General features: G+C 70.3%; 50 protein-coding genes and 5 riboswitches. Of the genes, 28 read left to right on the forward strand and 22 right to left on the reverse strand.

What is annotated here, in order from left to right; translation table 11 throughout:
• Positions 1-450 precede the first annotated feature (450 nt).
• From katG to ACFVJS_RS03175, 3 genes are all read right to left on the reverse strand, one after another.
• The gene (gene katG / locus ACFVJS_RS03165; RefSeq protein ID WP_378877381.1) at positions 451-2,601 is read right to left on the reverse strand and encodes a catalase/peroxidase HPI; all 2,151 of its coding nucleotides are present in this window, start codon (positions 2,599-2,601) and stop codon (positions 451-453) included.
• Positions 2,602-2,626: 25 nt separating this feature from the next.
• The gene (locus tag ACFVJS_RS03170; RefSeq protein WP_378877383.1) at positions 2,627-3,058 is read right to left on the reverse strand and encodes a Fur family transcriptional regulator; all 432 of its coding nucleotides are present in this window, start codon (positions 3,056-3,058) and stop codon (positions 2,627-2,629) included.
• 63 nt (positions 3,059-3,121) lie between these two features.
• Positions 3,122-4,303 (reverse strand): MFS transporter, encoded by a 1,182-nt coding sequence (locus tag ACFVJS_RS03175; protein WP_378877385.1) that lies wholly within the window; start codon positions 4,301-4,303, stop codon positions 3,122-3,124.
• Positions 4,304-4,462: 159 nt separating this feature from the next.
• Between ACFVJS_RS03175 and ACFVJS_RS03180 the strand changes: the two genes are divergently transcribed.
• Positions 4,463-5,119 (forward strand): DUF222 domain-containing protein, encoded by a 657-nt coding sequence (locus ACFVJS_RS03180; protein ID WP_378877387.1) that lies wholly within the window; start codon positions 4,463-4,465, stop codon positions 5,117-5,119.
• Positions 5,120-5,338: 219 nt separating this feature from the next.
• Here the strand turns inward: ACFVJS_RS03180 and ACFVJS_RS03185 are convergent, their stop codons facing one another.
• Positions 5,339-6,790 carry a protein kinase gene (locus ACFVJS_RS03185; RefSeq protein ID WP_378877389.1) on the reverse strand — a complete coding sequence of 484 codons (1,452 nt, stop codon included), beginning with the start codon at positions 6,788-6,790 and terminating at the stop codon, positions 5,339-5,341.
• Between the two features lie 8 nt (positions 6,791-6,798).
• Entirely contained in the window at positions 6,799-7,905 is a 1,107-nt protein-coding gene (locus ACFVJS_RS03190) for a hypothetical protein (RefSeq protein ID WP_378877391.1), read from the reverse strand.
• Positions 7,906-7,981: 76 nt separating this feature from the next.
• Here ACFVJS_RS03190 and ACFVJS_RS03195 point away from each other — a divergent pair, with 76 nt between their 5' ends.
• The 3 genes from ACFVJS_RS03195 to ACFVJS_RS03205 all read left to right on the forward strand — a co-directional run bounded on the left by ACFVJS_RS03195 (position 7,982) and on the right by ACFVJS_RS03205 (position 11,683).
• Positions 7,982-8,881: an oxygenase MpaB family protein gene (locus ACFVJS_RS03195; RefSeq protein WP_378877393.1), complete on the forward strand. Its 900-nt coding sequence runs from the start codon at positions 7,982-7,984 to the stop codon at positions 8,879-8,881.
• 86 nt (positions 8,882-8,967) lie between these two features.
• Positions 8,968-10,590, forward strand: a complete 1,623-nt coding sequence (locus ACFVJS_RS03200; RefSeq protein WP_378877395.1) for an alkaline phosphatase D family protein — start codon at positions 8,968-8,970, stop codon at positions 10,588-10,590.
• 64 nt (positions 10,591-10,654) lie between these two features.
• A complete protein-coding gene (locus tag ACFVJS_RS03205) occupies positions 10,655-11,683 on the forward strand; it encodes a VanZ family protein (RefSeq protein ID WP_378877397.1) in 1,029 nt (342 codons plus the stop codon).
• Between the two features lie 9 nt (positions 11,684-11,692).
• Here ACFVJS_RS03205 and ACFVJS_RS03210 read toward each other — a convergent pair whose 3' ends face one another.
• Both ACFVJS_RS03210 and ACFVJS_RS03215 read right to left on the reverse strand, forming a co-directional pair.
• Complete coding sequence (locus ACFVJS_RS03210) at positions 11,693-12,556, reverse strand: hypothetical protein (protein WP_378877399.1); 864 nt, start codon at positions 12,554-12,556, stop codon at positions 11,693-11,695.
• 47 nt (positions 12,557-12,603) lie between these two features.
• Complete coding sequence (locus tag ACFVJS_RS03215) at positions 12,604-13,164, reverse strand: TetR/AcrR family transcriptional regulator (RefSeq protein WP_378877401.1); 561 nt, start codon at positions 13,162-13,164, stop codon at positions 12,604-12,606.
• A gap of 76 nt (positions 13,165-13,240) precedes the next feature.
• On the opposite strand from ACFVJS_RS03215, the gene ACFVJS_RS03220 reads away from it, so the two are divergent.
• Positions 13,241-14,260 (forward strand): alpha/beta fold hydrolase, encoded by a 1,020-nt coding sequence (locus ACFVJS_RS03220; protein WP_378877403.1) that lies wholly within the window; start codon positions 13,241-13,243, stop codon positions 14,258-14,260.
• A gap of 11 nt (positions 14,261-14,271) precedes the next feature.
• On the opposite strand, the gene ACFVJS_RS03225 is transcribed toward ACFVJS_RS03220, so the two are convergent.
• Together ACFVJS_RS03225 and ACFVJS_RS03230 are read right to left on the reverse strand one after the other, a co-directional pair.
• Positions 14,272-14,727: a hypothetical protein gene (locus ACFVJS_RS03225; RefSeq protein ID WP_378877405.1), complete on the reverse strand. Its 456-nt coding sequence runs from the start codon at positions 14,725-14,727 to the stop codon at positions 14,272-14,274.
• Between the two features lies 1 nt (position 14,728).
• Positions 14,729-15,205: a hypothetical protein gene (locus ACFVJS_RS03230; RefSeq protein ID WP_378877407.1), complete on the reverse strand. Its 477-nt coding sequence runs from the start codon at positions 15,203-15,205 to the stop codon at positions 14,729-14,731.
• Positions 15,206-15,440: 235 nt separating this feature from the next.
• Here ACFVJS_RS03230 and ACFVJS_RS03235 point away from each other — a divergent pair, with 235 nt between their 5' ends.
• The 8 genes from ACFVJS_RS03235 (at position 15,441) to ACFVJS_RS03270 (ending at position 21,896) form a co-directional block, all read left to right on the forward strand.
• Entirely contained in the window at positions 15,441-15,749 is a 309-nt protein-coding gene (locus tag ACFVJS_RS03235; RefSeq protein ID WP_378877409.1) for a hypothetical protein, read from the forward strand.
• The gene (locus tag ACFVJS_RS03240; RefSeq protein WP_378877411.1) at positions 15,749-18,076 is read left to right on the forward strand and encodes a hypothetical protein; all 2,328 of its coding nucleotides are present in this window, start codon (positions 15,749-15,751) and stop codon (positions 18,074-18,076) included. Before ACFVJS_RS03235 ends, ACFVJS_RS03240 begins: the two co-directional genes overlap by 1 nt.
• Positions 18,073-18,597 carry a hypothetical protein gene (locus ACFVJS_RS03245; protein WP_378877413.1) on the forward strand — a complete coding sequence of 175 codons (525 nt, stop codon included), beginning with the start codon at positions 18,073-18,075 and terminating at the stop codon, positions 18,595-18,597. The genes ACFVJS_RS03240 and ACFVJS_RS03245 overlap by 4 nt, the downstream gene beginning before the upstream one ends.
• A gap of 245 nt (positions 18,598-18,842) precedes the next feature.
• The gene (locus tag ACFVJS_RS03250; RefSeq protein WP_378877414.1) at positions 18,843-19,430 is read left to right on the forward strand and encodes a hypothetical protein; all 588 of its coding nucleotides are present in this window, start codon (positions 18,843-18,845) and stop codon (positions 19,428-19,430) included.
• 233 nt (positions 19,431-19,663) lie between these two features.
• Positions 19,664-19,993 (forward strand): PadR family transcriptional regulator, encoded by a 330-nt coding sequence (locus ACFVJS_RS03255; RefSeq protein ID WP_008363644.1) that lies wholly within the window; start codon positions 19,664-19,666, stop codon positions 19,991-19,993.
• A 3-nt stretch (positions 19,994-19,996) separates the two neighbouring features.
• Positions 19,997-20,368 carry a DUF1048 domain-containing protein gene (locus ACFVJS_RS03260; protein ID WP_378877417.1) on the forward strand — a complete coding sequence of 124 codons (372 nt, stop codon included), beginning with the start codon at positions 19,997-19,999 and terminating at the stop codon, positions 20,366-20,368.
• Positions 20,365-21,138 (forward strand): ABC transporter ATP-binding protein, encoded by a 774-nt coding sequence (locus tag ACFVJS_RS03265; protein WP_378877419.1) that lies wholly within the window; start codon positions 20,365-20,367, stop codon positions 21,136-21,138. Before ACFVJS_RS03260 ends, ACFVJS_RS03265 begins: the two co-directional genes overlap by 4 nt.
• Positions 21,135-21,896 carry an ABC transporter permease gene (locus ACFVJS_RS03270; RefSeq protein ID WP_378877421.1) on the forward strand — a complete coding sequence of 254 codons (762 nt, stop codon included), beginning with the start codon at positions 21,135-21,137 and terminating at the stop codon, positions 21,894-21,896. The genes ACFVJS_RS03265 and ACFVJS_RS03270 overlap by 4 nt, the downstream gene beginning before the upstream one ends.
• Before the next feature lie 27 nt (positions 21,897-21,923).
• Here the strand turns inward: ACFVJS_RS03270 and ACFVJS_RS03275 are convergent, their stop codons facing one another.
• On the reverse strand, positions 21,924-22,712 hold the full coding sequence (locus ACFVJS_RS03275) for a metallophosphoesterase family protein (protein ID WP_378877424.1): 789 nt from the start codon (positions 22,710-22,712) through the stop codon (positions 21,924-21,926).
• Between the two features lie 36 nt (positions 22,713-22,748).
• Between ACFVJS_RS03275 and cobU the strand changes: the two genes are divergently transcribed.
• Positions 22,749-23,288, forward strand: a complete 540-nt coding sequence (cobU, locus tag ACFVJS_RS03280; RefSeq protein ID WP_378877426.1) for a bifunctional adenosylcobinamide kinase/adenosylcobinamide-phosphate guanylyltransferase — start codon at positions 22,749-22,751, stop codon at positions 23,286-23,288.
• Here the strand turns inward: cobU and ACFVJS_RS03285 are convergent.
• Genes ACFVJS_RS03285 through ACFVJS_RS03295 form a run of 3 tightly spaced genes read right to left on the reverse strand, consistent with a single transcriptional unit; the run spans position 23,285 to position 25,883 of the window.
• Positions 23,285-24,058 (reverse strand): adenosylcobinamide-GDP ribazoletransferase, encoded by a 774-nt coding sequence (locus ACFVJS_RS03285; RefSeq protein ID WP_378877428.1) that lies wholly within the window; start codon positions 24,056-24,058, stop codon positions 23,285-23,287. The genes cobU and ACFVJS_RS03285 overlap by 4 nt on opposite strands.
• Positions 24,058-25,107, reverse strand: a complete 1,050-nt coding sequence (cobT, locus tag ACFVJS_RS03290) for a nicotinate-nucleotide--dimethylbenzimidazole phosphoribosyltransferase (protein WP_378877430.1) — start codon at positions 25,105-25,107, stop codon at positions 24,058-24,060. Before cobT ends, ACFVJS_RS03285 begins: the two co-directional genes overlap by 1 nt.
• A gap of 32 nt (positions 25,108-25,139) precedes the next feature.
• The gene (locus ACFVJS_RS03295) at positions 25,140-25,883 is read right to left on the reverse strand and encodes an IclR family transcriptional regulator (protein WP_378877432.1); all 744 of its coding nucleotides are present in this window, start codon (positions 25,881-25,883) and stop codon (positions 25,140-25,142) included.
• Positions 25,884-25,966: 83 nt separating this feature from the next.
• Between ACFVJS_RS03295 and pcaH the strand changes: the two genes are divergently transcribed.
• The 10 genes from pcaH (at position 25,967) to ACFVJS_RS03345 (ending at position 37,857) form a co-directional block, all read left to right on the forward strand.
• Positions 25,967-26,743 carry a protocatechuate 3,4-dioxygenase subunit beta gene (gene pcaH / locus ACFVJS_RS03300; protein ID WP_378877434.1) on the forward strand — a complete coding sequence of 259 codons (777 nt, stop codon included), beginning with the start codon at positions 25,967-25,969 and terminating at the stop codon, positions 26,741-26,743.
• Positions 26,740-27,285 carry a protocatechuate 3,4-dioxygenase subunit alpha gene (pcaG, locus tag ACFVJS_RS03305; protein ID WP_378877436.1) on the forward strand — a complete coding sequence of 182 codons (546 nt, stop codon included), beginning with the start codon at positions 26,740-26,742 and terminating at the stop codon, positions 27,283-27,285. The genes pcaH and pcaG overlap by 4 nt, the downstream gene beginning before the upstream one ends.
• 8 nt (positions 27,286-27,293) lie before the next feature.
• Positions 27,294-28,553: a lyase family protein gene (locus ACFVJS_RS03310; RefSeq protein ID WP_378877438.1), complete on the forward strand. Its 1,260-nt coding sequence runs from the start codon at positions 27,294-27,296 to the stop codon at positions 28,551-28,553.
• A 136-nt stretch (positions 28,554-28,689) separates the two neighbouring features.
• On the forward strand, positions 28,690-29,841 hold the full coding sequence (locus ACFVJS_RS03315) for an alpha/beta fold hydrolase (protein WP_378877440.1): 1,152 nt from the start codon (positions 28,690-28,692) through the stop codon (positions 29,839-29,841).
• Between the two features lie 61 nt (positions 29,842-29,902).
• Entirely contained in the window at positions 29,903-30,463 is a 561-nt protein-coding gene (locus ACFVJS_RS03320) for a GNAT family N-acetyltransferase (protein WP_378877442.1), read from the forward strand.
• Positions 30,441-30,586, forward strand: a riboswitch (cobalamin riboswitch). It overlaps the preceding gene by 23 nt.
• A gap of 33 nt (positions 30,587-30,619) precedes the next feature.
• Positions 30,620-34,228 (forward strand): cobaltochelatase subunit CobN, encoded by a 3,609-nt coding sequence (cobN, locus tag ACFVJS_RS03325; RefSeq protein ID WP_378877445.1) that lies wholly within the window; start codon positions 30,620-30,622, stop codon positions 34,226-34,228.
• The gene (gene cobF, locus ACFVJS_RS03330; RefSeq protein WP_378877447.1) at positions 34,225-34,998 is read left to right on the forward strand and encodes a precorrin-6A synthase (deacetylating); all 774 of its coding nucleotides are present in this window, start codon (positions 34,225-34,227) and stop codon (positions 34,996-34,998) included. The genes cobN and cobF overlap by 4 nt, the downstream gene beginning before the upstream one ends.
• The gene (locus tag ACFVJS_RS03335; RefSeq protein WP_378877449.1) at positions 34,995-36,467 is read left to right on the forward strand and encodes a cobyric acid synthase; all 1,473 of its coding nucleotides are present in this window, start codon (positions 34,995-34,997) and stop codon (positions 36,465-36,467) included. The genes cobF and ACFVJS_RS03335 overlap by 4 nt, the downstream gene beginning before the upstream one ends.
• On the forward strand, positions 36,464-37,189 hold the full coding sequence (locus ACFVJS_RS03340) for a cobalt-precorrin-6A reductase (RefSeq protein WP_378877451.1): 726 nt from the start codon (positions 36,464-36,466) through the stop codon (positions 37,187-37,189). The genes ACFVJS_RS03335 and ACFVJS_RS03340 overlap by 4 nt, the downstream gene beginning before the upstream one ends.
• Positions 37,186-37,857, forward strand: coding sequence for a ferredoxin (locus ACFVJS_RS03345; RefSeq protein ID WP_378877453.1), 672 nt, complete (start codon positions 37,186-37,188; stop codon positions 37,855-37,857). Before ACFVJS_RS03340 ends, ACFVJS_RS03345 begins: the two co-directional genes overlap by 4 nt.
• Positions 37,858-37,861: 4 nt before the next feature.
• On the opposite strand, the gene ACFVJS_RS03350 is transcribed toward ACFVJS_RS03345, so the two are convergent.
• From ACFVJS_RS03350 to ACFVJS_RS03370, 5 genes are all read right to left on the reverse strand, one after another.
• A complete protein-coding gene (locus tag ACFVJS_RS03350) occupies positions 37,862-38,638 on the reverse strand; it encodes a CbtA family protein (protein ID WP_378877455.1) in 777 nt (258 codons plus the stop codon).
• A complete protein-coding gene (locus tag ACFVJS_RS03355; RefSeq protein WP_378877457.1) occupies positions 38,638-38,853 on the reverse strand; it encodes a CbtB-domain containing protein in 216 nt (71 codons plus the stop codon). The genes ACFVJS_RS03350 and ACFVJS_RS03355 overlap by 1 nt, the downstream gene beginning before the upstream one ends.
• A gap of 56 nt (positions 38,854-38,909) precedes the next feature.
• Positions 38,910-38,975: riboswitch (cobalamin riboswitch) on the reverse strand.
• A gap of 87 nt (positions 38,976-39,062) precedes the next feature.
• Complete coding sequence (locus tag ACFVJS_RS03360) at positions 39,063-40,160, reverse strand: ABC transporter substrate-binding protein (RefSeq protein ID WP_378877459.1); 1,098 nt, start codon at positions 40,158-40,160, stop codon at positions 39,063-39,065.
• Positions 40,157-41,002 carry an ABC transporter ATP-binding protein gene (locus tag ACFVJS_RS03365; protein ID WP_378877461.1) on the reverse strand — a complete coding sequence of 282 codons (846 nt, stop codon included), beginning with the start codon at positions 41,000-41,002 and terminating at the stop codon, positions 40,157-40,159. Before ACFVJS_RS03365 ends, ACFVJS_RS03360 begins: the two co-directional genes overlap by 4 nt.
• The gene (locus ACFVJS_RS03370) at positions 40,999-42,018 is read right to left on the reverse strand and encodes a FecCD family ABC transporter permease (RefSeq protein WP_378877479.1); all 1,020 of its coding nucleotides are present in this window, start codon (positions 42,016-42,018) and stop codon (positions 40,999-41,001) included. Before ACFVJS_RS03370 ends, ACFVJS_RS03365 begins: the two co-directional genes overlap by 4 nt.
• Before the next feature lie 113 nt (positions 42,019-42,131).
• A riboswitch (cobalamin riboswitch) is annotated at positions 42,132-42,314 on the reverse strand.
• A gap of 90 nt (positions 42,315-42,404) precedes the next feature.
• Positions 42,405-42,622: riboswitch (cobalamin riboswitch) on the forward strand.
• 124 nt (positions 42,623-42,746) lie between these two features.
• Here ACFVJS_RS03370 and ACFVJS_RS03375 point away from each other — a divergent pair.
• The 3 genes from ACFVJS_RS03375 to ACFVJS_RS03385 all read left to right on the forward strand — a co-directional run bounded on the left by ACFVJS_RS03375 (position 42,747) and on the right by ACFVJS_RS03385 (position 45,938).
• Positions 42,747-43,745 (forward strand): ribonucleotide-diphosphate reductase subunit beta, encoded by a 999-nt coding sequence (locus tag ACFVJS_RS03375; RefSeq protein ID WP_378877463.1) that lies wholly within the window; start codon positions 42,747-42,749, stop codon positions 43,743-43,745.
• On the forward strand, positions 43,745-45,442 hold the full coding sequence (locus ACFVJS_RS03380) for a ribonucleotide reductase N-terminal alpha domain-containing protein (protein WP_378877465.1): 1,698 nt from the start codon (positions 43,745-43,747) through the stop codon (positions 45,440-45,442). Before ACFVJS_RS03375 ends, ACFVJS_RS03380 begins: the two co-directional genes overlap by 1 nt.
• A 139-nt stretch (positions 45,443-45,581) precedes the next feature.
• Positions 45,582-45,938 carry a (2Fe-2S) ferredoxin domain-containing protein gene (locus ACFVJS_RS03385; protein ID WP_378877467.1) on the forward strand — a complete coding sequence of 119 codons (357 nt, stop codon included), beginning with the start codon at positions 45,582-45,584 and terminating at the stop codon, positions 45,936-45,938.
• On the opposite strand, the gene ACFVJS_RS03390 is transcribed toward ACFVJS_RS03385, so the two are convergent.
• Genes ACFVJS_RS03390 through ACFVJS_RS03405 form a run of 4 tightly spaced genes read right to left on the reverse strand, consistent with a single transcriptional unit; the run spans position 45,926 to position 51,997 of the window.
• The gene (locus ACFVJS_RS03390; protein ID WP_378877469.1) at positions 45,926-46,852 is read right to left on the reverse strand and encodes a cobalamin biosynthesis protein; all 927 of its coding nucleotides are present in this window, start codon (positions 46,850-46,852) and stop codon (positions 45,926-45,928) included. The genes ACFVJS_RS03385 and ACFVJS_RS03390 overlap by 13 nt on opposite strands.
• Entirely contained in the window at positions 46,849-49,296 is a 2,448-nt protein-coding gene (locus ACFVJS_RS03395; protein WP_378877471.1) for a cobyrinate a,c-diamide synthase, read from the reverse strand. Before ACFVJS_RS03395 ends, ACFVJS_RS03390 begins: the two co-directional genes overlap by 4 nt.
• Positions 49,290-49,904, reverse strand: a complete 615-nt coding sequence (cobO, locus tag ACFVJS_RS03400) for a cob(I)yrinic acid a,c-diamide adenosyltransferase (protein WP_378877473.1) — start codon at positions 49,902-49,904, stop codon at positions 49,290-49,292. Before cobO ends, ACFVJS_RS03395 begins: the two co-directional genes overlap by 7 nt.
• Positions 49,904-51,997, reverse strand: coding sequence for a VWA domain-containing protein (locus tag ACFVJS_RS03405; RefSeq protein WP_378877475.1), 2,094 nt, complete (start codon positions 51,995-51,997; stop codon positions 49,904-49,906). The genes cobO and ACFVJS_RS03405 overlap by 1 nt, the downstream gene beginning before the upstream one ends.
• 30 nt (positions 51,998-52,027) lie before the next feature.
• A riboswitch (cobalamin riboswitch) is annotated at positions 52,028-52,185 on the reverse strand.
• Between the two features lie 16 nt (positions 52,186-52,201).
• On the opposite strand from ACFVJS_RS03405, the gene cbiE reads away from it, so the two are divergent.
• The coding region (gene cbiE / locus ACFVJS_RS03410) for a precorrin-6y C5,15-methyltransferase (decarboxylating) subunit CbiE (RefSeq protein ID WP_378877477.1) at positions 52,202-53,385 on the forward strand (1,184 nt) is incomplete at its 3' end.

Consider the following 53,385-nt stretch of genomic DNA (forward strand, 5'->3'; position numbering starts at 1 on the left):
ACCTTCGCGGGGAGCTTCCCCCAGCGCCGCCCGCTCGGCGGCGCGGGGGGCCGGTTCCCCGGACCCCTCGACGCCGAGGTCTTGGTCGCCGAGGTCCTGACCGCGGCCCACTTCTCGGTCACCCAGACCTTGGCCGGCTCGGCCCTGGCGAGCAACGCTTGAGCAGCCGACGGAGTCGGCGCGGCGCGGCGAGCGCCGGGTCGGCTGGGCGTAGTGCGCGGCGGCTCGGGCGCGATCCGAGGGGCGGGCGGAGGAGGCGGCCGCCACGACGGCGGCGGACCGGTCGGACCCTTCGGAGGCTCGGCGCTCCGGTGTTCCATTGCTCCACCTGACCTAGGCAACTGATTGCGGCGGCCGATGATCCTACCCCGGCGGGTATGACGAAGGAGGCCGACCCCGTCAGGGGCCGGCCTCCGTGTCGGGTCGTACGCCGGGGCGTACGGCCTCAGATCACTTCTTGATGTCGAAGCGGTCGTTCTCCATGACCTTGACCCACGCCTTGACGAAGTCCTTGACGAACTTCTCCTTGGCGTCGGCACCGGCGTAGAGCTCGGCGATGGCGCGGAGCTCGGAGTTGGCGCCGAAGACCAGGTCGACGCGCGAACCGGTCCAGCCGTTGGTGCTGGTGTAGGTCGTCTCGTCGGCGGACGGGGTCCACTGCTGGTCGTAGTCGAGCAGGTTGACGAAGAAGTCGTTCGTCAGCGCGCCCGGGGTCTTGGTGAAGACGCCGAGGTCGGAGCCGTCCCAGTTGTTGCCGATCACGCGCAGGCCGCCGGTGAGGACGGTCGCCTCCGGGGCGGAGAGGCCCAGAAGGTTGGCGCGGTCGATGAACAGGAACTCGGAGGGCAGGTTGAGGAACCCGGAGTCGTAGTTGCGGAAGCCGTCGGCCACCGGCTCGAGCCAGCCGAAGTTCTCCACGTCGGTCTGCTCCTGGGTGGCGTCGACGCGGCCGGCCGTGAACGGCACGGTCACGTCGTAGCCAGCCGCCTTGGCGGCCTGCTCGACACCCACGCCACCGGCGAGGACGACCACGTCGGCGAAGGAGACACCGGTCGCGGCCGCGATCTCCTCGTAGGCCGCGATGACCGGCTTGAGCTCGTCCGGCTGGTTGACCTTCCACGACACCTGCGGCTCGAGGCGGATGCGACCACCGTTGGCGCCACCGCGCTTGTCGGAGTTGCGGTAGGTCGCCGCGGCCTTCCAAGCGGTGGAGACGAGCTGCTGGGGGGTCAGGCCGGACTCGGCGATCGCCTTCTTGGCGGCGGCGATCGAGGCGTCGTCGGTCGCAGCCGAACCGGTCGGGAGCGGGTCCTGCCAGGGGAGGTCCTCGGCCGGGACCTCGGCGCCGGCGTAGCGGCTCTTCGGGCCCATGTCGCGGTGGGTCAGCTTGAACCAGGCGCGGGCGAAGGCGTCGGAGAAGGCCTCCTGGTCGTCCTTGAAGCGGCGCGAGATCGCGTCGAACTCAGGGTCCATGCGCAGGGCGAGGTCGGAGGTGAGCATGCGCGGCTCGCGCTTGCCGTCACCGAACGCCTCGGGCACCAGGTCGGCGCCGCCGTTGTTCTTCGGCTTCCACTGCTTGGCGCCGGCCGGGGACTCGGTGAGCTCCCAGTCGTAGGCGTAGAGGATGTGGAAGAACTCGTTGTCCCAGCGGGTCGGGTGGTAGGTCCAGGTGACCTCCAGGCCCGAGGTGACCGCGTCGGGGCCGACGCCGGTGCCGTGACCGTTCTTCCAGCCGAGGCCCTGGTTCTCCAGGGGAGCGGCCTCCGGGTCCGGACCGATCAGGTCGTCGGGGTGGGCACCGTGGGTCTTGCCGAAGGTGTGGCCACCGGCGATGAGCGCGACGGTCTCCTCGGAGTTCATCCCCATGCGGCGGAAGGTCTCCTTGATGTCCACCGCGGACTTCATCGGGTCGGGCTCACCGTTGGGGCCCTCCGGGTTGACGTAGATCAGACCCATCTGGACGGCGGCCAGCGGCGCCTGCAGGTCGCGGTCGCCGGTGTAGCGCTCGTCGTCGAGCCAGACCTTCTCGGGGCCCCAGTAGACGTCGTCGTCGGGCTCCCACACGTCCTCGCGACCACCGGAGAAGCCGAAGGTCTTCAGCCCCATGGTCTCCAGCGCGACGTTGCCGACCAGCACGAACAGGTCGGCCCAGGAGAGCGCCTGGCCGTACTTCGCCTTGACCGGCCACAGCAGGCGGCGGCCCTTGTCGAGCGAGACGTTGTCGGGCCACGAGTTGAGCGGCGCGAAGCGCTGCTGACCGCTGCCGGCGCCACCGCGGCCGTCGTGGCTGCGGTAGGTGCCCGCGGCGTGCCACGCGAGGCGGATCATGAACGGGCCGTAGTTGCCGAAGTCGGCCGGCCACCAGTCCTTGGAGTCGGTCAGGACCGCGGCGATGTCAGCCTTGACGGCGGCCAGGTCGAGCGCCTCGAAGGCCGTCTTGTAGTCGAAGTCGGGGTCGACGGGGTTGGCCGCGGGGTGGTGCTTGGCCAGGATCTTCAAATTGAGCTTGTTGGGCCACCATTCCTGGTTGGCGCTGCCGACGGTCGGGTGAACGCGGCCGGCGTTCATGACCGGGCACTTGCTCACGGACTCTTCAGACATCAGGTTCCAATCCTTCTTGTTCGGATCACTTGCTGCGCTGGGCGGCCTGGCACTGCGGACAGGTGCCCCAGTAGATGACCTCGGCCTCGTCGACGACGAAGCCGTTGTCGTCCGATGCCGTCAAGCAGGGCGCATGGCCGACGGCGCAGTCGACGTCGGCGATGCTCCCGCAGGAGCGGCAGACCACGTGGTGGTGGTTGTCCCCGACCCGGGTCTCGTAACGAGCCACCGAGCCGGACGGCTGGATGCGGCGTACGATCCCGGCCGCCGAGAGGGCGGCGAGGGAGTCGTAGACGGCTTGATGGGAGACGTCCGGGAGCCGCTCGCGCACCGCTCCGAGGATGGTCTCGGTGTCGGCGTGCGCGTTCTCGGTGACGGCCCCCAGAACGGCCACTCGCGGGCGAGTGACGCGCAGGGAGGCACCTCTCAGCAACTGTTCGTAGTCCGCGTTCCCCACGCCTCAGACACTACGCGAAATCCTGAATGAGTCAAGAAACGGGGCGGAAATTCTCGCCCTCGATCACCTGAGTTCCACCGCGTCGGCCGAGGGTCGGGTGGCGAACCGACGGGCCATCACCGGGATGAGCACGGAGACGGCCAGCGGGATGACGAACATCGAGCGCTCACCGAAGACCTCGGCGACCGCGGCGATGAGCGAGGCGGCGGCGAGATAGCCGGCGTAGTTGGCGAGGTTGACCCGGGCGATCGCCTCCTCGGCGTTGTCCGGGGAGATGTGGGCGGCGGCGACGAAGGACTGCGGCGGGACCATCGCCAGGCTGCCGCCGAGGACGGCGAAGCCGACGGCGGCGACGCTCCAGTGCGGGGCGGCGACGATCAGCACCAGGGCGCCGACGCCGATGACCCCGCCGGTCCGGATCACCCGCTCGGGCCCGAAACGGGCGACGAGGCGATCACCGGGGAGACGTACGGCCAGGAGCACCAGCTGGTAGGCGGCGTAGATCGCCGGCCCGACCGCGGCGGCGGCGCCCAGGCCGTCGACGACGTAGATCCCGCCCCAGGCCGACGCCGCGGAGTCGATGAACCACATCGCGAAGGTGGGCACCGCGACCAGAAGGAGGGGCAGCCAGGGAAGCTGGGGCCTGGGGTGCTGCGTACTGCTGGTCCGGTGCTCGGCCGCGTCGACCGCCTCCGGCGGCAGCAGGAGCCGGAACGTCACGGCGTTGGCCGCCAGGCCGATGAGCGCGATGGGGATCATGTCGAAACCCAGAGGTACGCCGAGGGCGATCGTCACGGTCGCGTAGACGGCGCCGAGGACGGCCGCCGCGCTCCACATCGCGTGGAAGCCGTTCATCAACGGCCGGGCGTACGCGTCCTGGGTGGCGGTGCCCTGCATGTTCATCGAGGCGTCGACGCCGCCGAGGAAGAAGCCGTAGACCCCGTTGAGCACCAGCAGGGTCGCCATCGTCGGGGCGAAGGCGGGTGTGACGGCGGCCAGGGACGCGCCGGCGAGCATCAGCGACAGGGTCGCCGCGCTGCCGATCCTCGTCGCGAGGTGGCCCGCAACGACGCTGCCAAGAGCCCCGATCGCGGTGGTGACGCCGAGCACGACGAAGACGTCGCCGGCGCTGAGGTCCAGCTTGGTCGCGATCGACTCGAGCCGGGTGATCAGCGAGGCGAAGGTCAGTCCCTGGACCGCGAAGGCGACGAAGACCGCCGCCCGGGCCAGCTGGAGTCGAGTCATCTCGCGTCCTTCGTATATGGGTTGCGCGAAGTCTGCACCCTTGGGGGCTGATGTGTGTCTGTTTCGGCGAGTCCTCGGAGGGTGCCGGGGCCAACGCGGCTCCCCTCGCTGCCGGAATGTCCCGCCCACGGCTGGTGTGGGCCGCCGACCCGTTCTCGAGTGTTCTCGATCTGGACCGGCGTCAAGGACGCCTTCGGGCGCCGGCTTCGCCGGCCGCCTTCGGCGGTCCTGGAATCCGGACCAGATCGAGAAAAACTTGGCTGGTTATCGGGGCGGCGGCCCGGGTGTGGCGCAGCAGATGAGAGTCGATCGCTGACCGCGAAAGTGGGTTTGACCTGGGAAGTCGACTCCTCGGTGTTGCCGCGCCACGGCGGCGACGCGACCACCATCAACGTGGTCATCTCCCTCGAGGAGCTCCGCAAGGACCTCGGCGTCGCGACTCTGGGCTATGACGAGACCAACGGCACCACCATCTCCGCTGCGGAGGCCCGCAAGATGGCGTGCAACGCCACCATCATTCCCTGGGTCCTCGGCAGCGACAGCGAAGTCCTCGACGCCCGCCGAGCCAACAGGCTCTTCCAACCGATCCAGCGCAAAGCACTCCGGTTACAAGCCAAGTGCTGCCAAGCCGAAGGCTGTGACATGCCACCCGAGTGGTGCGACGCCCACCACCTCGAACCCTGGGCCGCCGGCGGCAAGACGAATCTCAAAGACGGGGCCTTGTTGTGTCCGCATCATCACCGCCTGGCGCACAACCCGGCGTACGTCCATGAACGGCTACCGGACGGCACCATCAGGTTCACCCGCCGCACCTGACGCGGCAGTACGGCCACTCCTCCGACCCCAAGAACCAGACACCCCGCTGAATCGGCGTAAGCGTCCCGCATGACGTGCTCGGGTCGGGGGTGACGACGTGCGACAGTTGCGCCGACTCGGCACGAGGTTGTGAACCATTCACAAGGTCGCGCCCACTGCTGTAGTCCAACGCGGCGCATGGGCTCAGACGCCAGAGCACCCAGGCACCGGAATCGCCGGCTAGTTCTGCTTGAGCAGGCCGTCGAGGATCTTCTCGCCGTTCTGGCCCTCGCCCTCGCGGATGCTCTTGAACTCGTCGCGGAGCTGCTCCATCTCGCGCTTGGCGCTCTCACCCTTCTCGACGAGGTCACGGATGTCCTGGATCTGGTCCTCCCACTCCTGGGACTGACCTTCGTCGATGACGTTCCAGCCCTCTAGGTTCTCTCGCCAGCGGTCGAGCTTGTCGAGACGTTTGAGAGTCTTGTTGTCCGACGCGTCGGTGTTCTGGTCGGAGCTGTTGTCGGAGCTGTTGTCGGAGCCGGTGTCGGTGTTGGTGTCGGTGTCGGAGCCGCCGGAGTCGTCAGAACTCTGGGACGGCTGGTCGGCCTCGGCAGGCGGGGGCTCGTACGCGGCCAGCCAGGAAGCGGCGAAGAGGCAGGCGATCACGATCGCCACCGCACCCAGGAGCCGGCCGGTCGGGAACTTCCGCAGCGATCCCGGGCGCGGGCCGCGGACGGGCGGTGGGGCGTCAGGGCGCGGCAGGACGCCGGTGCGGGAGTTGGGCAGCGCCATCGGCTCGTCGAGCGGCCGCTGCGGCATGGCCTGGGTCGGCCGCGGCGCCTGACCGGAGGCCAGCAGGTCGGTGGCATCGGGATCGGCTCCGCTGAGCACGTAGCCGAGCTCGTGGCCGACCTGGTCCATCGAGGGCCGGGCGGCCGGGTTCTTGTCGAGCATCCGGGTGACCAGCCGCTCCAACGGCGCGGGCACCGAGCGGAAGTCGGTGATGCGCGGCACCGGCTCGCTCAGGTGCATGTGCAGGATCTTGACCGGGTGCGGCGCGGCGTAGGGCACCTTGCCGGTGAGCATCTCGAAGAGGACGCAGCCGAGCGAGTAGACGTCGGCGGGCGGGCCGACCGGGTCGCCCGCGGCCTGCTCGGGCGAGAGGTAGGACGGGCTGCCGATCACGTGGCCCGTCTGGGTCAGCCCGGCGTCGACGCCCGTCATGGCGTACGCGATGCCGAAGTCGAGCACGGTCAGCCGGCCGTCGCCGTCGAACATCAGGTTGGCCGGCTTGATGTCACGGTGCACCACCCCGGCCCGGTGAGCGGCGCCGAGGGCGCCGGCGACCTGGCGGGCGTATTCGACCGCCATGTCGACGGGCATCGCGCCGCGCTCCTTGAGCGGCTCGGCCAGGGTCGGGCCGGGGAGCAGCTCCATCACCAGGAAGACGTCGTTGTCGTCGCTGCCCGCGTCGAAGATCTTGACCACGTCGTCATGGACCACCCGGGCGGTCGAGAGCGACTCCCGACGGAACCGCTCGGCCATCGTCGGGTCGTCGACGTCGCGCAGCAGCTTCACCGCGACATCGCGGTCGAGCACGGTGTCGCGCGCCCGCCAGACCTCCCCCATACCGCCGGCTCCGAGCAGGGCGAGGAGCCGGTAACGGCCGGCGATCGGGGGGTGCGCGTCCATGGCGGAAATTATGCCGGTGTCACCCAGGAGCTGAAGAGCGGGATGCCCTCCCAGGCTCCGCCGCGCGCGACCGCCACCACGGCGTGCGGCCGGTCGAACCTCAGGTCGATCTGCCGCACCTTCGTCTCGCGCGGCGCGGCGGCGGCCCGGACCATCATTCCGGTCACCGCGGCGGCCTCGAAACCCTCGCGGTCGTAGGACGCAACGGCCTTCTGCACGCAGGCGGCCTCGGTCTCCTCCTCGATCGCCGCCATCACCCCGCGGGCGATCTCGCCGACCCCCGGCGCGGCCGAGAGATCGTGACGGTCCTCAGCGCTCCACTCCGGGAGGTGGCTGCGCCAGCGGTCGGAGGGAGTGCCACCGAAGATCGTGACCTCCTCGACCGTCCACGCGTGGCCGTGCTGCTGGCCGACGGCGTCATCGGGTTCGAAGGTGCGGTTGCGCACCTCGCCCGCGTCGATCCTCCGGACGACCTCGTCGGCGGCCCGCCACACGTCCTCGGCGCTGACGTCCGCCGCGGCGATCACGGAGTAGACCGAGATGCCGTCCTCGCTGGACGGGCAGGCGACCGCGACCGGACCGGCGGCCTCGGTCTCCACCACCGCCTGGAACCCGCCCTCGAGCAACAGCAACCCGTCTCCGTCGTCGTCGAGCGGCTCGCTCCAGCGCGGCGTCACCACCAGCGCCGAGGCGAGCACGAGCAGAGTCTGGACGTCGATCTCGAGCGGGAACTCCGTGATCAGACCGCGGGTGTGCTCCTCGGCCCACGCGTCGAGCCCGGCCTGCTCCGGAAGCGGGTCGAGCAGAACCGGGAGGCCCTTCTTCAGCTCCACACCCGGGCGCAGCCAGCCGGCGACGGCGGCTCCGATCGTGGGGTGCGGCGCCCCCAGCAGCGCCAGCGCGGCAGCCCGGGCGTCGGCACGGTTCAGACCCAAGACCTCGTCCGTCTCGGCCTCCGCCACGGGCGCCAGCGAGGCGAGGAGCAGCCACAGACCTGCGTACGAGATCACCGGGGACTCGGCCGTGCCCAGCGCGGAGCGGGTGGTGGCGGCGTACGTGCGGACCGCCTCGGCGGCAGCGAGGGACAGAGGCGACTGGATTCCCGACTTCTCCATGCTGAAGACATTACGGCGAGGGCCACGACAGGTGATCCAAATCACGATACGGTTATGTATCGAGCGAGGAGGCACGATGGCCAAGCTGAATTGTCGGAGGCGCGCGCGGACGGCCGGGTTGGACCCGGAGACCGATTTTCAGGAGATCTCGAGGCTTCTGGGGCTCTACGAGTTCCCGTGGGACACGACTCAGGCGCTCAGCTTCGCGCTGTTCCGCACCTATGCGGTGCCCTCGATCGGCCGACTGCTGGCCGACACCCACCAGTTCACCGAGCACACCCAGAAACGCTACGACGACACCGCGCTGCTGCTGGAGGACGCGGCGATCGAGGACCTGGACAGCCCCCGTGGCCGGGCGGCGGTGCGGCGGATCAACCAGATGCACCGGATGTACGACATCTCCAACGACGACATGCGCTACGTCCTGTCGACGTTCGTGGTGATCCCGCGCCGCTGGAACCAGGAGTTCGGCTGGCGGCAGTCGACCCCCGACGAGCAGCTCGCCGCGCTGCGTTACTACCAGGCGCTCGGGAAGCGGATGGGGATCAAGGACATCCCGGCGACCTACGAGGAGTTCGAGCAGCTGCTCGACTCCTACGAGGCCGAGCACTTCGGGTACGACGAGGGCGGCCGCGCGGTCGCCGACTCGACCCTCGAGCTGCTGACCACCTTCTACCCGCGGCCGCTGGCACCGCTCATCCGGATCTTCTCGCTGTCGCTGATGGAGCCGCACCTGCTTGAGGCGTTCGGCTACCCCGAGCCCGGGCGCGTGGCGCGTTCGCTGTCCCGTGGGGCGCTGAAGGCACGTGCGCGCGTGGTCGCGCTGCTGCCGGCGCGGAGGAAGCCGGCATACGTCCGCGACATGCCGCGCATCCGCAGCTATCCGCACGGGTTCGACACCGAGGCTCTCGGCACTTTCGCGCCCGGATGTCCGGTACACCGGACTGCTGAGCCCGTCGAGGGCACCAAGCCGTAGCCCACCCCTCCCCCGCACTTCACGAGGCCTTCACCGGGCACCGCTTCGCTGATGTCGATAACCCCCATGTCGACAGGAGCACGTCCATGCCCGGCCCCAGCAACACTCCTGATCTCCGCGGCGCACTTCGAGGCCTCGACCGCCGCCGCTTCCTGACCGTCTCGGCCGCCGCGACCGCGTTGGCGTTCACCACCGGTCTGCCGCGTACGGGCGCCTTCGCCGCCCCTGCCGGCTCTCCCTCCGCGATCACCTCGGACCCGTTCACCCTCGCCGTCGCCTCGGGCGACCCGCTGCCCGACTCGGTGCTGCTGCGGACCCGGCTCGCGCCGCTCCCGCTGGAGCCCACCGGCGGGATGCCGCCCGCGCGCTTCGACGTCGCCTGGGAGGTGGCCCGTGACGCCGCCTTTACCCGAGTCGTACGCCGCGGCACGGCTGCCGCGCACACGGAGTTCAACCACTCGGTGCACGCCGAGGTCCGCGGCCTGGACGCCGCGACGGAGTACTTCTACCGCTTCCGGGTCGGCCAGTGGATCAGCCCGGTCGGCCGGACCCGGACCGCCCCGGCCGTCGGTGCCGCGGTGTCGTCGCTGACCTTCGCCCTCGCCTCGTGCCAGCGTTACGACCAGGGCTACTACACCGCGTACAAGCATCTTGCCGGTGAGGACGTGGACGCGGTCTTCCACCTGGGCGACTACCTCTACGAGTACGCCGTGAACGCATCGGCCGGGACGCGCGCCTACACCCAGCCGCTGCCGGCGCACCTCAACCACGAGACCGTGACGCTGGACGACTACCGGGCGCGCTACGGGCTCTACAAGTCCGACCCTGACCAGATCGCCGCTCACCTGGCTCACCCGTTCATCGTCACCTGGGACGACCACGAGACCGAGAACAACTACGCCGCCGACACCCCGGAGAACTCGGTGCCGCCCGAGGAGTTCCTGGTGCGTCGCGCCGCCGCCTACCGCGCCTACTGGGAGAACCAGCCGCTGCGGATGCCGCAGCAGCCGGACGGCCCCGACCTCAGGCTCTACCGGCGGCTGCAGTGGGGCCGGCTGGCGCAGTTCGACATCCTCGACACCCGCCAGTACCGCACCAACCAGGCCAACGGCGACGGTTGGAAGGTGCCGTCGGCCGAGTCCGAGGCGGAGTCGATGACGCTGCCCGGGAACGAGCAGGAGCAGTGGCTGATCAACGGCTGGCGCCGCTCCTCAGCGCTGTGGAACGTGGTCCCGCAGCAGGTCACCTTCTCGCGTCGCGACAACCCTTCCGGCGACGGCACCCGCTCGATGGACTCGTGGGACGGCTACCCCGCTTCGCGGCGCCGGATCCTCGAGGGCTGGAAGGCGTCCGAGCAGGCCAACCTGATGGTGCTGACCGGCGACGTGCACGTCCACTACGGGCTGAACATCCACGACGACTTCGACGACCCGTCCTCGCGGATCATGGGCACCGAGATCGTCACCAGCTCGATCACCTCCGGCGGCAACGGCGCCGAGCGTCCGGCCAACTGGGCGGCGTACCTGGAGCGCAACCCGCACATGAAGTTCTACAACGGCCTCCGCGGCTACACCACCGTCTCGCTCGACGCGACGGGCGCGGAGATCACCTACAAGAACGTGCCGTACGTCAGCACGCCCGGCGCGCCGCTGACCATCGGTGGACGGTTCTTCACCGAGTCCGGAAAGCCTGGGCTCGTTCCGGCGTAGCGAGTCGGTCCGGGACGGGTGTCGGACCACGCCCGTCCCGGGTCGGGCGGCTTAACGTACCGATGTGAGCAACGTCGTCGGCAATGCCGCGGTGGCGATCTTTCTCGGGGTGCTGTTGGCCGTCGCCGGCTTCGTCCCGGCGGCTGCGATCGCCTACCGCCGCAGAGGCACGTTCCCGCTCGTACGCATCCTCCTGCTCCTCGCCGCCACGATCTACGCGGTGGCGCTGTGGGCCTACACCCTGCTCCCGGTGCCCGACGTGGGCAGCTACACGTGCGCGGGGACACAGTTCCGACCGTTCGGGTTCGTCTCCGACATCCTGCGGGCGCGGGAGGAGGTCGGTGTCCGAGGCCTGCTCACCAGCGCCGCGTTCCTCCAGGTCGCGCTCAACGTCGTCCTGTTCGTGCCGCTTGGCTTCTTCGTCCGGGCGATCGCCGGCCGGGGTCTGGTCGTAGCCGGCCTTCTCGGGCTGGCGACCTCGCTCCTCATCGAGCTCACTCAGCTCACCGGGATCTGGGGCCTCTATCCCTGCGCCTACCGCGTCTTCGACGTCGACGACCTGATGATCAACACCCTCGGTGCGGTGATCGGGTCCGCGATCTCGGTACGTCTCGTCCGCCGGCGGGCACGGAAGGCGCCCACCACGGTCACCGTGGGCCGCCGGCTGGTCGGGATGACCGCCGACCTGCTGGTCATCCTCGGCAGCGGCGCCCCGCTCGCACTGGCCTGGCGGGCGTGGCAGCTCTACGGGCTGGACGTCCCCTACGACCAGATCCCGACCACGACCCAGTTCTGGCTGCTCTGGGGTCCACCGATCATTCTGGAGACCGTCGCCGTCCTCGGCTTCGGGCGGACCGTCGGCGAGTGGGTCGTCGGCCTTCGCGCCACCGCCACGTCGGGGCTGTGGTGGCGCCGGGTCGTCATGCTGCTGACCGGTGCCGGTGGCCTGACGTTCCTGCTCATGGCCGACTTCCCCGGCTCGGGTCTCCTCCTGCTCGCCTTCGTGGTCGTGACCCTCGTCGTCCTCCCTCGCACCGACGGTCACCGGGGGCTGAGCAACATGCTCGCGGGGATGCGGGTCCGGCCGGATTGACCCGGGGCCTCATCGGCCGCTGGGCAGCGGCGACTCCTCGAGATCGCCGGTGAGGTAGGCCAACGTGACATCGTTCGAGAGCGCGATCCGCCGGGCCTCGTCATCCCGGCGTCGGCGTAGCGACGTCAGGGTCGTGAGCACCCGCTCCGGGTGGTCGAGGAGCCAGAACCCGACCCGGACCACCCTGCGCCGCCACCGCCGCGGCAGCAGCCGGATCTGGTGGCGCCGTGTCGTCGACCACGACGGTGCATCCCGCTTCGGGGTGACCTCGAGGAACCGGTTGGTCACCGTGATCCCCTCATGGGTCGAGACCTGCTCGAACACGTCGACGCGCATCTCCTTCCAGGCGACGCTGACGGATTCGCCGCCGCGCTCCACGACGAGGCTCTCGGGAGTCAGCACCAACGCCCGGCGCATCCTCATCGTCAACGCATGATCGACCACGACCACCGCGAAGAACGCCGCCGCTGCCGTGCACAGCACCCCGATCACCACCATGCCGCCCCGGAACGAGAGCCCCGCGAACTGGCACAGCATCCCCACGAAGCACACGAGCATCAGCTCGCCACAGATCCCCGGCCCGCGCCGCAGCCTGATCTCGATCCCGCCGCCGTCCATCCGCCGGATCCTGCGGTGGGCGCTGCCGTGGCCGATGCGTACACCTTTGATCAGCTGTACGTAGAACGCCAGCAGGACGAACATCACCCCGCACGAGACTCCGATCAGGTTGGGCCCGAGCTGCCCGCCGTCCAGCGCCCCGAACCCGACACAGATCACGATCCCGATCAGCAGGTTGACGATGGCCAGCAGCGTCCACCCGACTCTGCGCGCCGTCGGCTTCCACGGCGACCCGAGATCCTCGTCCCTGACCACGCCGTCGACCCTAAACGGCGGACGTCACGGCCGACGCGTCACATCGTTCAGCCGCACACTTGGACGCGGATCGTGGCCTCGGCCTCGTCCGCCGTGATGTCCCCGATGAGGGCGCGAAGAGTGAGACCGTCGGAGAGCGACAGCAGCTCGATGGCGCGGGTGCGCGCGTCCTGCTCGCCGAGGCCGTGCGCCTCCTGGATGTGGCGAGTGCACTCCTCGACACCGACCCTGGTCGCCTCGGCCAGGATCTGACGGACGGCGGCGTGGGTCATCGCCTTGGCGACATAGGCGTACCAGACGGTGACGCCGATGCGGCCCGCCTCGGTGGCGGGGATCTGCTGGAGCAGGATGTGGAGGAGACGATCCTGCGGCGGGCGGCCGGCGGTCGCGTCGTACTCGATGACGGCACGCTTGACGAGCAGGTCGATGCCGGCGACGACCAGCGCGTCCTTGGTGCCGAAGTAGTGCTGCACGCGGCCCATCGAGACGCCTGCCCGGGCGGCGACGGTCCGCAGGCTGACGCCCTCGATCCCGTGCTCGGCGACGATCTGCCAGAGCCCGGCGACGATCTCGAACCGGCGCTGTTCGTGATCCACGGCTCTTGGCATGGCGCCAGGCTAGCAATACAGTCGCATCGCAACGGGTTACAATGCGATCGCATCGTTATCGGGACGAGGGGACGACATGCACGGAGACATCGAGAACGAGAGCGTCGAATCGCAGCGGAGGCGCCGGCGCTGGCCGGTCGTCCTCGTCACCGTCATCGCGGTCGTCTCGACCGGGTGCCTGGTGACGGTGCTCGGCTCGAGCGGCCCCGGCGTCGGCCATTTCCGTACGCCCGCCGGGCGCCAGGCCTACATCGAGGCGTACGACGCGGCCTTCGCTGCTCTGCCTCAGCCGACCGAGACGCGCGACGTGGAGACCACCTTCGGCACGGTCCGCGCGTACGCCTGGATCAACCCGGACCCGGTCGATGACGTCCCGGTGGTGCTGGTGCCGGGCCGGGCCAGCGGCGTACCCATGTGGGGAGAGAACCTGCGCGACTTCGTCGAACATCGCACCGTCTACGCGTTCGACGCGATCGGCGACAGCGGGCTCTCCGAGCAGACCCTCCCGCTGCGCGGCATGGACGACAACGCCCGCTGGGTCGAGGAGGCGCTGGACGGCCTCGGACTCGACCGGATCCATCTGGTCGGCCACTCCCAGGGCGGCGGGCTCGCGGCGGCCGTCGCGGTGCGCTACCCCGAACGACTCGCCAGCCTCACCCTGCTGGAGCCGATCATGACGTTCGGGATGCTTCCGGCGTGGGCGATCGCCTGGTCGGCCGTCGCGGCGCTCCCCTTCCTGCCCGACTCGTGGCGCGATCACGCGCTCAACCGGATCGGCGGCGTCGAGGACGACGAGGTCGACCCGGACGACCCGATGGCGAAGATGATCGCCGCCGGCACGACCCACTTCGACTCCGGCAGCCTGCCGACCCCCTCACGCCTGACCGACGACCAGCTGCGGACCCTCGGGATGCCGGTGTACGTCGCCATCGCGAGCGACAAGTCGCTGGCCGGCGGCGAGGATGCGGCCGAGAAGGCCCGACTGATCCCTGGCGCGACCGTCAAGGTCTGGCCGAAGACCACCCACTCGCTGCCCATGCAGGTCGCGGCCGAGCTCGATGCCGATCTGGAGAGATTCTGGGCAGAGGTACGTTGACGGTGCCGCCGTCAGCGCGAGTCGGTCGTCGGGGACTCGTGCCGCGACGGCAGCTTCGAGATCGCGATGCTCAGTAGAACGACCGGGGCGATCATGACCAACGTGATCGCGAGCCAGAACCAGCCGCTGCTGAGCAGCCCGTCCTCGTCCGCCTTGAACGCCATCACCGTGACACCGATGCCCACGAAGACACCGACGCCGAGCCCGATCACCACCAGGGTCAGCGCCCAGATCTGCCTTTGAAGGCCGCGAATGATGCAGAAAATCCCGAACACGGTGACCGCGACACCCATGCAGGCGACGACCAGTCCCGACTGCTCACCGCTGCTCAGCCGGGTGCCCTCGTCCTCGAACACGAGGCTGAGGATCCACAGACAGATGATCAGCGAGCCGACCGCATACAGCAGCGCCAGCACCGACCCGATCACCAGCGTCGGCGGCCGCGCTTCCCGAGAGTGAGCATCCACGTCAGGCCCAGAGCCCGACGTACTCGATGAACATCCGGAACCCGCCGTTGAACTCGGCAGCGTTCGTGATCGCGTTGACGAGGCGTACGACCCAGAAGACGACCAACGTGTAGCCGACCCCGAGCGCGATCGCGGAGACCGCGGCGCTCGTGCCGGTTGCCTTCGCCCGGCTGACGCCGAGGTGGCCGAGGACGACCGCCACCGCGATCGGGACGATCGAGGCGATCATCAGCAGGCCCAGGATGAGCCAGACAATCTGGCGATCCTCCATGTTGTAGAGGGCGTTGTAGTAGCTCTGGCTGACCTTCGGGATACCGACGATCACCCGCACCAGCGCGACGATCCCCAGCATCCCAGCCGCGAGCCCCAGGGCCGTCAGCCCGAGCCAGCCGCCACTTCGTGAACTGCCTCGAGACGGCGGCGTGGTCGTCGCCGTCCATGCCGGCCCTGCTCCTGCCGCCTGGTGTGGCTGCGACATCGCGCCCCTTCTTTTCTCACGCCGGATCGAGTTCGCCCCCGAGATCGACGGGCACCTCCGTACGACGCGACACGTTATCTCAGACGGCCGATGCTGCTGGCGAGATGCGAGCGGACGCGCAGGGCAGGCGCCCAACCGAGTGCTTACAAGATTTTTCGACGATTTGTGTTTGAAACCCAGGATTTGGGGTAGGAGAGAGTTACCAATCGCTCCGAATGTCTTGGGGGATCCTTTCGTGAACGTCGAAATCGTGGTGCCGCAGGTGAAGACCGCGGCCAACTCCATCGGGACCGCGGCCGACGCCGTCGCCGGTCTCGATCTCGAAGGCCCCATGGGCAAGGTCGCCTCCGCACTGCCGGGAAGCACCGTCGTCGGCGCCGCGAACGGCCTCAAGGCCGAGTGGAAGAGCGACAAGGACAAGTGGGTCAAGGACGCCCGCGACCACAAGACGACCACCGTCGCCGACGCAGACGCCATCGTCGAGGCCGACACCATCACGGCGCAGCAGGCGCGTTACCGCGAAGCGATGATCGGGAGAGACTGATGGCCGTCACGTATGACCAGTTGCAGATGTGGAAGCCCGAAGAGCTCGACGCTGCGGCTGATGACCTCAACACCGCGCGCAAGAAACTCTTGGACCAGCAGGATGAAATGGATGCTGGCAAGGTCCCTGATACCTGGGTCGGTGAGGCCGCCACCCGTGCCGAGAACCGCCACCGGGCCTTGGTCGAGAGCCTGAACGACATCGCCTCGCCGCTCGGACAGGTCATCATGAGCCTCGACGAGGCCAGCGCCGTGATCAAGAAGGCGAAGAGCTCCGCACATGGGGCCTACCAGAGCGCAACAGAGAAGGGCTGGAAGGTCAGCACGGGCAGTCCTGTGACGATCACGGCAGGAGATGCCGAGACCAAAGACGGTGACGAAGCCACCATGAAGGAGCTTGCCCAGACGATCCAGGACGCCCTCACGGACGCGGAGAGAGCAGAGAACGACCTGGTCAACGTCCTCAACCGCGCGACGAGCAATGCGTACGACGGTGGCACCGGGACAATCGAGCAAGCGACGCTGCCCGACGAGCTCCGCGGACTCTCGGACGATGAGCTCACCAAGAAACTTCTCGATAACCCCGAGCTCATGGACGACAGCTGGGAAGTGCTCCCGCCCGAGGTGCAGGCCCAGATCGGTGACTACACCGCCAAGAAGCTCGAGGATCTCGACGATATCGACAGCGTCGCGGAGCGTAAGGAGGCCGAGAAGTGGTTCAGCATCCTCGGCAAGCACTCCGACGACCGCGACTTCGGCGAGGCCGTCATCGATCGGCTGGGCCCGCAGGGTGTCAATAACGTTATCCATCAGATGACTGGTTGGACCCGGACCCAGATCACCTACCCCGACTACGAGAACCCGCCGGTCTCGATCGGCGACGAGACCATGGCGCTGCAGAAGCTCCAGCGAGAGGGAGCGGGCAATCTCGCCGCTCTGCTCGGGTCCGCCTCCCGTGGCGGCTGGATCGACAACGCGGACTACGCCGAGAAAATCGGTCAGGATTCAACAGCTGCCGCCATCCTTCTCCACGCCGCCGAAGGACGTAACGTCGAACTCGGCGCCGACTTCACCCACAAGCTCGGCACCCAGCTCCTGGAGACCGAGAACGGCGACCCACTTCGGTACTCGCAGATCAACTATGGCCTCTCTTTCGGCGGAGAGTCGTTCATGGACGAGAACGGCGACCCCCTGCGTCAGTTCGTCAAGGTCGCCGACAACGGCATCGGCTCTGCTCAGGCGGTCATGGGCGACGAGAACATGGCGAAGTACCTCATGCACGACCGCCTCACAGCGAGTCACATGGCCGACGACATGGACAGCGTCGTGCGCGCAGCCACGGTCGACGCCGCGATGGAGCCCGGCGAAACGGGCAAGAAGGCGGCGGAGATTGCATCGTGGACGATCGACTATGCAGCATCAGAAGACCTCGATGAGGCTTACGACGAGGAGCTCGGGGGGATCATCGGAACCTACATCGCAGATACTTACGCCGCCATCGACAATGGCGCCTATCCCCTGCCCGAAGGGCAGGAGATCCCTCCGTTCCACGCGAACTTCAACAAGGATGACCTGAGTTCCGTCCTTAAAGATGTCGGAAACAACGAGACTGCGACGAGCATCATCGGAACGCAGAGTGGAAAGCTGACCCAACTGATGTTTGACCAGGGCGCACTGGCGTCGCTGGACGGACGAGTTGCAGGTGCTGGAGAGTTTCATCCAGACACGCCTGGAGATCCCCTTATCGACAAGATCGGAAGCGCTGCGGGGTTGCGCGGCTACCTCGAGGACCAGCTAGCCGAAGGCATGCTGGAGGGTTCTGAAGGTGACGAAGAAGCTCGTCGCAAGACCGCCGAACTCTTCACTCTTCCCTTGGACCTCATTCCCGTTGACAAACTAGGTCCGGTCGGTGGCCTCGCGGGCGGTTACCTGCTCGACGGCATCAAGGAACAGGTGATTGACGGTTACGTAGGGGACCCATCGAAGTCGGCTGCGATCGAGGGCAACAACAACTACGAGTCGGCGAGGCGGGCAACGGAACTTCAAGCCCTGTACGCCATCGCCCGTGCCGAGAGTGACGTGCCTCCGGCGGGACACGCTGACCCTGAGGTGCGAACTGGCGCCGATGGCGTGTCCCGTTTCAAGACGGAGGGGTGGCCAACGGACCCTGCCGGAGTCCCGATCCCACCGGGAAAGCTAACCCCCGAGCAGATGGCAACGGTCCTGTCGAACCATCAGCACGATCCAGGAATCAATGCTGCCGTCACGAACACGGTGAAGACCTCCTGGGACAACTATCAGGTCGCGGCAGGAGTCCGAAGCGAATGAAGTACCTCAGTTTGTGCCTTCTTCTTGTTGCCACATGCGGGGTCACGTCATGTGGCACCGATGAGATCGAGCCGTTCAGCCGTAAATCAGCGTGTGGCCTTCCTGCGCACCTCTTTGAGGATGTCGCCGGAACGTCAAGGTTTACGGTTACAGAAAGAGGCGATGCGAGGCTCCCGCTAGAACCAACTGCGGGCGGCGCACTGAGGTGTGAGGTCTATACCGAGGGTGAGAACCTCGCCGTCGACGTCACCCTGCGGTTTCGCTCCAAAGACGTTTGGGAGTCGACCATCAGGGAGATCTCGGAGTCCAAACACCAGCAGGCGAGCACGGCTGGCCCGATTGGAGTTGACGTCGACGCGACGGGCGATGGTCGCTTTGACGGGTGGTGGACATGCGGGTCGTGGTCGACAAGTGGTGTTCCCGTGGCCTACGTGACGGGCAGCGCGAGCGGCGCGGATGTCGACAGCGTCAACGAACTGGTGGGATCGATCGCACGCGCCCAGGGATGCCCGGGCGGCTGATGCCCCTCACAGCCAGCCCCAGAGGCTCTGCGCTATGGCGCACGCAGACCGGCACGCCCGGCGGTGGAGCGATGTGTCCGAGCAGTTCTACAGAGCACTTAGGCCGCCCGAGTCCTGACGCCCACAGAGATGGAAGCGGTGCTCAGGCAGCCGCCGGACGAGAGCGGGATCGCTTCCGCTGTCGAGCGCACGATGGACAACGAAGGCGCCAACTACCAGAACCGGAAGAAGCTGGAGGACCACGGTTGAGGATGATTCGCGCGGCGGCCACGCTGGTACTCATTGGAGCGGCGCCGGTTCTGTCGGGATGCGGTAGCGACGATGAGCCGCCGGTCTACTCGAAGGAGTCGGTCTGCGGGGTCGCAGTAGATGCGGTCGAAGGCGTCATGGGGACGAACAGGTTCTCCGCAAATGAGGTAGTCACCCGATCGACCGCCGACAGCTCACCCGCACCTCGCGGGGGCGACCTCCCGCTGAATAGCGGGAACGGAGGAATCACGAAGATGGAGTGCGACGTACGGACGACGGAGGATGCTCCATCGATGACGTTCACGTTCTCGCTGACCAACAGTGTGGACGCGGACGACCTGATCGAGGCTATCAACGCTTCTGCGGAGAAGTTCGACGTGCAGGGCGGGGTCGCTACGACGAGTTTCACTGGTGACGACCACTCCAATTGGCGGTGGGCCTGCACGGCACCATCAGAGTCATCGATACCCACCGCCGGCGGCTCCTTCGGCCGCGAGGACGCAACCGAGAAGCAGCGGCGCGCGCTGATCGAGGCGGTCGCGACAGCAGCCGGGTGCTCTATCAAGGACCCGGCTGAGTCGTAGTCTCCGATTCCCGGAGACATGCGCCAACGGATCCACCGTGGCTACGACGAGGACACCGGGCAAGAGGAACGACAACAAGAACGACACCACCAGCGGCGCTGGCACGACGGCTGATCCCGTCGCACCAGCGCCGCTGGCATTTCCGCCTGCGGTAAGGACTTGACCTCTCGTCACTACTCAGCGCTACTATGTACCGGTAGTCAGCATCACTGAGTAGTGGAAGGAGGTGCCCGATGGGCAAGCAGATGACCGAGATGCTCAAGGGGACGCTGGAGGGGATCGTGCTGGCGTTCCTGACCGGCAACCCGGCGTACGGATACGAGATCACGACCTGGCTGCGGAGCCAGGGGTTCACCGAGATCGCCGAGGGCACGGTCTACGCGCTGCTGGTCCGGATCGAGAAGAACGGGCTGGTGGACGTCGAGAAGCGGCCGTCCGAGAAGGGGCCGCCGCGGAAGGTCTACTCGCTCAACGCAGACGGCGAGAAGTACCTCGAAGAGTTCTGGACCACCTGGGGGTTCCTGGCCGAACGGCTGGAGAGCCTCCGTACGGAAGGAAAGTAAGGCATGTCCATCCGATCGATGTTCGAGACCGTCGTCGGCGAGCTCGAGCTCAAGAAGCGCTGGCGGCAGCTCAAAACCCGCAAGCAGCAGCTCCCCGAGAGCCACCGCAAGGCACACGACGCGGTCGAGCGCTACCTGATGTACGCCGCCGGCATCTCCGACGGCACGATCCTGACGGCGATGGCCGAGGACCTCCTCGACCTCTTCGAGCAGGGCGCCGCCGACGGCACTCCGGTCAGCGCGATCGTCGGCGACAACCCCGTCGAGTTCGCCGAGGAGTTCGCGAGCAACTACGCCGAGGGCGCCTGGATCAAGAAGGAGCGCGCCCGGCTCACCGACGCCATCGAGGCCATCAACAAGGAGGACGAGTCATGAGCGCGACAGCAGCCATCTCCGTACGCGGTTTGGAGAAGTCCTACAAGGACAACCAGGTGCTACGGGGTGTGGACCTCGAGGTGGCGCGGGGTTCGATCTTCGCGCTGCTCGGGTCGAACGGAGCCGGCAAGACCACGGCCGTACGCATCCTCTCGACGCTCCTCAAACCCGATGCCGGCGCGGCGCTGGTCGAGGGTGCCTCGGTCGTCGAGGAGGCGCAGCGGGTGCGCGAGGCGATCTCCTTGACCGGGCAGTTCGCGGCGGTCGACGAGATCCTGACCGGCCGGGAGAACCTGATCCTGGTCGCGAAGCTGCGCCACCTCCCCTCCCCCGGCGACATCGCCGACGGGCTGCTCGAGCGATTCGACCTGGTCGAGGCGGGCGCGCGGAAGGTCGCGACGTACTCCGGCGGCATGCGGCGGCGGCTGGACATCGCGATGTCGCTGATCGGCTCGCCGTCGGTGATCTTCCTCGACGAGCCGACGACCGGGCTTGACCCGGAGGCGCGGCTGGAGGTGTGGAAGGTCGTCAAGGAGCTGACCGAGCAGGGCACGACCGTGCTGCTCACCACGCAGTACCTCGAGGAGGCCGAGCAGCTCGCCGACCGGATCGCCATCCTCCACGGCGGGACGATCATCGCCAACGGGACCCTCGCCGAGCTCAAGGCGATGCTGCCGCCGGCGAAGGTCGAGTACGTCGAGAAGCAGCCGTCGCTGGAAGAGATCTTTCTTTCGCTCACCGGCTCCACCAAGCAAGGAGACCCGTCATGAACAAGCACACCTTTGCCGACGCCGGCACCCTGCTGGCTCGCTCGCTGCGGCACATCACCCGCAGCCCGGACACGATCATCACCACCGCGCTCACCCCGATCGCGATGATGCTGCTCTTCGTCTACGTCCTGGGCGGCGCGATCCGCACGGGCACCGACAACTACGTCAACTACGTCCTCCCCGGGATCATGGTCATGGCGATCGCCTCGGGCATCGCCTACACCGCGCTTCGGCTCTTCACCGATATGAAGAGCGGGATCTTCGAGCGGTTCCAGTCGATGCCGATCGCCCGGTCGGCGGTGCTCTGGGCACACGTCGGCACCTCGATGGTGGCCAACATGCTCACCCTGGTGATCATCCTGGGCGTCGCGTTCCTGATGGGCTTCCGCACCTCGGCCGACCTCGGCGCCTGGCTCGCGGTCGCCGGGATCCTGGCGCTGCTCACCCTGGCACTGACCTGGCTCGCGGTCATCCCCGGACTGGCCGCGCAGACCATGGAGGGAGCCACCGGGTTCTCCTACCCGCTGATCTTCCTGCCGTTCATCAGCTCGGCGTTCGCGCCGACGGAGACGATGCCGGGTCCGGTCCGCGCCTTCGCCGAGAACCAGCCGGTGACCTCGATCGTCAACACCATCCAGGCACTCTTCGCCGAGCAGCCGGTCGGCGACGACATCTGGGTGGCACTGGCTTGGTGCGTGGGCATCCTGGTCGTGTCGTACGCCTTCGCCATGGCTGCCTACCGGCGCAAGATCAGTTGATCGCCTCGGGAGCGACGAAGAGCCGATCTACCGCCTCCGGTGGTAGGTCGGCTGCTCGCCGTCCCTGAGGTTGCCCCGGTAGAAGCCCGTCCGCAGCTCGTAGGTGTACTCCTCGAGCTCAGGCATGCCGACCTCGGCCGCGTACGCGATCTCGGCCTCCGCGTCGTAGGGGACCCGGACCCACTGGATGCCGAACGGGGCCTCCTGCTCGCTGTCCATGACGCCCTCGAGGATGACGTAGACCGGGGTCGGGTCGCTCATGCAGTTGCCGACGCTGCCGGTGTTGAAGACGGTGCGCCGGTTGCGGTCGGTCTCGTAGTAGGGGTCATGGGTGTCGGCGTAACCGACGATGTCAGGCTCCGGACCGTCGAGGCCGGTCGCCTCGGTGTTCTGGAACAGGCCCAGGAACTCCTTCTCGCCGTGGTCGAACCTGACCCGGCGGTGGACGGTCTCCTCGGAGGCGTGGAAGAGCCTGACCCGCCGGCCGCTGATCCAGAAGTCGTGGCTGAACGGGAGCGTACGCAGCCACTCGGCCTGCTCCCAGGCCTGCAGCCGCCACCACATCAACCCGACCGACTCGCGGCCGAAGTCGGGCTCGGGCGTGAGCAGGAAGTCTTCCCAGTTGCCGAGGATGTTGACCTCGCACCGCTCCCGGCAGAGCTCGGCCACCTCGCGTCCTCGCGGGCCCTTGCCGACGTAGTCGCCGAGGTTGAAGATCCGGGTGATTCCTCTTGCTTCGATGTCTGCGAGGACGGCTTCGAGCGCGGTCAGGTTGCCGTGTACGTCCGAGATCAGCGCGATCCGCTCTGGGGTCATGGGCGCAGGCTATGCGATGACTGGGAGACTGGCCCGGTGAGGATTCTGGTGACGGGTGGAGTGCGCTCGGGGAAGTCGCGGCATGCCGAGTCGCTGCTCGCGGCCGCACCGTCGGTGGCGTACGTCGCGCCCGGGCCGACGCTCGAGGAGGAGCCGGATCCCGACTGGGCGGCGCGGCTGGCCTCGCATCGGGCTCGGAGGCCGGAGCGGTGGCGTACGGTCGAGTCGCGGGATCTCGCCGGGGCGCTGGCCGAGGGGCTGGCCGCGGGTGAGGCGGTGATGGTCGACTGCCTGGGCACCTGGCTCACCGCGATCATGGACTCCCGTGCGCTGTGGGAGGCCAACTCCGAGGAGGCGGCCGCGGCCGTCTCGGCAATGGTCGACGACGCCGTCGATGTCCTCGGCAGGCAGAGCGGCGACGTGGTGCTGGTGACCAACGAGGTCGGCCTCGGGGTCGTGCCCGCCCATCGCTCGGGACGGCTCTTCCGCGACCTCCTCGGGCTGGTCAACCAGCGACTGGCCGAAGCCTGCGACGAGGTGCACCTCGTCGTCGCCGGGCGGGTGCTGAAGCTCTAGCCGGCGCTCAGGATGACCAGGATCGTCGCCAGCGCGGCCTCGACGGCGGCGCCGAAGACGTCACCGGTCACACCCCCGAACCGCTTGACCGCCCGAAGGACGATGGCACCCACGACGACTCCCGCGGCGGCGGCCGCGAGGGCTCCGCGCCACCACGGCAGGCCGGCCCAGGCGCCGACGCCGGCGAGCGCGGCGGCGACGACCGTCCAGACGAGGACGGTTGCGACGGGCGGCAGGGTCTGGGTGAACGTACGCCCCAGCCCGTCCTCGCGGGCCGGCCTGATGCCGCGGGTGCAGCACAGCGCCAGGGCCGCGCGCGAGGCGCAGACGGCGACCGCGGCGAGCACCGCCGAGGAGATGGCCGCGCCGTCCAGCAACGAGCCGAGCGCCGCCACCTGGAGACCGAGGACGAGGACGATCGCGGTGACACCGGCAGGGCCGGAGGTGCCGGTCTTCATGACCTCCAGGGAGCGCTCGCGGTCGTAGGAGGCGGCCATGCCGTCGACGGTGTCGGCGAGGCCGTCGAGATGGAGGGCGCGGTTGCCGGCGACCACCGCGCCGATCGCGAGCAGGGCGGTGACCAGGTGCGGTAGCCCGGCGAACTGTCCCAGGAGTGCGATAGCGCCAGCGCCCAGCGCGAGCGGCAGCGCGGCCAGAGGCGCGACCGCCATCGCCACCGCGGCGCGGCGGCGGTCGACGAGCTCGGGAGGGGGCACGGGCATCGCGGTCAGGGTGCCGACCGCGAGACGCCAGGCGTCCCGCACGAGCATCAGGCAGGGTCTCCCGGGGCGAGCTCGGAGAGGAGGGCGACGTCGCGCAGCAGGGCGACGGCGCTGCGTACGACCGGGACCGCGGCGACCGCACCGGAACCCTCGCCGAGCCGCAGGTCGAGGTCGAGCAGCGGCACCAGGCCGAGCTTCTCCAGGGCCATCGACTGGGCGGGCTCGGTGGAGCGGTGGCCGGCGGCGAACCAGGCCGCGGCGCCCGGCTCGATCCGGTCAGCGGTCAGGCCGCAGGCGACGCTCATCAGGCCGTCGAGCAGGACCGGGGTGCCGGTACGGGCAGCCTCGAGGAGGTAGCCCGTGGTCGCGGCGAGGTCGGCGCTGCCGAGCGCGGCCAGGGTCTCGATCGGGTCGTCGGCGCGTGCGCCGGCTCGCGTGAGGGCCGCGTCGATGACCTCGGTCTTGATGCGCAGCGCGTCGTCGTCGATGCCGGTGCCCCGACCGGTGACCTCGCTCGCGGGCAGGCCGAGCCCGGCGGCCACCATCGCGGCGGCGGGCGTCGTGTTGCCGATGCCCATGTCGCCGCTGATCAGCAGCTGCGCCCCGGCCGCGATCTCCTCGCGGGCCACCAGGGCACCGGCCTCCAGCGCGGCTCGGGTCTGCTCGGCGGTCAGCGCGTCCTCGAGGTGGATCGCGCCGCTCCCCCGCCGGACCTTGTGCGCGGTCAGCGTCTCTCGGATCGTCGCGTCGAGGTCCTCGAACTCCTCGTCGACACCGAGGTCGAGCACCCGGACCTGGACACCGTGGGCCTTGGCCAGCGCGCTGACCCCGGCCCAGCCACCCAGGAACGTACGCACCATCGCGCCGGTGATCGCCGGCGGGAACGCGGACACCCCGTGCTGGGCGACGCCGTGGTCACCGGCGAAGATCACCAGGCGTACGTTGTCGACCGGCCGCGGCGGCACCTCTCCCTGGCACGCCGCCACCCAGACCGCCAGCTCTCCCAGGCGACCCAGGGCACCTGGCGGCGTCGCGAGGGCTCCCAGGCGCTCGGCGGCGGCGCGGCGTACGTCTTCGTTCGGGGTCTGGATCGTCACCAGCGCAAGGTACCCCACCCCGCTCAGCGGCTTCATCCGAGTCCGCGCGAGACGCCCTGGGCGGCGACCTTCAGGGCGGAGACGAGGCGGGGGCGGTTGCGGCGCAGGTCGGAGACGACGATGCCGAGGGAGCCCACGACTCCGGACGAGGTGGTGATCGGGACCGCGACCGAGCAGGCGCCCAGGGTCATCTCCTCGGCGGTGGTCGCGTAGCCCTCGGCGCGCACCCGGTCGAGCTGGCGGCGCAGCAGGCCGGGCGTGGTGATGGTGTGGCGGGTGAACGGCCGCAGCGGGCCGGAGAGCACCTGGTTGCGTACGTCCTCGGGCGCATGAGCCAAGAGCACCTTGCCGACGCCGGTGGAGTACATGGGCAGCCGGGAGCCGACCGAGGAGACGATGGGTACGTTGCGGGTGCCGCGCAGCGTCTCCAGGTAGAGCACGTGGTCGTCCTCGCGGACCGCGAGGTGGACCGTCTCGAGGGTCGCGCCGTAGAGGTCGTGGAGGAACGGGCCCGCGACCGAGCGCAGGTCGGTGGCGACGGGGGCGAGCAGACCGGCGTCCCAGAGCCGGCGGCCGACGGCGTAGGTCCCGTCCTCGTCCCGCACCAGGGCGCCCCACTCGACCAGCTCGGCGACCAGGCGGTGAGCTGTCGGGAGGGAGATCTCCGCGCGGGCCGCCAGCTCGCTGAGCGTGAGCCGACGGTGCGTCGCGTCGAAGGCTCCGATGAGGCCGAGGACGCGCGAGGCGACCGTGCGGCCTCCGCTGCCACCTGCCATACGACCCACCTCTATCCATCCGGCTTTCGCTCAGCGGAAGTCCACGCTTTCATCGTACGCCTCCCGCCCCTAGCGTTCGGAGCGTGACAGCGCCCACCAAGAAACCACCCGTCGAGACCCAGGCGGACCTCTCGGCCGAGATCGCTGAGATCGAGGCGGACTCCGCGGGCCGCGACGTACGTCAGCCTCTGCTGGACTACCCGCCCTACCGGTCCAGCATCCTGCGCCACCCCACCAAGGACCCGCGCCACGCCGACCCCGAGACGATCGAGCTCTGGGCCCCCTGCTTCGGCCACTCCGACGTCGACCCGCTCGAGGCCGACCTGACCATCGCCGGCAGCAACGAGCCGATCGGCGAGCGGATCACGGTCAGCGGCCGGGTCCTCGACGGCGAGGGCCGTCCGGTGCGGAACCAGCTCGTCGAGATCTGGCAGGCCAACTCCGCCGGCCGCTACATCCACAAGCACGAGCAGCACCCGGCGCCGCTCGACCCCAACTTCACCGGCGTCGGGCGCTGCATCACCGACGCGGAGGGTCGCTACCGCTTCCAGACGATCAAGCCCGGCCCCTACCCGTGGGGCAACCACATCAACGCGTGGCGGCCGGCACACATCCACTTCTCGCTCTTCGGCCGGGCATTCACGCAGCGGCTGATCACGCAGATGTACTTCCCCAGCGACCCGCTCTTCGCGCTCGACCCGATCTACCAGTCGATCACCTCGCAGAAGGACCGCGACGCCCTGGTGGCGAAGTACGACCACGACCTCTCCACCCCCGAATACTCGATGGGCTACAGCTGGGACATCGTCCTGACCGGCCCGAGCCGCACCTGGACCGAGCCCGAGGAGGGCGACCTGTGAGCACCATCCCGACGCCCGGCCAGACCATCGGCCCGTTCTTCGGCTACGCGCTGCCCTACGAGGGCGACGCCGACCTGGTCCCGCCGGGCAGCCCGGGCTCGATCCGGCTGCACGGCTGGGTCTACGACGGTGCCGGCAACCCGATCCCCGACGCTCTCCTCGAGATCTGGCAGACCGACGCCGAGGGCAACGTCCCGCAGGCGGAGGGGTCGCTGCACCGCGACGGCTGGACCTTCACCGGCTGGGGCCGTGCCGACACCGACCTGAACGGTCACTACACCTTCTCGACGGTGCTTCCGGGTGCCTCCGCGAAGGGCAGGGCACCGTTCTTCGCCCTCACCGTCTTCGCCCGCGGTCTGCTCGACAAGCTGCAGACCCGGATCTACCTGCCCGAGCACCCTGCCAACGCCGGCGACCCCCTGCTGGTGTCGCTCTCCGACGCCGAGCGTGCGACGCTGGTGGCCACTGCGGACGCAACCGGGTTGCGGTTCGACATCCACCTCCAGGGCGACCGCGAGACCACCTTTCTCAACTACGGCTGAGGAGTCGCATGTCGCTGCTGTGGCCAGGCGAGGAGCGCGCCGGGGATCTCTTCTCCGAAGCGGCCTATCTCGCCGCGATGGTTCGGGTCGAGGAGGCCTGGCTGGCCGCCACCGTCTCCTCCGGGATCGCCCCGGAGGAAGCAGGTACGCCGCTGGCCGGCCTGGTCTCCGACGACGACGTTCCCGGGCTTGCCGAAGGCTCCGAGGCCGGCGGCAACCCGGTCATCGGCCTGGTGAAGCTCCTCCGCGGCCGCCTCGACGGCGAGCCCGCGCGATGGCTCCACAAGGGTCTGACCAGCCAGGACGTCGTCGACACCGCCCTCGTGCTCTGCCTGCGCGATGTGCTCGACCGGGTCGAGGAGGAGCTGGCAGCACAGGCCGGGTCGCTGATCGGCCTCGCCCGCGACCACCGCGCCACCGTGATGTCCGGTCGCACCCTGAGCCAGCACGCGGTGCCGATCACCTTCGGTCTCAAGGCGTCGACCTGGCTCTCCGGGCTGACCGACGCCGCCGAAGCACTGCGTCGTGCGCGAATCTCGCTGCCCGCTCAGATCGGCGGTGCGGCCGGCACTCTGGCGGCCGTCGTCGGGCTGGCCCGGCTCCGCGGTGTCACCGACCCGGTCGGCGCCGCGCGGACGGCTGCCGCGACCACGGCGGCCACCCTCGAGCTGGCCCCGCGGACCCCGTGGCACACCACCCGAGCCCCGCTGACCGCGGCCGCGGACGCCCTGGTCGCCGCGGCCGACATCTGGGGCCGGATCGCCACCGACATCACCCTGCTCACCCGCCCCGAGATCGGCGAGCTCGCCGAGCCGGCCGGCGAGGGACGCGGCGGCTCCTCGACGATGCCGCACAAGTCCAACCCGGTGCTCTCGGTGCTCATACGCCGCCACGCCCTGGCCGCTCCCCCACTGGCCGCGACGCTCCACGCCGCCGCGGCGAGCTACGTCGACGAGCGGCCCGACGGCGCCTGGCACGCCGAGTGGGAGACCCTCGCCACGCTGGCCCGGCGCAGCGTCGTCGCGGCCTCGCAGACCACCGAGCTGCTCGCCGGCCTCCGCGTCGACGTCGCCAGGATGCGCGCCACCGCCGAGGCCGCGGGGGCGGACCTGCTGGCCGAGCAGCGGTCGCTGACCGGGTTCGTGGGGGGCGACGTACTCGCCGGGACCGACGCCGCAAGCAGTCTCGACGACTATCTCGGCGCCGCCGACGCGCTCATCGACAGCACGATCTCCCGCGCCCGGGATACCTGGGATCATCTCGTCTGATGGACGTACCGCGGGTACTGGACGGGCAGTTCTTGGGGTTGGTGGGTGTTTCAGTGCCCGTCAAGTCCAGGGATACCCGGTCGACCGGGTATCCCACGCCCGCCCCCACGCCCCACGAAATCTGGAAGGATCCGTCATGACCCCGAGGATCACCCCCGTCGAGCTGGCCGGAGACCCCAGCAAGCCGATCCTGGTCGTCGGGCCCTCCCTGGGCACCTCGGTGACCGCGCTCTGGTCCGCCGCCGCCGAGCTGCTCCCGGACAGGTTCAACGTCATCGGCTGGGAGCTCCCCGGCCACGGCCACGGCACCCCCACGACCGACGGGTTCTCGATGGCCGACCTCGCCGCCGGAGTGCTCGCCTGCGTCGACCGGGTCCTCACCGACCGCGGTGAGCGCCACGGCACCTTCGCCTATGCGGGCGACTCGGTCGGCGGCGCCGTCGGCCTCCAGCTCCTGCTCGACGCGCCCACCAGGGTGAGCGCCGCGGTGCTCACCAACACCGGTGCCAAGATCGGCGAGCCCGACGGCTGGAACGACCGCGCCAGGACCGTACGCGCCGCCGGCACCGCTTCCCAGATCGCCGGCTCCACCCAGCGCTGGTTCTCCCCCGGCTTCCTCGAGCGCCAGCCCGCGCGGGGCGGAGCCCTGCTCCACTCGCTGCGCGACGCCGACGCGGAGAGCTATGCGCTGGTGTGCGAGGCGCTGGCGGCGTACGACGTCCGGGGGCGGCTCGCCGAGATCACCGCGCCGGTGCTGGCGATCGCGGGCGTCGACGACGCCCCGACCCCGCCGGCCTCGCTCGACGAGATCGCGGTCGGGGTGCGCGACGGGCGGCTCGTCACCCTCGACGCCGTCGGACACCTCGCCCCCGCCGAGGCACCGCACGCCGTCTCCAGCCTGATCGCCGCCCACGTGACCGCGGCCGACCCGGCGTACGCGGCCGGGATGAACGTACGCCGTCAGGTGCTCGGCGACGCTCACGTCGACCGGGCCACCGCCGCGATCACCGACATCACCCGGGACTACCAGGACCTGATCACCCGCTACGCCTGGGGCACGATCTGGACCCGCCCCGGCCTGGCCCGCCGGGACCGCTCGATCGGCGTGCTCACCGCCCTGGTCGCGGGGCGCCACTTCGACGAGCTGGAGTTCCACCTCCGCGCCGCGCTCACCAACGGGCTGACCCGCGAGGAGATCGTCGAGGTGCTCCTGCAGACCTCGATCTACGTCGGCGTGCCTGCCGCCAACACCGCGTTCGCCGTCGCCAACCGCGTCCTGAACGAGTGACGTCCGATCGGGACGCGGAAACCAGATGCCACCGGCGTACGTCCTGGCTAACGTCTCGCCCATGCCCCAAGCCCGTCTGCACACCGAGCGCCTCGAGCTGGTCCCGCTGAGCGAGGAGCACCTGCCGTTCCTGGTCGACCTCAACTCGGATCCGGAGGTGCTGCGCTTCCTGTTCACCCGCGCGCTCACGCCGGCGGAGACCGAGGAGCGGATGCACCGGTGGATCAGCGCGGCGAAGGAGACGGAGACGCAGGGCAAGTGGATCGGGTACGCAGCGGGTGAGGCGATCGGGCTCTACATGCTCGAGCCGCCCGACGCCCCACCGCGCACCGACGCCGCCGAGCTCGGCTACCGGCTCCCCAGGCGCCACTGGCGCAAGGGGTTCGCGAAGGAGGGGTCGCTCGAGCTGCTCCGGCACGCCTTCGAGGACATCGGCTTCGACCGGGTGATCGCGCAGACGATGGCCGTCAACGAGCCCTCCCGGGCGACGATGACGTCGGTCGGGATGAGCTTCGTGCGCGCCTTCCACCAGGACTTCGAGGAGCCGCTCCTGGGACATGCCGACGGTGAGGTCGAGTACGAGATCACCCGCGAGACCTGGCTGCGACACCACGCGGGGTAGGCTGCGAGCACGCTCGTGGCGCAGGAACCCGGTGAGAGTCCGGGGCGGTTCCGCCACTGTGACGTCCGTGCCGCTGTCGGGCACGGACACAGCCAGACACTGGCCGCGAGCGATCCGACCGATCGACGGGGCGAGAACCCCTAGGAGGACCCCGGCATGGCCGACTCTGCACGCGTACGCATCGCCCTTCTGTCCACCTCGGACACCGACCTGCTCTCGGCCCGCGCCAGCGGCGCCGACTACGCCTGGGCGAACCCCTCGCGGACGACCGACCTCGAGGCCGTCGTCGCCGACGCCGACCTGGTGGTGTTCCGGCTGCTCGGCTCCCCGACCGACCTGTGGGACGGCCTGAGCGCGGTCAAGGAGCGCGGCACCCCGGTGGTGGTCCTCGGCGGCGAGCAGCAGCCGAGCGCCGAGCTGATGGAGCACTCCACCGTCCCGATGGGTGTCGCCGCGGAGGCACACCGCTACCTCGCCGAGGGCGGGCCGGCCAACCTCGCCCAGCTGCACGCGTTCCTCTCCGACACGGTCCTGCTGACCGGGTTCGGGTTCGAGCCGCCGGCCACGGTGCCGGCCTGGGGGTTCGCGGAGCGGCCCGCGCCGGCCGATGACACCCTTCCCCGCATCGGCGTGCTCTACTACCGCGCCCACGAGACCAGCGGCAACACCGCGTTCGCGCACGCGCTGGCCGACGCGATCGACGCGACCGGAGCGGCCACCGGCGTACCCGTCTTCGCGGGGTCGCTGCGCTCCGCGCCCGACGACCTCTACGAGGCGCTCGGTGGCCTCGACGCGCTCATCGTGACCGTGCTCGCGGCCGGCGGTTCGGTGCCCGCGTCCGCCTCCGCGGGTGGCGAGGACGAGGCCTGGGACGTGGAGCGGATGGCGGCGCTGGACATCCCGGTGCTCCAGGGCCTCTGCCTGACCAGCTCGCGCGCGGAGTGGGAGGTCTCCGACGACGGCGTGACGCCGCTCGACTCGGCCAACCAGATCGCGATCCCGGAGTTCGACGGCCGGATCATCACTGCCCCGTTCTCGTTCAAGGAGCTCGACGAGCAGGGTCTGCCCCACTACGTCGCCGACCCCGAGCGGGCCGCGCGGGTGGCCCGGATCGCGGTCAACCACGCCCGGCTCCGCCACAAGCCCAACGCCGAGAAGCGCCTCGCGCTGGTGCTCTCCGCCTACCCCACCAAGCACGCCCGCATCGGCAACGCGGTCGGCCTGGACACCCCGGTCTCCGCGATCCGGATGCTCCGCCGCCTCCGCGAGGAGGGCTACGACCTCGGCCAGGACAACGAGGTCGTACGCATCCTCGACGCCGGCTCGGGCGAGGAGGGCTCCGACACGGCTGCCGGCGACGCGCTGATCCACGCGCTGATCGCCGCCGGCGGCCAGGACGAGGAGTGGCTGACCAACGCGCAGCTCACCGACGCCCACGTCCGCATCTCCAAGGCCGACTACGACGAGTGGACCAAGGATCTCCCGGCCGACCTGCGCGAGCAGATGGTCGAGACCTGGGGTCCGACGCCTGGGAACCTGTTCGTCAACGACGACGGCGAGCTCGTGCTGGCCACGCTCCAGGCCGGCAACATCGTCATCCTGATCCAGCCGCCGCGCGGCTTCGGCGAGAACCCGGTCGCGATCTACCACGACCCCGACCTGCCGCCGTCGCACCACTACATCGGCGCCTACCGGTGGCTGGAGAACGGGTTCAAGGCCGACGCGGTCGTCCACCTCGGCAAGCACGGCTCGATGGAGTGGCTGCCGGGCAAGAACGCCGCGCTCTCGGCGTCCTGCGGCCCGGACGCCGCGATCGGCAACATGCCGCTGATCTACCCGTTCCTGGTCAACGACCCCGGCGAGGGCGCCCAGGCCAAGCGCCGCGCGCACGCCACGATCGTCGACCACCTGGTGCCGCCGATGGCCCGCGCGGAGTCCTACGGCGACATCGCGCGGCTGGAGTCGCTGATGGAGGAGTACGACCGGATCTCGTCCATGGACCCGGCGAAGCTGCCGGCCATCCGCGGCGAGATCTGGCAGCTGATGAAGGCCGCCGAGCTCCACCGCGACCTCGGCATGGAGGAGCGTCCCGAGGACGACGACTTCGACGACTTCATGCTCCACATCGACGGCTGGCTCTGCGAGATCAAGGACGCCCAGATCCGCGACGGCCTGCACGTGCTCGGCGGCGCCCCCGAGGGTGAGGCGCGGGTCAACCTGGTCCTCTCGATCCTGCGCGCCGCGCAGGTGTGGGGCGGCGTCGGCGGCGCCGTGCCCGGTCTGCGGGCGGCGCTCGGCCTCAAGGAGGGTGCCGACACCCGTGCCGTCGACGAGATCGAGACCCAGGCGCGCGACCTGGTGCAGCGGATGGACGCCGCCGGCTGGGACCCGGCCGCCGCCGAGACGCTCCACGACGACCCGGCGGTGCGGCAGGTGCTCGTCTTCGCGGCCGAGCAGGTGGTGCCGCGGCTGGCGAAGACGACCGATGAGCTGTCCGCCGTCGTGCACGCCCTGGACGGCGGCTTCGTCCCCGCGGGGCCGTCGGGCTCGCCGCTGCGGGGGCTCGTCAACGTACTGCCGACCGGGCGCAACTTCTACACCGTCGACCCGCGCGCGGTGCCCTCGCGGCTGGCCTGGCAGACGGGGCAGGCGATGGCCGACTCGCTGCTGCAGCGCTACCTGGACGAGACCGGCGACTACCCGACGAGCGTCGGGCTCTCGGTCTGGGGCACGAGCGCGATGCGTACGTCCGGCGACGACGTCGCCGAGGTGCTCGCGCTCCTCGGGGTGAGGCCGGAGTGGGACGAGGCGTCCCGCCGGATCACCCACCTCGACGTCATCCCGCTGTCCGAGCTCGGCCGGCCGCGCATCGACGTGACCGTACGCATCTCCGGGTTCTTCCGCGACGCGTTCCCGCACGTCGTCTCGATGCTCGACGACGCGGTCCGGCTGGTGGCCGACCTCGACGAGCCGGCCGAGGACAACTTCGTCCGCGCGCACACCCTGGAGGACCTCGCCGAGCACGGCGACCAGCGCCGCGCGACGTCCCGGATCTTCGGCTCCAAGCCCGGGTCGTACGGTGCCGGGATCCTGCAGGTGATCGAGGCCGGCAACTGGCGCTCCGACCAGGACCTCGCCGACGTGTACGCGGCCTGGGGCGGCTTCGCCTACGGCCGCGACCTCGACGGCGCCCCGGCGGCCGACGACATGCGCGCCAACTACCGCCGGATCAAGGTCGCCGCCAAGAACGTCGACTCCGCCGAGCACGACATCGCCGACTCCGACGACTACTTCCAGTACCACGGGGGGATGGTGGCGACCGTCCGCGCGCTGACGGGCAGCGACCCGAAGGCGTACGTCGGCGACTCCACCTCCCCCGACGCGATCAAGACCCGCACGCTGCAGGAGGAGACCAACCGCGTCTTCCGGGCCCGGGTCGTCAACCCGCGCTGGATCTCGGCGATGCAGCGCCACGGCTACAAGGGCGCCTTCGAGCTGGCCGCCACTGTCGACTACCTCTTCGGCTTCGACGCGACCGCCGGTGTGGTGCAGGACTGGATGTACGACAAGCTCGCCCGCGAGTACGTCCTGGACGAGACCAACCAGGAGTTCATGCGATCCTCGAACCCGTGGGCGCTGCGTGGCATCGTCGAGCGGCTCCACGAGGCGGCCGAGCGGGGGCTCTGGGAGGAGCCCGACCCCGAGGTGGTCGCTGCGATGCAGGAGGTCTATCTCGACATCGAAGGTGACCTGGAGGAAGAGTGACGCGTCGGATCAAGATCATCGGCGTCGGTCCCGGCGACCCCGACCAGGTCACCCTCGAGGCGGTCGCCGCGATGCGGTCGGTCGACTACTTCCTGGTCACCGACAAGTCGGGCACGGTGAAGAAGGGCATGCCGGACCCGCTGGTGCGGGCCCGCGAGGAGCTGCTCGACCGGCATCTGTCCGCGCCCGCGCGGGTGGTCAAGGTCGACGACGCACCTCGCGAGCGGCGCGAGGAGTTCACCGGGACCGACGCGGAGTACCGGGCGGCGGTCGCCGACTGGCACCGCGCCCGGGTCGAGCGCTACCTCGCCGTGCTGGCCGAGCATCCCGGTGACGTCGGCTTCCTGGTCTGGGGCGACCCGGCCTTCTACGACTCCACGATCCGCGTCGTCGACCAGATCGCCGAGCAGCTGGACGTCGAGGTCGACGTCATCCCCGGGATCTCCTCGGTGCAGCTGCTCGCCGCGCGTCACCGCCTGGTGCTCCACGACGTCGGGCGGCCGCTCTACGTCACCACCGGCCGTGCAGTGCTCGAGGCCATCGAGGCCGGCCACGACAACCTCGTGGTGATGCTCAACCGCGCCGTCGAGCTCCCCGGGCTCGCGGACTGGCGGATCTGGTGGGGCGGCAACCTCGGCACGCGTGAGGAGGAGCTGGTCGCGGGCACCGTCGGCGAGGTCCTTCCCACGATCGAGGCGGCGCGGGCCCGGTTGCGCGAGTCGGCCGGCTGGGTGATGGACATCTACCTGCTGCGAGCACCCCGCCGATGAGCGGGCTGCTGGTCGCCGGCACCACCTCGGACGCGGGCAAGTCGGTCGTGACCACCGGGCTGTGCCGGGCGTTCGCCCGCCGCGGCGTGAAGGTGGCGCCCTACAAGGCGCAGAACATGTCCAACAACTCGATGGTGGTCTCGACAAGCTCGACCACCGAAGGAAGCGACGGGACGACGGCGGAGATCGGCCGGGCGCAGTGGGTCCAGGCGCTGGCGGCCCGGGTCACCCCGGAGCCGGCGATGAACCCGGTGCTGCTCAAGCCCGGCTCCGACCGCCGCAGCCACGTGGTGCTGATGGGACATCCCGCCGGCGAGGTGTCCTCACACGACTGGGAGCACGGGCGCCGGCACCTGGCGACCGCGGCCCATGCCGCGTACGACGATCTCGCCTCGCGGTTCGAGGTGATCGTCGCCGAGGGCGCGGGCAGCCCGGCGGAGATCAACCTGCGGGCCGGCGACTACGTCAACATGGGGCTGGCCCGGCACGCCGGGCTGCCGACCGTGGTCGTGGGCGACATCGACCGTGGTGGGGTCTTCGCGGCGATGTACGGCACCCTGGCCCTTCTCGAGCCCGAGGACCAGGCCCTGATCAGGGGTTTCGTGATCAACAAGTTCCGCGGCGACGCGGCTCTGCTGAAGCCCGGGCTCGACTCGCTGGAGTCGCTCACCGAGCGCCGGGTCTTCGGCGTGCTCCCCTGGGAGCCGTCGCTCTGGCTCGACTCCGAGGACGCGCTCGACCTGGAGGGGCGCCGCGCGGCGGGCGGGGCCACCCACAAGGTCGCGGTCGTACGCCTCCCCCGCATCTCCAACTTCACCGACGTCGACGCGCTCGGGCTCGAGCCGGACCTCGACGTCGTCTTCGCCTCCTCCCCGGCCGACGTCGCCGACGCCGACCTGGTGGTCCTGCCCGGGACCCGGTCCACGATCAGCGACCTGGCCTGGCTCCGCTCGCGCGGTCTCGATGTGGCGATCCTCGAGCATGTCCGCCGCGGCCGACCGCTCCTCGGGATCTGCGGTGGCTTCCAGATGCTCGGCGGAGTGATCGCCGACCCCGACGGGGTCGAGGGGTCGGTCGCCGAGGTCGAGGGGCTGGGGCTGTTGGACATACGCACCGACTTCGCGCCCGCCAAGAACCTCCGCCTGCCCACCGGGTCGGCGCTCGGGGTCGAGGCGAGCGGCTACGAGATCCACCACGGCCGGATCACCCGCGGCGACGGCGTCACCGAGTTCCTGGGTGGCGCGCGGTCCGGACAGGTCTTCGGGACGATGTGGCACGGCTCCTTGGAGGGCGACGCCCTCCGCGGCGCGTTCCTGGAGACGACGCTGGGGCGCGAGCCGTCGACGGTCTCCTTCCCGGCCGCCCGTGAGCGCCGCCTGGACCTGATCGGCGACCTCGTCGAGGAGCACCTCGATGTCGACGCGCTGCTCGACCTCGCCCGCGGGGGCGGCACGGAGACCGAGCGATGAGGCTGCTGATCCTCGGCGGGACCGGGGAGGCTCGGGACCTGGCGGCACGGCTGGTCGAGGAGGGGGTGGACGTCACCTCCTCGTTGGCCGGCCGGGTGGCGCGACCGCGGCTGCCGGTGGGGGCGGTGCGGGTCGGCGGGTTCGGAGGGGTCGAGGGCTTGAGGGGGGCTCTCGACCACTTCGACGCGGTCGTCGATGCGACGCATCCGTTCGCACGTGGCATCTCGGCCAACGCGGCGGCGGCCTGCGCCCAGACCGGGCACCCGCTGCTCCGCCTGGAGCGGCCGGGCTGGCCGGCGGACCCGTCCTGGTCCTACGTCGACACCCACGACGAGGCCGCCGCCCTCGCCGCCGATCTCGGGCGGCGGCCCTTCCTCACGGTCGGACGCCAGGAGCTCGCCCGCTTCGTCCCGGCGCTCGCCGGTCACCAGGCCCTCGCCCGCGTGGTCGACCGGCCCGACCTGGAGCTGCCCGAGTCCTGGACGCTGCTGACCAGCCGCGGCCCCTATCAGATCGAGGGCGAGCTCGCGCTCATGCGCGAGCACGGGACCGATGCGCTCGTCACCAAGGACTCCGGCGGCACCTTCACCTGGCCGAAGATGGCCGCCGCGGCCGAGCTCGGCGTACCCGTGGTGGTCGTACGCCGCCCGGCCGGCACCGTCGGCGTACGCACGGTCAACGACGTCGCCGAGGCGGTCGCCTGGGTCCGGAGCCTCGGATGAGGGTGGTCGTCGGGATGTCGGTGACCGACGTCGACCGCCGCCAGGACCTGATCGACTGGGCCGGCGAGCTCGACGCGAGCCTCGCGTTCCTGCAGATGGGCGGCCCGTCGCTCTCCGCCGAGCTGACCCGGATCGCCGACGCCGGCGCGGAGACGATCACCCTGGCCGGGGTCAGCCTCGGCCCGCTCGCCCCCGGCCACTCCTGGCTGCGCCGGATCGCGGCACACTGGTGGCGCGAGCGCCCCGGTGACCGCCCCGAGATCCAGGTGGCGACCCGGCTGGCGACCACCCGCGACGAGCTCACCGAGGCGCTGGCCGAGACCCGGCCGGTCACCGGCACCGAGCCCGGGCTCACCTCGCCCGCGTGGGAGCGGGTCCCAGGCCACGTACGCCAGGTGCTGATCTGCCGCGGCCCGCGCTGCACGGCCAAGGGCTCCGAGGAGACCGCCAGGGCCGTGATCCTGGGCGCGATGGAGGCCGGTCTCGGCGACGACGACCTGCTGATCACCCACACCGGCTGCCAGTTCCCGTGCAACCAGGCCCCGGTGCTCAGCGTGCAGCCCGACGACGTCTGGTACGGCAACGTGGAAGCGGCCGCCGCCCGGGCGATCGTGCGTGATCACCTGGACGGCGGCCGTCCGGTGGAGGCCTACCGCCTCCCCCGCTAGCCCGTCAGAGGCTGGCGGCCAGGGCCTTTCGCTCCGCGACGGCGCGCTCCGCCGCGTACAGCCTGATGACCAGCCCGGCCAGCGCCACTCCGAGCACGCCCCACATCGTGGCGAGCGTGATCAGGGATGCCCGACGGAAGAACCACAACGTGTCGGCGGGGAAGTCGCCGACCTCGTTGACGGTCGGGAACAGCTCGCCGGCGACGATCATCACGGCCAGGTAGGCCGCGATCGCGCCGACGACGGCGAGGTAGGTGCCGAAGCGCCCGCGCAGCCGCACCGCGGCGTAGGTCACGACCACGGCCGCCACGACCGAGAGGGCCTGGAAGGCGAAGTAGACCGCGGTGCGTGCGCCGATGGTGTCGCCGCTGCCGACGGCCGGCGGGGTCGCCGGGTACTTGAGGAACGGCACCAGCGCGACCGCGACGAACCCGATCAGGGTGACGAGCGCCGTCGACTGCCCGGGCGTGAGCCGTCCGAGACGGCCCAGCGTGGCCGCGGCGACGAGTCCGACGATGCCGCCGAGCGCGATGCCGACCGCCAGGGTGCCGGTCAGCAGCCCCCAGGTGCTCTGGTTGGCGCGGGAGACCTCGGCGGTCTCCTCCTCGCCCGCAGCGCCTTCGGCGGCATGCGAGTGCGAGTGCCCGTCGCCGCCGGCCTCCTCCAGCGCGATGGCAGCACCGACCTGCGGCTCACCGACGGCGTACGCCACCAAGAAGGTGACGACGCCGGCGAGGAGACCAGCTAGCAGGCCGCGTACGAGAAATGCACGCGGGCTCATCAGTGGCAGGGGTAGCCGAGCAGATGGCGACCGTCGTGGACCCACTCGTGGATCAGGGTGCCGGACGGGATCGAGACGGCGCCCTGGTCGGCGCTGATGAAGAAGAGCACCAGCAGGCCGAGCAGACCGAAGAAGAGCGCCCAGGGGGCGAGCTCACGAAACGGGATGGTGGGCAGATCAGCACCGGCGACCGGTGCCACAGCGTGCTGCGACATATGTCCTCCTCAGGGATACCTGCGTCCCTGTTCGTTGGGGTTGGACGGACACTCGGGTCTGACTCCACCGCCGCGAGGCGATGTCACAGTAGCGCGACTGTGCCGGATTTCCACCGGCTTCCTCATGTCCGTTGGTGCATCGTAGCGAGGCGAGGACTCACCCCGCACCCCCGCCCGGCATTTCTTGTCCTAGGGGGCCTCGCCGCTCGCTACTTCAGCCACTCGTTGCCGGTGAGACCGGCCAGCTCGGTGATGTCCAGCTCCGGCTCGATCCCCGACTCGGGAGCGAGACCGAAGTGCTCCAGCGAGCGCCGGACCCACTCGGCGGCGTCGATGTTGAGCGGTCCCGAGACCCACATCGCGTAGGGGAGGTTCACGAACCTGTTCTCCTTGACCGCCGGCAGGTCGCGAGAGGCCGGGTTGGCCTTGAGCACCTTGACCTTCTCCTCGTAGGACTGCCCCGGGTAGTCGACGAAGTAGATGACATCCGGCTGGGCGGCGGCGAAGCGCTCCCAGCCGACCTCGGTCCAGGTGTCCTCGACGTCAGCGGTGGCGCTGGTCACCCCGGCGGCGTCGAAGATGGCCTGCGGACCGCCGAAGGAGCCGGAGGTGAAGATCGCGTCGGTGCCGGAGTCGAAGAGGAACGCGGTCGGCGCCTCCTCCGGCTTCGGAGCGCTCTCCAGGGCGGCGCGACGCTCGTCGATGTCGGCGACGACCTCCTTCGCCGTCGCGCTGTGACCGGTCAGCTCGCCGATGTTGAGCAGGTCGGTACGCAGCGCCGTCCAGGCCTCCATGGTGCCGCGGGCCCCGTCCTCCTGCCGGCAGGTCTCGCTGAGCAGGTAGGTCTCGATGCCGCGCTCCTGCACCATCTCCGGCACCAGGTTGCGCGACTCGCTGAACCCGTAGCCCCAGCCCGCGAACATCATCTGCGGGTCGAGCGCCAGGACGGTCTCCAGCGTCGGGTGGTCGTCGCCCACGATCTCGAGCTCGTCGACCCGGTCGTCGGGGTAGGCCAGCTCGAGCAGCTGCTGGTCTCGAGCCAGGCCGGTGACGGCGACGAGCTCGTCCCGGGCGCCGACGGCCAGGGCGATCGAGATGATCCCGCCGTCGTAGGCGTACAGCTCGGTGACCGGCGCGTCGACGGTCAGCTTCTCGCCGCAGTTCTCGACGGTGATCGCGCTTCGCGCCGCGTCACCGGCGACGGTCCCCTCCGCTCCGCAGGCCGTGAGGATCGTCGTGCCGAGCGCGAGCGCGGCGACGCAGGCGAGGTGGGGACGGCGTACGGATCTGGGGGCACGCTGTGTCATGCCGGTCGGTCCTTTCGAGGGTGGATGAGCAGGTGTGGCTGGTCCAGATGCGGATGTGGCACCTGGACCGAGCCGACGCCGAAGTGGTGCTCGACGCGGATGGTGTCGAGCACCTCGGCCGGCGGCCCGTGGGCCACGATGGTCGCCGGGCCGGTGTCGGGATCGCTGTCGGCCGGCCGGCCCAGGACGGCGAGGCTGTCGAAGGAGCGGAGCGCCAGATCGAGGTCGTGGATGGTCGCCACCAGGGTCTCGACCCGGTCGGCGACGGTCTGCAGGAGGCGCAGCTGCCAGGCGACGTCGAGCTGGTTGGTGGGTTCGTCGAGGAGCATCACCGGGCACTCCTGAGCGAGACCTCGAGCCATCACCGCCCGGCGCCGCTCGCCCCCGGAGAGCCGGTCGCAGGGATCGTCGATGCGGTCGGCCAACCCGACGGCGTCGAGGGCCGCCCGCACGATCTCGCGTTCCTGGCGTCCGCCTCGAGCCCACGGCCGGGTGCGTGGCACCCGGCCCAGCGCGACCATCTCCCCGACGTGCAGCTCGGCGGAGGCGACCTCCTCCTGAGGGACGTACGCCAGCCGGCGGGCGCGCTCGCGCGACCTGGTCCGGACCGTCTCGGAGAGCCGGCCGGCGTCGTCGGCGAGGTAGGCGGTCCCGGCGCTCGGGCGCTGGACGCCGGCCAGGATCCGCAGCAGGGTCGACTTCCCCACCCCGTTGACGCCCACGATCCCGAGGCGGGTGCCGGCGGGTACGTCCAGGTCGACGTCGCGGAGCACGTCGCGCTCCCCCAGCCGGGCGGCGACTCCGCTCAGCCGGAGCGCGGGCCGGGACAGGTCGCCGCTCATCGCTCGCTACCGAAGCGGTACTGACCGCGGCCGAGCAGCAGCAGGAACAGCGGCGCGCCGACCACGCCGGTGACCACCCCCAACGGGATCTCCTGCGGGCGGGCCACCAGCCGGGCGAGCACGTCGACCCAGAGCAGGAACAGCCCACCGCCCAGGGCGGCGACCGGCAGCACCACTCTGTGCCGGGCGCCCACGAGCAGCCGGGCCGCGTGCGGCACGATCAGGCCGACGAACCCGATCCCACCGCTGACCGCGACCAGGACCCCGACGAGCACGGCCAGAGCCACGAACAGAGTCGTACGCAGCGCCGCCACGTTCACACCGAGCGCGGCAGCAGTCTCCGGGCCGGCGGCCAGGGCGTCCAGCCAGCGGTGCAGAGCCAGCATCCCGAGTCCCAGCAGAAGGCTGAGCGCCACCGGCAGCCACAGCTTCTCCCAGCTGGCGCCACCGACGCTGCCGAGCATCCAGAACATCACCGAGTCGGCGGCGCGCGGATCGTCGCTCATGAAGACCAGGAAGGAGGCGATGGAGGAGAGTCCCGAGGAGAGCACCACACCCGAGAGCACCAGCCGGATCGGCGTCAGCCCACCCTGCGCGGTGGCCACCAGCCAGACCAGCATCGCCGAGCCGACGGCCCCGAGCAGGGCACCGCCGGAGACCGCGTAGGTGCCGAGGCCGGCCAGCGCACCGGTGGTGATCGCGGCGGTCGCCCCCACCGAGGCGCCGGAGCTGATGCCCAGCAGGAACGGGTCGGCGAGCGGGTTGCGGACCAGCGTCTGCATACCCGCCCCGGCCACGGCCAGTCCGGCCCCCACGGCGAGCGCCATCAGGGCTCTCGGCAGGCGCAGCTCCCACACGATCACGTCCCACCTGCCGGGGGCATCACCCTGGATCCGGTCGCCGACCGCGGTGACGACCTCGCCGACGGGGATCCGCTCCGAGCCGAAGGCCAGGGAGAGCACAACACTGGCCGCCGAGGCGAGCAGCAGGCCGGCGATCAGCGGCACGAACGGCACCCGTCGCCTTCCGCCGGCGGTGCGAGCACGGCCGGCGGTACCTCGGGCATCACGGGCCAGCGTCTCCACGGCGCTCCGCCTCTCAAGTCCTCTGGACCCTGATCGCGAGGGCCGTGACGTACATCTGAGCCGACAGGTTTTCGGACTCGGGTTCAACCGGCGACGCTGCCTTCCCAGGGACGCGGCCCCAGTGGCTGCTTAGCGTCGTCGTCACCCTCACCGCTGCGCGCCAGTCCCGGAATCACACCGGGTTCCCTGGCATCCATCGGGATGCGTTCGACTCGGCGCCGAGGCTAGCACGGTGTCCGTAGGCGCGTGCCGACCATGTTGCCGACGACACGTCGAAGCACAACATCTAGGAAGTTGCATTGATGTAATTCCCGCATATAGTGGTCCCCGCAGCTGGTTCTCCCATCCCGGCGACGGGGCGGGAGAGGCAAGAGGGAACCCGGTGCGAGTCCGGGACTGCCCCGCAGCGGTGAGTGGGAACGACCGCCGTCACGAAGCACTGGGAGCAAGCCGGCTCCTGGGAAGCGACGGCCAGTAGGACCGAGCCCGATGACGCCCACGAGTCCGAAGACCTGCCAGTGCCCACCTCTTGGTGGGGTCCGCGACCTCGAGGGAAGGTCAGGGGATCGAGCGCGTACCACGCCGTCCTCTCCTGCCCCGGCACGGATGCACGAGACATCCAGCGGGCCGCGGGTCCGCGTGAACGAGGGGCATGGGGCTTGATCGACACCGAGGGTCTACCGATCCGCACCGAGAAGTCGGCGTACGTCTTCGACTATCCGATGGCCGAGGAGCTGGCCAAGAAGCAGCGCAGCATCTTCTGGACGGCCGAGGAGATCCCGGTCGAGAACGACAAGCAGGACTTCCTGGTCAACATGACCGACGCCGAGCAGGCCGCGGTCAAGACGACGCTGAAGCTGTTCACCATCTACGAGCTGATCCTCGGCGGCGAGGTGTGGGGCGACCGGCTCTTCCACGCGTTCCCGCGGCCCGAGATCCAGATGATGACCAACGCCTTCTCGTTTGCCGAGCTGAACATGCACGCGCCGTTCTACGCGAAGCTCAACAAGACGCTGATGATCGACACCGAGGAGTTCTACGACTCCTACAAGAACGACCCGGTGCTGGCCGAGCGGATCGCCTTCGTGTGGGACGCCATCGCCGACGAGGACCTGCTCTACGCGCTGAGCGTCTTCACGTTGATGGAGAACTGCGTGCTCTACTCCAACTTCGCCTTCCTCAAGCACTTCCAGTCCGGCGGGAAGAACCTGCTGCAGAACGTGATCAGCGGGATCAACTTCTCCGCCCGCGACGAGAACCTGCACGCCACCGGCGGCGCCTGGCTGTTCAACACGACGTTGGACGAGTACGCCGCGACCGTCTCGGCCGACAAGTTCGAGGCCGAGCGCGACGACCTCTTCGCCCGCGTCCGCGGTGTCGCCGAGCACCTCTACGCCCACGAGGCCCGGATCGTGGAGATGCTCTTCGCGGACGGTCCGATCACCGGCATCGAGCAGACCGACCTGGAGGCCTTCGTGCGCTCCCGCATCGACATGACCCTGGAGAACATGCGGATGGAGCCGCTGTTCGGGGTCGAGACCAACCCGGTCGCCGAGTGGTTCTACGCCGGCATCAACGGCACCCAGTTCCACGACTTCTTCCAGGTCACCGGCAACGAATACAACCGCAACATCGGCGAGACGGAGTTCGAGTTCTGATGAGCAGCACCAGCTGGGAGGCGCTCTCCGCCGAGCGCAAGGCACTGCAGGCCGAGGGCACCGTGCCTGCCTTCATGACCACCGCGGGCTACGCGATGTTCAAGGCCAAGTACACCGTCGCGGACCAGAGCGTCCGCGAGCGCTACGAGACCATCGCGGCCACCGCCGGCGGGCTGGCCGACGAGATGTACCCCCGTGAGGACGGCGTCTCCTGGACAGAGCCGTTCTTCGAGGCGATCTGGAACGGCTGGCTCTCCCCCTCGACGCCGGTGCTGTCGAACCTCGGCACCGACCGGGGCCTGCCGGTCTCGTGCGAGGGCTCCTACGTCGAGGACTCGGTCTGGGGCTTCTACGAGACCCTCAAGGAAGCCGCGATCCTGTCCCAGAACGGGTTCGGCACCTCGGCGTACCTCGGTGACGTCCGGCCCCGCGGCGCGAAGTTCAGCGACAACGGCAAGGCCAACGGTGTGGTCCCGGTCTTCTGCAACTTCGTGGAGATGACCAACCAGATCAGCCAGGGCGCCACCCGCCGCGGCTCCTGGGCCGGCTACCTGCCCGTGGATCACCCGGACTTCTACGAGCTCGCCGACCTGATCTTCCGGGAGCCGGCCAACAAGAACGTCGGCTGGATCTTCAGCCAGGCCTTCATCGACCGGATGCTCGCCGGCGACAAGGACGCCCTGGAGCGCTACCAGCGGGTGCTGAAGATCCGGGTGGTGCTGGGCAAGGGCTACATCTGGAAGGTCGACACCGTCAACGCGGCCCAGACCGAGTCCTACAAGGCCAACGGACTGGCCAACAAGGCCTCCAACCTGTGCTCGGAGATCACCCTGTTCAGCGACGAGGACCACTCCTACACCTGCGTGCTCTCCTCGCTGAACCTGTCGACCTACGACGAGTGGAAGGACCAGGACACCGCGTACGTCGCCACCGTCTTCCTCGACGCGGTCGCCGAGGCGTTCCTGCGCAAGGCGCGCACCATCCGCGGTCTGGAGCGGGCGGTGCGCTACACCGAGAAGGCCCGCAGCCTGGGCCTCGGGGTGATGGGCTACCACGACTACCTGCAGAAGCAGCGAGTGCCGTTCGAGTCGGACAAGGCGGCGGCGCTGAACAAGGACATCTTCGAGCGGATCTCGTCGCGTGCCGATGCCGCCTCGCGGTGGATGGGCTCGGTCGCGGGCATCCCGGAGTGGTGTGTCGGACGGCGCAACTCCCATCTGATGGCGATCGCGCCGACGATGAGCACCGCGGTGATCGTCGGCGGCACCAGCCAGGGCATCGAGCCGTACGTCGCCAACGTCTGGAACCAGACCACCTCGGCCGGCGAGATGCCGCGGGCCAACCAGAACCTCGTCGAGGTGATGAAGGAGCGTGGCGTCTACGACCAGGCCCACATCTCCGACATCATCGACCACGGTGGCTCGGTCCAGCACGTCTCGTGGCTCGACGACCTCGAGAAGGAGGTCTTCCGGACCGGCTACGAGATCGACCAAGAGATCCTGCTCGCCCGGGCGTCCGACCGCCAGGTCTACATCGACCAGGCCCAGTCGCTGAACCTGTTCTTCCAGGCCGACGCGACCCCGCAGTACATCAGCAAGATCCACAAGCTCGCGCTGCTCGACCCGAACATCAAGAGCCTGTACTACCTGCGCTCGCGCGCCGGCGTCCAGGCCAGCAAGCAGACCCGGACCAACTGACCGACTTCGACGACAGAGGCATGATCATGAACGAGAACCCGACCCCCACCGACGCCATCGACGACCTGAGCTGGGACGACTGGACCGACGCCGCTGTCTGTGCCATCGAGAACGGCCAGGACTGCGAGGCCTGCGAAGGATGAGCGCCCCCGCCGGGCGGCCGACGCTGACGGTCTGCCGCGGCTGCTGCTGCGGGACCGAGCGGAAGTCGCCCGGGGTGGACCATGCCGCCGTGCTCAGCACGCTGAACGCGGCGGCCGGGGAGTCGGCGACCGTACGCATCGCCGACTGCCTCGGCCCGTGCGAACGGGCAGACGTCGTGGTCGTCGGCCCCTCACCCGAGGGGCGGCAGCGTGGGGCGAAGCCCGTCTGGGTCGCCCGGGCCGGCACGGAGCAGGTCACCGACGCGCTGGCCGAGTGGACCCGCGCCGGCGGGCCGGGCATCGCCGAGGCACCACCCGCGGTGATGGCCCGGGCGTTCCGTCACGGGCGCTGAGCGACCGCCGCATACGCCGCCGCGACCAGGGCCGCGCCGATACCGACCTTGCGGGCCAGGGTGGTGGCGCCGACGACGTCCGCGGGGGTGGCGGCGCGGCCGTCGCCCATCACCGCACGGTGCTCGACCCGGTTGCCGTAGTAGCGGTTGGTGCCGCCCAGGCGGATGTCGAGGGCACCGGCGAAGGAGGCCTCGACGACGCCGGCGTTCGGGCTCGGGTGCTGGGCGGCGTCGCGACGCCAGGCCCGCCAGGCCTGTCTCGCTCGTGACGGCATCGCGGTCAGGGTGATCAGGCCGGACAGGCGCGAGCCGGGGAAGTTGAGCAGGTCGTCGAGGCGCGCGCTGGCCCAGCCGAAGTGCTCGTAGCGGTCGTTGTGGTGGCCGACCATCGCGTCCAAGGTGTTGGTGGCGCGGTAGCCGAGGAGGCCGGGCACGCCCGCGACGGCTCCCCACACCAGCGGCGCGACCACCGCGTCTGAGGTGTTCTCCGCGACACTCTCGATCACGGCCCGGGAGACCTCGGAGGCGTCGAGCTCGGCGGTGTCACGGCCGACGAGGTGGGTGAGCCGCTGCCGCGCAGCGGGCAGGTCCCCCTCGTCCAGGTGTTCGTGCACGGCCAACGCCTCGCGCTCCAGCGAGCGGCCGCCCAGGACCGCCCAGGTGGCGGCCGCGGTCACCAGCATCGTCCCGATCCTGCCGTGGGCGAGTCGCTCGGCGGCAGCGCCGATGACGACCGCTCCCCCGACCAGCGTCGCGGTGTGGAGGACGCCTCGGGTGCGGTCGTCCGCGTACCAAGCCTGCTCCGCCTTCATCGCGACCGTGCCGAAGCCGGCGACCGGGTGGTAGCGCCGCGGATCGCCGAGCAGGCGATCGAGCGCGACGCCGGCCAACAGTCCGATCGCCCGCGGGCTCACCGGTCTCCCCTGGTTTCCCGCAGGGCGGTGAGGAGTTGGTCCGTCGGCTCCTCGGGGCGCACCGCGATCCGCACCCAGTCCGGGCCGAGCCCGGGGAAGGTGTCGGCCCGGCGTACGGCGATGCCCTGCTCGCGCAGGGCCTCCCGGACCCCGGCGCCGGGGCGGGCCAGGACGAAGGAGGCGGTGGAGGGGACGTACTCGATCCCCAGCTTTCGCAAGCCCGCCTCGAGGTGGTCCCGCCAGGTGGTGATCCGCTCGGCGCGGTCACGAGCCTCGGCGCTCGCGCGCTCGGTGGCGCAGGCGAGCATCGCGGCGGCGGCGGTGGCCGAGACGGACCATGGGGTGCGTACGGCCTCGAGGTCGCTGATCGCGGCGGCGTCGCCGACGACGTAGCCCGCGCGTACCCCCGGGATGGACCAGTGCTTCGTCAGGCTCCGGATGGCCAGCAGCCCCTCGCCCCGCTCCGCGGTGAGCGTCTCGGGCTCGCCAGGCACCGCGTCCATGAACGCTTCGTCGACCACGACCAGGCGGCCGGGGCGGAGGAGCTGTCGGAGGGTCTCGGCGGGGTGGAGTACGCCGGTGGGGTTGGTCGGGTTGCCGACGATGACCAGGTCCGCATCGTCGGGGACCGCGGCCGGGTCGAGCACGAAGCCGTTCTCGGCGCGGAGGCGGACCTCGGTGACCGTGTGGCCGGCCTGCTCGAGCGCCGCGTGGGGCTCGGTGAACTGGGGATGCACGACGACCGGCTTTCGCCAGCCTCGGGCCCGTGCGACCAGCGTGAACGCCTCCGCCGCCCCTGCCGTCGGGAGCACTTCGGCGCGATCCCGGCCGTGGTGCTTGGCCAGCGCCGCGCGTGCCGGCTCCTCGTCGGGGTAGGCGGTCGGGGCCAGCGAGTCGTGGAGGGCCTGGTCCAGCCACTCCGGCCGCGGGTCCGGGTAGACGTTCACCGCGAAGTCGAGCAGCCCGTCGCCCACCTCGACGTCGCCGTGGTGCCGCAGCGGATCCGCGACCTCGCCGTCCCAGCCGCTGGTCGCGACCGTGTTGGTCTCGAGCCGACCAGCGGGGTCGGCTCGGCCAGCGACCGAACGAGCGGCTAAGGCACGCGATGCTTCGGCGAAGCGGCGGGCGAGGTGCGGATGGCCGGCCCAGTGCACATGCAGGTAGGACGCGTGGACGGTGTCGCTGCTGAAGCCGGTCGGGGCGCCGTCGACGGTCCACGCCGCCCGGGTCCCGGCCAGGGGCGAGGTGGTGGTGCGGTGGAACTCGTGGCCGGTGACCTCCTCACCGGCGCGGGCGAGCAGGGAGTCGGCGGCGGCGACCGCCACCGGGTAGCGCAGGGTGAGGCGTTCGCTCATCGCGGCGTGGGCGGGAAGGGCGCCGGCCATCGGGACGTCGTCGAGCGACTCGGCCAGGTAGAGCAGTCCGGCGCACTCGGCGACGGTCGGGATCCCGGCCTCGACGGCGGCCCTCAGGTCGCGGAGCAGGCTCGTGTTGGCGGCCAGCTCGGCGGCGTACACCTCCGGGAACCCGCCTCCGAGGTAGATCCCGCTCGTGCCCTCGGGGAGCGCGGGATCGGTGAGCGGGTCGAAGGAGCGTACGTCACAGCCGGCCGCCTCCAGCAGCTCCTCGGTCTCGGGGTAGCGGAACGTGAACGCCCTCCCGCCCGCGACCGCGACGACCGGACGCTCCCCGCCCGGCGCGGCGTCCATCTCCAGGGCCGTGGCCGGATCCCACGCCTCGGCGTCCAGGTCGGGAGCCGAACGGGCCACGTCGAGCAGCGCGGCCAGGTCGAGGTGGGCCGCGACCTGCTCCCCCAGGCGCTCGATCAGCGCGACCGACTCGTCGCGCTCGGCGACGGGAACGAGACCCAGGTGACGCGACGGGGACGCGAGCGACTCGTCGCGCGGGAGCATGCCGAGCACCGGCAGGCCGACCTGCTCCAGAGCCCGCCGGATCTCGTCGGCGTTACGCCCGGGAGAGCAGCGGTTGAGCACCACTCCCCCGATGCGTACGGACGGGTCGAAGGCCGCCATACCCGCCGCGATCGCGGCAGCGGAACGGGACATCCGGGCGACGTCGAGGACCAGGACGACCGGCGAGGAGGTCAGCGCGGCGACATGCGCGGTGGAGGCGAAGCCGTCGGTGCCGAGACGGCCGTCGTAGAGGCCCATGACGCCCTCGATGACCGCGACGTCCGCCCCGGCGGCGCCGTGCAGCAGCAGCGGTACGACCCGGGACTCGCCCACCAGATGAGGATCGAGGTTGCGTCCCGGGCGTCCGGTGGCGAGCGCGTGGTAGCCGGGGTCGATGTAGTCGGGGCCGACCTTGTGACCGCTGACCGCCGTCCCGGAGGCGCGCAGCGCCGCCATCAGCCCGGTGGCGATCGTCGTCTTCCCCGAGCCGGTCGAGGGAGCGGCGACCACCAGCCGGGGCAGGGTCACCATTCGATGCCCCGCTGGCCCTTCTGGCCGGCGTCCATCGGGTGCTTGATCTTGGTCATCTCGGTGACCAGGTCGGCGACCTCGAGCAGCGCCGGGTCGGCGTCGCGACCGGTGATCACGACATGCTGGCGTCCCGGCCGCGCGGCGAGCACCGAGGCCACCTCGGCGGCGTCGACCCAGCCCCACTTGATCGGGTAGGTGAACTCGTCGAGGACGAGCAGGTCGTAACGCTCGTCCGCCAGGCACCGCTTGATCTCGGCCCAGCCCTCGGCGGCGGCCGCGGCGTGGTCCTCCTCGGCGCCCTGCTTACGGCTCCAGGACCAGCCCGAGCCCATCTTGTGCCAGTCGACCGGACCGCCCTCGCCGGTCTCCTCGTGGAGCTTCCCGAGGCGCTCGAGCACGGTCTGCTCGCCGATGCGCCACTTGGCCGACTTCACGAACTGGAAGACCCCGATCCGCCAGCCCTGGTTCCACCCGCGCAGCGCGAGCCCGAAGGCGGCGGTCGACTTCCCCTTGCCAGGGCCGGTGTGGATCATGACCAGCGGCCGGTTGCGGCGCTGGCGGGTGGTGAGCCCGTCGTCGGGTACGTTCAGCGGCTGTCCCTTCGGCATCAGGCAGCGCCCCTTCCCATGGTGGTTCCGGTGAACCCGTGGACGGTGGTGGTCAGCGCCTCGGCGCTCACCTCGGCGACCGGCACGTGCTCGGCGCCCAGGTGTTCGGCCAGCCGGCGCGCCAGCCCGAGCCGCATCGGCCCGCTCTCGGAGTCGATGACGACGGTGGTGACGCCCAGACCGGCGACGTACGCCGCGGCCTGCTGCGAGCGCCGCACCGCGTCCTTCCCGTGGGCCTTGGAGTTGGCACGGCCGTCGGTGACCACCACCAGCAACGGCCGCAGGTCGGGATCACGCAGGTGCTCGCGCTGCAGCACCCGGGCGGCCTCGAGGAGGCCCTCGGCCAGCGGTGTACGTCCCCCGGCGGGCACCTCGTCGAGCCGGGCCGCAGCGAGGTCGACCGATCCGGTCGGCGGCAGCACCAGCTCGGCACCCTCACCGCGGAAGGTGATCATCCCGACCTTGTCGCGGCGCCGGTAGGCATCGAGGAGCAGCGAGAGGACCGCGGCCTTCACCTGCGCCATCCGCTTGCGCGCGGCCATCGAGCCGGACGCGTCCACGCAGAAGAGCACCAGGTTGGCCTCGCGGCCCTCGCGGACCGCGGTGCGCAGGTCCTCGGTGCGCAGCTCGACCTTCGCCGAGGTACGCGGCCGGGCGGCCTGCTTGCCCGCCGCCGCCTTGAGCGTCTCGACGAGGTGGAGCGAGCCGCGGACGCTGGTGTTCGCGCCGATCCGACGGCCGCTGCTGCCGATCGCCTTGCTCCGACCGCCGGTGCGGCCGGTGCCCAGGCCGGTGACGGTCAGGAGGCGGGGGCGGTACGCAGGGGCGGCGGCGGTCACGGACTCGGGTGCGGAACCGACCGTGTTGGTCTCGACACCGCTCGCTTCGCTCGCGGGCTCGACCGACGAATCCTGATCGCTCGCGGGCTCGACCGGCGGTTGCTGGTCGGTCGTACCGTCCTTGCTGGTCGAGGCGTCGGAGCCGCTGGGCGGAGGCGTGTCGCGACCAACAGAGTCTTCGCTGTCCGAGCCATCCGAAGGCCCGCCCTCCGGCGGCTCGGGCGGCAGCTCCTCGTCGCCGAGGATGCGGTCGAGCAGGTCCTCGTCGAGACCGGGGGCGTCGAAGGGGTTGCGACGGCGGCGGTGCGGCAGCGCGAGCAGGGCGGCGCGGCGGATGTCCTCGCGGGTGACCTCGGAGCGGCCGGCCCAGGCGGCGTGGGCGACGGCGGTGCGGGCGGTGACGATGTCGGCGCGCAGCCCGTCGACCTCGAACGCGGCGCAGACCTCGGCGATCTTGAGCAGGCCGGGCGCGGTGAGCCGGACCTTCCCGACCAGCGCGCGAGCCGCGGAGATCCGTGCGGTGAGGTCACGCTCGGCGGCGACATAGCGCTCGACGAATGCGCGAGCGTCCAGGTCGAAGGCCATCCGGCGGCGTACGACCTCGGCGCGCAGCTCCGGGTCCCGGGGCGCGGCGACCTCGACCGTGAGCCCGAAGCGGTCCAGCAGCTGCGGGCGCAGCTCGCCCTCCTCGGGGTTCATCGTGCCGATCAGCACGAACCGGGCAGCGTGCTCGACCGAGACCCCGTCACGCTCGACCGAGACCCGGCCCATCGCCGCCGCGTCCAGCAGCAGGTCGACCAGGTGGTCGTGGAGCAGGTTGACCTCGTCGACGTAGAGCAGGCCGCGGTGGGCCCGGGCGAGCAGCCCCGGCTCGAACTCGACCGCACCGCGCGACAGCGCGCTCTCCAGGTGGAGCGACCCGACGACGCGGTCCTCGGTGGCACCCACCGGGAGCTCGACCAGCCGTACCGGCCGGCTCTCCACGACGGCGGCCGAGCCGAAGGGACCGTCCGGCGACTCCGCGGACGGGTCGTCGGGGTCGATCGAGAACCGGTCCCCCGCGTAGACCGAGATCGAGGGCAGCACGGCCGCCAGGCCGCGTACGGCCGTCGACTTCGCTGTGCCCTTCTCACCGCGGACCAGGACCCCGCCGATCTCCGGGGAGATCGTGGTGAGCACGAGCGCGAGGCCCATGTCGTCGAGATCATCGGCTCGGCAGCCGAGGACGGCAGAAAATGGGTAGTGCACCGGCATGGAGAGGCTCCCGCTCCCTGTAGTTGTTGCCTGTTGGGGAAGGCGCGGGGCCGGTCTTCGGACTTGTCGAGTCCCTCGTCGGGCTCGATATACCGCAGCGGGCCTGTGCCGGATTCTCACCGGCTTCCCAGATTCTCCCCTCCCACCCGTACACGGATGGTCGGGGCACCTCACGCCTGTGCGGTCACTGTAGCGTCTGGCCTCATGATCGTCGTCGTGGGCATCGGTGCCGGAGGTTGGGACGAGATTCCCGTACGTCACCAGCAGCTGATCCGGGAGGCCTCGACACTCCTCGGCGGCAAGCGGCATCTCGACCTCGTACCCGACGTCCCCGGCCAGCGGCGCGAGCCCTGGCCCTCGCCGCTGCGGGAGGGCCTCCCGGCGCTGCTCGGGTCGCTCCCGACCGACGCCACCGTCGTCGCGCTGGCCTCGGGCGACCCGCTGGTCTCCGGCATCGGCACGACCCTGATCTCGCTCCTGGGCCCGGAGAACGTACGCATCGAGCCCGCCGTCTCCTCCGTCGCCCTCGCCCGCGCCCGGATGGGCTGGCCGGCCGAGTCCTGCGTGGCCGTGAGCCTGGTCGGCCGGGACGTGTCGCTGGTCGCTCGCGAGCTCGCCCCCGGCCGCCGGATCCTCGCCCTCTCCTCGGACGGGTCGACCCCGGCCGAGCTCGCGAACCTGCTGGTCACGAGCGGTTTCGAGGCGTCGACCATGACCGTCCTGGGCGAGCTGGGCGCCGAGACCGAGAGCGCACAAACGGGGACTGCCTCGACCTGGGCGGGCGAGTCACCACGACTCAACATCGTCGCGATCGAGTGCGTCGGGGCGCCACTCTTCGGCTGGGCCGCGGGCCTTCCCGACGACGTCTTCGAGAACGACGGCCAGCTGACCAAGCGCGACCTGCGCGCCTCCGCCCTTGCCCGGCTGGCGCCCACTCCTGGGGCGCACCTGTGGGACGTCGGCGCCGGCGCAGGCTCGGTCGGGATCGAGTGGATGCGGGCGCACCCCTCCTGCACCACGACCGCGGTCGAGGCCAACCCCGAGCGTGCAGCCCGGATCGCCCGCAACGCCGCCCGCCTCGGGGTGCCTGGACTGCGAGTGGTCGAGGGCCGCGCCCCCGATGCTTTGGCCGGCCTTCCTGCCCCTGATGCGATCTTCATCGGCGGCGGCGCGACCCGCCCCGGCGTACTCGACACCTGCCTCACCGCCCTCCGCCCCGGCGGCCGCATCGTCGTCCACGGCGTCACCCTGGAGACCGAGCAGCTCCTGGCGCGGCAGCATGCCGAGCTCGGCGGCGAGCTGACCCGGATCTCCGTCGAGTCCGTCGACACGATCGGCACCTTCCGCGGCTGGGCGCCCCAGCGCACCGTCGTGCAGTGGTTCTACAG

The sequence above is a fragment of the Nocardioides sp. NPDC057772 genome (assembly GCF_042798075.1).
GTDB lineage: Bacteria > Actinomycetota > Actinomycetes > Propionibacteriales > Nocardioidaceae > Nocardioides.

Excerpts from the sequence above, each read along its gene's own strand:
- katG (WP_378877381.1), bottom strand. The coding sequence starts at position 2,601 with ATGTCTGAAGAGTCCGTGAGCAAGTGCCCGGTCATGAACGCCGGCCGC.
- ACFVJS_RS03175 (WP_378877385.1), bottom strand. The coding sequence starts at position 4,303 with ATGACTCGACTCCAGCTGGCCCGGGCGGCGGTCTTCGTCGCCTTCGCG.
- ACFVJS_RS03185 (WP_378877389.1), bottom strand. The coding sequence starts at position 6,790 with ATGGACGCGCACCCCCCGATCGCCGGCCGTTACCGGCTCCTCGCCCTG.
- ACFVJS_RS03190 (WP_378877391.1), bottom strand. The coding sequence starts at position 7,905 with ATGGAGAAGTCGGGAATCCAGTCGCCTCTGTCCCTCGCTGCCGCCGAG.
- ACFVJS_RS03195 (WP_378877393.1), top strand. The coding sequence starts at position 7,982 with ATGGCCAAGCTGAATTGTCGGAGGCGCGCGCGGACGGCCGGGTTGGAC.
- ACFVJS_RS03200 (WP_378877395.1), top strand. The coding sequence starts at position 8,968 with ATGCCCGGCCCCAGCAACACTCCTGATCTCCGCGGCGCACTTCGAGGC.
- ACFVJS_RS03215 (WP_378877401.1), bottom strand. The coding sequence starts at position 13,164 with ATGCCAAGAGCCGTGGATCACGAACAGCGCCGGTTCGAGATCGTCGCC.
- ACFVJS_RS03220 (WP_378877403.1), top strand. The coding sequence starts at position 13,241 with ATGCACGGAGACATCGAGAACGAGAGCGTCGAATCGCAGCGGAGGCGC.
- ACFVJS_RS03230 (WP_378877407.1), bottom strand. The coding sequence starts at position 15,205 with ATGTCGCAGCCACACCAGGCGGCAGGAGCAGGGCCGGCATGGACGGCG.
- ACFVJS_RS03240 (WP_378877411.1), top strand. The coding sequence starts at position 15,749 with ATGGCCGTCACGTATGACCAGTTGCAGATGTGGAAGCCCGAAGAGCTC.
- ACFVJS_RS03245 (WP_378877413.1), top strand. The coding sequence starts at position 18,073 with ATGAAGTACCTCAGTTTGTGCCTTCTTCTTGTTGCCACATGCGGGGTC.
- ACFVJS_RS03255 (WP_008363644.1), top strand. The coding sequence starts at position 19,664 with ATGGGCAAGCAGATGACCGAGATGCTCAAGGGGACGCTGGAGGGGATC.
- ACFVJS_RS03260 (WP_378877417.1), top strand. The coding sequence starts at position 19,997 with ATGTCCATCCGATCGATGTTCGAGACCGTCGTCGGCGAGCTCGAGCTC.
- ACFVJS_RS03265 (WP_378877419.1), top strand. The coding sequence starts at position 20,365 with ATGAGCGCGACAGCAGCCATCTCCGTACGCGGTTTGGAGAAGTCCTAC.
- ACFVJS_RS03270 (WP_378877421.1), top strand. The coding sequence starts at position 21,135 with ATGAACAAGCACACCTTTGCCGACGCCGGCACCCTGCTGGCTCGCTCG.
- ACFVJS_RS03275 (WP_378877424.1), bottom strand. The coding sequence starts at position 22,712 with ATGACCCCAGAGCGGATCGCGCTGATCTCGGACGTACACGGCAACCTG.
- ACFVJS_RS03285 (WP_378877428.1), bottom strand. The coding sequence starts at position 24,058 with ATGCTCGTGCGGGACGCCTGGCGTCTCGCGGTCGGCACCCTGACCGCG.
- ACFVJS_RS03295 (WP_378877432.1), bottom strand. The coding sequence starts at position 25,883 with ATGGCAGGTGGCAGCGGAGGCCGCACGGTCGCCTCGCGCGTCCTCGGC.
- ACFVJS_RS03310 (WP_378877438.1), top strand. The coding sequence starts at position 27,294 with ATGTCGCTGCTGTGGCCAGGCGAGGAGCGCGCCGGGGATCTCTTCTCC.
- ACFVJS_RS03315 (WP_378877440.1), top strand. The coding sequence starts at position 28,690 with ATGACCCCGAGGATCACCCCCGTCGAGCTGGCCGGAGACCCCAGCAAG.
- ACFVJS_RS03320 (WP_378877442.1), top strand. The coding sequence starts at position 29,903 with ATGCCCCAAGCCCGTCTGCACACCGAGCGCCTCGAGCTGGTCCCGCTG.
- cobN (WP_378877445.1), top strand. The coding sequence starts at position 30,620 with ATGGCCGACTCTGCACGCGTACGCATCGCCCTTCTGTCCACCTCGGAC.
- ACFVJS_RS03335 (WP_378877449.1), top strand. The coding sequence starts at position 34,995 with ATGAGCGGGCTGCTGGTCGCCGGCACCACCTCGGACGCGGGCAAGTCG.
- ACFVJS_RS03340 (WP_378877451.1), top strand. The coding sequence starts at position 36,464 with ATGAGGCTGCTGATCCTCGGCGGGACCGGGGAGGCTCGGGACCTGGCG.
- ACFVJS_RS03345 (WP_378877453.1), top strand. The coding sequence starts at position 37,186 with ATGAGGGTGGTCGTCGGGATGTCGGTGACCGACGTCGACCGCCGCCAG.
- ACFVJS_RS03350 (WP_378877455.1), bottom strand. The coding sequence starts at position 38,638 with ATGAGCCCGCGTGCATTTCTCGTACGCGGCCTGCTAGCTGGTCTCCTC.
- ACFVJS_RS03355 (WP_378877457.1), bottom strand. The coding sequence starts at position 38,853 with ATGTCGCAGCACGCTGTGGCACCGGTCGCCGGTGCTGATCTGCCCACC.
- ACFVJS_RS03360 (WP_378877459.1), bottom strand. The coding sequence starts at position 40,160 with ATGACACAGCGTGCCCCCAGATCCGTACGCCGTCCCCACCTCGCCTGC.
- ACFVJS_RS03365 (WP_378877461.1), bottom strand. The coding sequence starts at position 41,002 with ATGAGCGGCGACCTGTCCCGGCCCGCGCTCCGGCTGAGCGGAGTCGCC.
- ACFVJS_RS03380 (WP_378877465.1), top strand. The coding sequence starts at position 43,745 with ATGAGCAGCACCAGCTGGGAGGCGCTCTCCGCCGAGCGCAAGGCACTG.
- ACFVJS_RS03385 (WP_378877467.1), top strand. The coding sequence starts at position 45,582 with ATGAGCGCCCCCGCCGGGCGGCCGACGCTGACGGTCTGCCGCGGCTGC.
- ACFVJS_RS03395 (WP_378877471.1), bottom strand. The coding sequence starts at position 49,296 with ATGGTGACCCTGCCCCGGCTGGTGGTCGCCGCTCCCTCGACCGGCTCG.
- cobO (WP_378877473.1), bottom strand. The coding sequence starts at position 49,904 with ATGCCGAAGGGACAGCCGCTGAACGTACCCGACGACGGGCTCACCACC.
- ACFVJS_RS03405 (WP_378877475.1), bottom strand. The coding sequence starts at position 51,997 with ATGCCGGTGCACTACCCATTTTCTGCCGTCCTCGGCTGCCGAGCCGAT.